This is a genomic window from uncultured Chloroflexus sp., assembly GCF_937951745.1.
Classification (GTDB): domain Bacteria; phylum Chloroflexota; class Chloroflexia; order Chloroflexales; family Chloroflexaceae; genus Chloroflexus.
In genome coordinates this window covers 1-57671 of record NZ_CALFBQ010000057.1, presented here as the reverse complement: position 1 = coordinate 57671, position 57671 = coordinate 1, and the positions used below count along the sequence as shown (strand labels likewise).

Here is a 57671-nt window from a genome sequence, read left to right as displayed (position 1 = left end):
CCGGCTTTACCTCGGCCACCGCGAAGTGCGTTTGAGCAAAGATGAATTGAAGCTGTTGCAATACCTTTACGATGCGAATGGCCGTCTCTGCCAGTACAAAGAACTGGCACAGCTCCTCTACCCGTCACATTATGACGAAGAGGAGTCGCGCCATTTATTGCGGGGGCGGATGTACTATCTGCAATCGAAGATCGAGCGTGATCCGAAGAATCCAAGGTATCTGGTGTGCGAACGCGGTGTCGGTTATCAATTGCGCGTGCCCCGCAAGCAATCGGCTGCCAACCCGCAGCCCCAATTGCTAGCGTAATCGCACCATCCGCACAATGCCGCCAGCAATACCTAACCCGATCGCCAGCCACACCAACCACAGTTCGCTGCCGGCAGCCGGCAGATTGACGCTGCGGGCAGTGACCATAACCACGCTCAGATCGCTGCGGGGTGCGTTGCCGGTGATTACCGGAATGATCCCATCAGTAGCAAAAAGTGTGTTGCCGCCAGATCGAATGTAGCCTCGGAGGGTGTACACCCGTCCGGCGTCGATTACCGCCGGGTTGTAGGTAAGATTAAAGCGGAACGGCGCCTGTGCGCCACTAGTGGCAAATGTCTGTTCAACAATCACCCGTCCGGCTGTGCCGCTAGCAGTCACTTCGGCAATTTGCAAGGTCACGAGCGCATCAGCCGGCAACGCTATCCGTTCGTAGTAGGTAATGGTGCCGGTGAGGCTGGCAGTGCCTTGTGCTATGGTCAGGGTTGGCGCGATAAGCAGCAATACCCCGATGAGAAGGACCATTGCCCGGCGATAGAACTGCATAGTCTGCTCCGTGCTGCAACATCGGCAAGAGAAGATGGTATACTCAAGATTATAAACGATGTGAACGCGCAAAATCTGGCGCAGAGATGCAGGTGCGAACCTGCTTAGGCGGTGATAATGAGATGACGCCAACCTGTTGACTCGTACTTGTGCGCCTTTGCGTTACGTTTCGGAGTTCTTATGCCGCTCTATCTTGTGACAGTGGCGTCGCGCGCCGCCGCTTCGCCGCAGACGCTCTATTTGCTGGCTGGCAATGAATTAGTTCCGGCGGCGGTTTCCCTCGTGGTCGATCAGCTCTTACACGATCCGATTGTGCAGCAGGCCCATTGGCAAGTGGTGGAGGAGAATCGGCCTTTGACCGATCCGTTTCTGCCAGCGACCGAGGCGCTAGTGTTGGAAGTGGCCTATCGGCCCGGCGTGACCGACAGCGAGGGTGAGAGTGCGCTTGAAGGGGCGTATCGGTTGGGGGTGCGCGGGATCGAGCATGCCCGCGCGTTGCGCCGCTATCTCTTACCGCCTGACACCGATCCGGCCCAAGCTGCTGCTGATCTGTCCATCGAGGTGGTGCATACGACGATTGCCTACCATTCCGGCCAGCCTAGCCCGGCGCGGACAGCGTTCTACACGATGCTGGTTGCCGATCCGGCCCCGACCAAGCCAGTGGTGGCAACGGTGCCGTTGCGCGCGGCTAATGACGCCGAATTGCTTGAGATTAGCCAGCGTGGGGTACTGGCGCTCGATTTGGCTGAAATGCGGGCAATTCAAGCTTATTTTACGGTGCAGGGGCGCGATCCAACCGATGGCGAGCTTGAGACGATTGCCCAGACGTGGAGCGAGCATTGTTCGCATAAGACCTTTAAAGCCCGCGTGCAGTATGAGCAGCCGCCAGAGGAGTTGCCGACGAATGCGGCGTTGCATCCTATGCTGGCCCGACTGGCCGCCGGCAAGGCTGACATTGACAGCCTCATCCGTACCTTCTTGATGCGGGCAACCGAGCAGGCGTTGGCCGGGCGCGATGATGCATGGGTGTTGAGCGCGTTTGTGGATAATGCTGGCATCCTTACTTTTGGTCACGATTACGAAGTGTCGTATAAGGTCGAGACCCATAACCATCCGAGCGCGCTGGAGCCGTTCGGCGGCGCGAATACCGGCGTTGGCGGCGTGATACGTGATGTGTTGGGCGTATCGGCCCGCCCGATCGCCAATATTGATGTGCTCTGTTTTGGCATGCCCGATGCGCCGCTCCCGCCTCCCGGCGTGCTCCATCCGCGCCGGATCGCGAGCGGTGTGGTCGCTGGTGTGCGCGATTACGGCAATAAGCTCGGCATCCCCACCGTTGGCGGGGCAGTATTGTTCGATCCCGGCTATACGGCTAATCCGCTGGTCTACTGCGGCACGGTCGGCATTGCCCCGCGCGGCATGCACCCGCGCAACGCGCGGCCCGGCGATATTATCGTGGTAATGGGCGGGCGCACCGGGCGCGATGGCATCCACGGCGCGACCTTTTCCAGCATTGAGTTGACCCATACTACGGCCAGCGAAGTGGGCAGCGCGGTGCAGATCGGCGACCCGATCACCGAAAAGAAGATGCTCGATGTGCTGTTGCAGGCCCGTGATGCCCAGCTCTATTCGGCGATTACCGATTGCGGCGCCGGCGGCTTGTCGTCGGCGGTCGGTGAGATGGGCGCTGAACTAGGCGCTGAGGTGCATCTCGAACATGTGCCGTGCAAGTACGCCGGTTTGCAGCCGTGGGAAATTTGGCTGTCGGAAGCGCAAGAACGCATGGTGCTGGCCGTGCCGCCAGATCGGCTGGTAGCGCTGCTCACGCTCTGCACCGCCGAAGAGGTCGAAGCAACGCCGATCGGGCGCTTTACCGATGATGGCCGGTTGCGCGTCTATTATCACGATCTAGCGGTCGTTGATCTTGAGATGGACTTTTTGCACAAGGGGCGGCCCCAGCGTACCCTCAGCGCCCGTTGGGAACCGTCGCCGGCGCTGAGACGATCGCCATCGCTCGCTGATGTACAGCCGGAAGCAGCGCTGCTGGCGCTACTGGCCCATCCCTCTATTGCTTCCAAAGAGCGAATTATCCGCACGTATGATCACGAAGTGGGGGGCGGCACGGTGATCAAGCCGCTGGTCGGCGCTAGTCTCGCCGGGCCATCTGATGCGGCAGTGATCAAACCGGTGCCGCACGATCCGGCTGGCTTGGCGCTCGGCTTTGGCATCTGCCCGCGCTATGGCCGTCACGATCCGTATTGGATGGCGCTGGCCGCAATTGATGAGGCGTTGCGCAACGTGGTGGCAGTTGGAGGCGACCCTGACCGCACGGCTATTCTCGATAACTTCTGCTGGGGTGACCCCAAGCAACCCGATCGCATGGCTGGGTTGGTGCGGGCTGCGGCGGCCTGCTATGATGGCGCAGTTGCCTTCGGTACACCCTTCATCAGCGGCAAAGACTCGCTGAATAACGAGTATCGCGATGCGAATGGCAATCGGGTGGCGATCCCGCCCACGCTGTTGATTTCGGCCCTGAGCCACGTTCATGATATTGGCCAGTGCGTGACTATGGATCTCAAGCAGGCGGGTGATGTGATCTACCTGCTCGGCGCGACGCGGGCCGAGTTTGCCGGCAGCCATCTGGCGGCGGTTGGTATGATCGAAGACGCCGGCGCGTTGCCCAAAGTCGATCTGGCGGCGGCGCGTGCCACCTTCCGCGCGCTCCATCGTGCCATTCGCGCCGGTTTGGTGCGCGCTTGCCATGACCTGAGCGAAGGTGGCTTGGCAGTGGCAGCAGCCGAGATGGCGATCGCCGGTGAGTTCGGGATGCACCTGACCCTCAATGGGGTTGACCTCGACCCGATCACGTTGCTGTTTAGCGAAACGCCGAGCCGGTTTTTGGTTGCGGTCGATCCAGCGCAGAGCGCAGCGTTCGAGGCAATGCTGGCCGGCTTGCCGCTCGTGCGGTTGGGTGTGGTGACGGCAGCGCCGGAGGTGCAGGCGGTATGGCGCGATCAGACCCTGATCAATCTGCCGGTGGCCCAATTGCGCGCAACGTGGCAACATGGTCTTGACGCAATTAGTGTGAAGGACGAGGAGCTATGAACGGGCAGAGTCCGCTCGATCGGGCCGCATTTGCGGCTGACATCGAGCGCCGGTTGGTGGCTGAGCCAACTGTCGATTTCCTTGGACGCGAAGGCGATATTTTGCAGGTGTGCGTCGCCAATCAACGGATGCGGGTTGATTTGACCAACTTCTACAATGCCTACACGCAGGCGCCTGAGCATCTTGATCTGGTGTACAGCACCCTCTTGCGAGTGCTGCACGAACAGACGCCGGCACGCGAGGCACGCACCTTCACCGAGGTGGCAGATCGAGTGATGCCGATGCTCAAACCGATTACGCTGCTGAACGCGGTGTTTGAAAAGAAGTTGCCGATGCTAGCCTACCGGCCCTTTCTGGCCGATCTGATCATTGCGTATGTGATTGATGAACCGCAGAGGGTAGCCTACATCAACGAGCGCCATTTGGAGCGGTGGGGGATTGGTGAGCACCAGTTGCACGAGCGGGCGTTAGCCAATTTAGCCGCCCGCACTCACGAGCGAGCGCACTTTTTGATGACCGGCGAAGGGGCGCAGCGGCTCATCGTCGCCAACACCCAAGACGGCTACGATGCGACCCGGCTGCTCTTGCCCGATCTGCTGGCGAGCTGGCAGCCCCATTTTCCGGGCAAGATGGTCATTGGTATTCCTAATCGCGATTTTCTGATTGCCTTTAGCGATGCCGACCAAGACATCTTGACCAGCGTCGCACATCAGATCCAGCTTGATGCCGCCCAACGCGAATACAGCCTGACCGATCAGCTCTTCACTATCGAAGACGGTCAGATTCGAGAGTACATCTGGGAATAGCAGCGCGCGCCATTGCACGGTAGCGCGCAAGGAGCGAGAACTCTGCTGGCGGTTGTTATTACCTTTCTGCTGTACGGCGCTGCATGCTGGTTGTGGTGGCAGCAGCGTAATCCGCTTTACGTCTTTGCATTGGCAGCAGGTCAACTGAGCACCCTGCTCGAGCCGTTTTGGCGGCTGTTGTACAGCATTCAAACGGTGCCGTCGCTGACCTCGCTGGTAACGGCGCTGACGACACCTTTCAATGTCACGGCTTCATTTCGCGCAGCATGGCCCGACACTTTGCCGGCGATGATTATTGCGGCGCTCTACCTCTATCGCTGGTGGAATCCCGGCCTGTTGAGCGGTCTCTTCACCTACGCCATCTTCATCAGCATGCAGTTGTTGGCGAGCGTGCTAGGCTTGCGCGATCCGGCGCCGCCGGCGCTGCTCGGTTCATTATCCTTCGGCATCAGTGCCGAGTTGCTGGCAGCGCTGATGAGCGCCACGATCACGTATGGCCTCTGCTACGTCTTTATTACGGTACAGAATTACTCGTGGCCGAGCATGGCGGCGGCTATCTTGCCGATGCCACTCTTCTTTGGCGGGTTGGTCTACGGGGTGGCCGGTGCGCCGTTGTTAATCAGCCGGCTGTTGCCCGACGGCGAGTGGCCGACACGAGTAGGATTGGTGCTGACGCTGCTGCTGTTGGGGTGGTGTGTAGCGATTATCACGTCGGGGTTAAACCGGTTAAACCGGGTGGCGTAAGCAAGACAAGCGACACGAGAGTCAGACAACAATCCGCGAACGGCGCTGACGATGGCAACATCACGCTTGACCCCCGAACTCCTGCTTGCCGCCTACCGGCAAGGGATCTTCCCGATGGCCGACGAGAACGGCGAGATCGGCTGGTACGAACCGGTGCGGCGGGCGATCATTCCGCTTGATGAACGCTTTCACGTCCCGCGCCGGTTGGCGCGCACCGTGCGATCGGGGGTGTTTGAGGTAACGTTTGATACTGCTTTCGAGGCAGTGATCACCGCTTGCGCCGAGCCGGCACCGGGCCGGGAGACAACGTGGATTTCGCCGGAGATCATCCGGGCTTATAGTGAGTTGCACCGGTTGGGCTATGCCCACAGCGTCGAGTGTTGGCGTGACGGCCAACTGGCCGGCGGCCTGTACGGGGTAGCGATAGGCGGTCTGTTTGCCGGCGAAAGCATGTTTCACCGTGTGCGCGACGCCAGCAAAGTGGCGTTGGTGCATCTGGTCGAACGATTGCGGCGGGGCGGGTTTGTGCTGCTCGACTCGCAGTTTGTGGTGGGGCCGCACATGTTGCAGTTCGGCACGATCGAGATCTCGCGCGGTGAATATCACCGGTTGTTGCGGGTGGCGTTGCGGACGCCAGCGGTATGGTGAGGAAGAGGGCGCGGCCTTGCCGCGCCCATGGGAACGAGGCAGGCCTCGCCCTTACCGTTGTTTGCGTTTGCGTTCGCGGCGGGCTTCGCGGCGACCGGTGGTAGCCACTGGTCGTGGTGTTGCGGGTGTCGCATCAGCCGGTACTTGACGAGGGGTAGGCGCACGGGTACGCGAATTACGCACCAACTCGGGCAGCACATTACGCATGTAGTAAAAGACATAACCGCCCAAGATCAGCTCAATGACAAACTGAATGTAAAACCAGAAACGCAGGTTAAAGGTTGGCGTATTGAGCATTCGGGCCACACCAAGCGCCACACCAAAGCCACCCACAATCATCAGCGCAATCCCCAACTGGCGGAAAAAGGTCGCTTTGGCCACATTCCGCTCAGTGTGCAGCCAGATGAAGTAGGCGCCGCCCGCGACCAGCAGAATCTGCACAATAAAGAACGTCCACGCATACGAGCCAAATGTAGGACTAACAGCCACGAAGTAGTCGAAGAACCCCATAATGACAAGCCTCTCTCCACGGTCGCCGAGCGTCGGTACTGCTAGATTGTGGCGGCGATTATAGCAGCGCCGGGGATGCTCGTCAACCGTCCATGCTCCATTGCACAATGTTCGCACCAGAAACGTGCCACCTTTTTCGCTAGACATATACAGCAAAAGTATGTATAATGTGCAAAACGCCGCGTAATTTGTGAGGGAGTACACTATGCCCTACCGCATTCGTCGCCGGGCCCATGATCTGATCTGGGTGGTGCTGGAGGATCATCTACACTTGGCCGAAGCGGAACGGTACTATCAAGAAATGTGGCGCTTACTTGACCAGTGCCCGAAGCCGACGGATCTGCTGGTGGATGGGCGACGAATCTCTAGCGCTGATTGGGGAGCGCGCCAGCGTACCGAAGCAATCGCGCGCCATAAGCATTTAGGCCGGATTGCCTTTATTGTTTCTGAACATCATTTACTGTTGTTTGCGCCGTTGGTGCGATTTGTTAGTGGGGTTGGTTTGTTTGGCACCGAACAAGAGGCATTACGGTATCTTGGTACGGTGATGGAATATGGAGATTGATAGTTTTTCTGTTCATTACTACTGCAAAACCTGTGCATAATTGCACAGGTTTTGTTCGTTTCATGTTCAGATTGTATTTGAGGCTATGATCTTGCATAATATACTCAGGTTATTATCGCTGACGACAGGAGCAATGGTGCTATGAGCCAGCCGACAGAATTTGTGATGGTGCTGGGGATGCAGCGGTACAGTCAGGATTTCTTTCGTCGCGCCGAGGCTGAGGTGCGCAAAGAGATACCCGATTTCCGCTTGCATATATTTGAAGATCGCGATGTCACCGTGCGCCCGGCTGAGGTTGAGGCGGCGATTGCCCGCTGTCAGTGTCTCATCCTTTCCCTAATTACGTTAAACGAGACAGCCGAGGTATTGATCCCGATGGTCGAGCGCCACGATCCGCCGGTGGTCTTTTCGTTTGAAGGCCTCCCCGAGGTGATGCGGCTGAATAAGGTTGGTTCGTATAATCTTAAGGGTGGCAAGGGCATGCCCAAACCGGTGCAGAATGTGGCGCGGCTGTTAGTCGGCGGGCGCGAGGAAGACGCGCTCTACGGCTACGTCAAATTGCAAAAAATTACCTCAAAACTGATCAATTTCTTGCCCGGCAAGCGGCTTAACGATTTTCGCAACTGGACGAATGTCAATAATTATTGGAATCATCGCAGTATTGCTAATGCAGCTAATATGTTTAAGCTCATCTTGCGCGAGTATAGCGGGATGAGCCATCTGCGGGTTGACCCGGTGGTCGAGCTGCCGAATATGGGGTTTGCTCACCCCGATGCGCCAAAGTTGTTCGCCAATCCCCACGAGTACGAGCGGTGGGAAAAGGAGCGCAACCGCGCGCGCAAAGGTGTGCCGGCTCCGCTCGGTACAGTGGCGGTGCTGTCGTTCCGCGCCCATATCCTTTCTGGCGCTGATTACCCCAATAAGATCGTCCAGACGCTCGAAGCCGCTGGCTTGCGGGTGCTGCCGATCTTTGTGATGGGGATCGAGAGCCATATCGTGGTGCGTGAGTGGCTCAGCCACATGAAGGTCGATCTGGTGATCAACACGATGGGCTTTCCACTGGTCGGCGGCCCAGCCGGTTCGACGAAGGCCGGCTTGACCGTTGATGTCGCCCGCGAGTTGCTCAGCAAGCTCGATGTGCCGTATATCGTCGCCCAACCGCTGTTTGTGCAAGACGAAGACGATTGGCGCGAGCGTGGCGTTGGCCCGCTGCAAAGCACCTTCCTCTATAGCCTGCCTGAAATGGATGGCGCGATCGCACCGGTGGTGTTGGGTGGGATGCGTGGCAGCACGATCACAACGGTGCAAGACCGGATCGAGCGGCTGGCCCGCATTGCGTGCGGGTTTGTCCGTTTGCGCAAGAAGGCGAACCGCGATAAGAAGGTGGCGATTATTGTGTACAATTATCCGCCCGGTCAAGGCAAGGTGGCGACGGCGGCCTTGCTCGACGTGCCGGCCAGCCTGATCGCGATCCTCGATCGGTTGACTGCTGAGGGCTATCAGGTGGGTCGCTATCCGCGCGATCCCGATACCTTCGCGCGCTGCCTTGAAGGTTTGGTGAGCGATCAGCCGCTGCCGCCCGGTCATCCGCCGGTGGTGATGGGGGTGAGTGCCGATCTGAAAGATTTCTACCGCTGGCTGCGGCCCAGCGATCAAGAGCGGATTAATGCTCGCTGGGGTGCGTTCCCCGGTGATATTGCCCCGCTGGGGCGCGATAAAGTGCGCTTGGCCGGTACCCAGATCGGCAATATCTTTATCGGCGTGCAACCGGTGATCGGTATGCCCGGCGACCCGATGCGACTGCTGTTCGATAAGGAAAATACGCCGCACCACCAGTACGCCCTCTTCTACCGCTACCTCAGTGAGAGCTTTGGTGCCGATGCGATCATTCATCTCGGCATGCACGGCACCGCCGAGTGGATGCCCGGCTTGCAACTTGGCCTGACCGATCGCTGCTGGCCTGATATTTTGCTCGGCGATGTGCCGAATTTTTATGTTTACCCGATCAACAACCCTGCCGAGGCCAATATCGCTAAGCGGCGCGGCTATAGCACCATCATTGGCCACGCTATTCCGCCGTATGGCCGGGCCGGTCTCTACCGTGAATTGCAAGCGTTACAAGACTTATTGGCTGAATACCGCGAGCGACCGGCAGCAGTCGCTGACGATGACCAAAGCCCAGAGGCGGTTGCGATCATGCAGAAGATCGCGTTGCTCAACCTTGATAGCGATCTGGTGCGCCAGCCCAACGAGCCGTTTAGCCGCTTCGCTTCGCGGGCCTACGCCTATCTGCGCGATTTAGCGGCGACGATGATTACCGATCGCTTGCACGTGTTGGGCAGTGCCCCGCCGCCCGAAGAGCAACTGACCCTGATCGTCGAGACGCTCAAGGTGCCGCGCGGCGAGTTGCCCGGTTTGGCTGATCTGTTCCTCGCGGCACGGCGCGTTACAATGCGCTACGGCGACGTACTGGCGCGGGCGCGGCAGGGTGATGCTGAAGCGTTGGCCCTGCGCAACGAGATTGAGTCCCGCTGCACCGAATTCGTCCAGCAGACGGTCTTTGGTCATCTGTCGCCCGATCAGGCTGCGCACCAGTTTGGCTTGCCTACCGGCAACGAAGTGCTGGGGCTGATCCAGCATGGGCGAGCGTTGCTGGCGGCATTGCGCGATAATACCCAAGAACTTGACTACCTCATGCGCGGGTTAGGCGGTCACTACATTCCGGCAGCCCCCGGTGGCGACATTATCCGCGATGGGGTGACGGTGCTGCCTACCGGGCGCAACATCCACAGTCTCGACCCCTTCCGGGTGCCGACCGATAGCGCCTACGAGCGCGGCGCGCGCATCGCCGAGGCGTTGATTGCTTCTCATCGCGCCGAAACCGGCCAATACCCAGAGACAATTGCGCAGGTGTTGTGGGGTCTCGATGCGATTAAGACGAAGGGCGAGTCAATCGGTATCGTGCTCGGCCTAATCGGCGCGCGCCCGGTGAAGGATGGGCAAGGCAAAGTCGGGCGCTACGCGCTCATCCCGCTGGCTGAGCTGGGCCGGCCCCGGATCGACGTGCTTATGACTGCCTCCGGTATCTTCCGCGACATCTTCGCCGGCACGATGGATATGCTCGACCGGTTGGTGCGGGAAGCGGCTGAGGCCGATGAGCCGGTGGAGATGAACTTCATCCGCAAGCATGTGCAAGAGCTAATGGCTACCGGCAAGAGCTTCGATCAGGCGACGGCGCGTATTTTCACCCAAGCTGCCGGCACTTACGGCACCGATGTCGATGAGGCGATTGAAGGCAGTGCGTGGGAGAAGCGGGAAGAGCTGGAGGAGCTGTTCATCAAGCGCAATGCCTACGCCTTTGGCGGGCGGCAGAATGGTGAAGCGCAGCCAGAGGTATTGCGCTCGTTGCTCGGTACGGTCAGCCGGGTAGCGCAAGAGATCGATAGCGTTGAGTACGGCTTGACCGATATGCAGCACTACTACGGTTATTCAGGTGCGCTGAAGGCTGCCGCCGAACGGGCCACCGGCCAGCGGGTCCCGCTCAATTTTGTCGAGAGCTTCACGGCTGAGACGAAACTGCAAACGCTTGAGCAGACGCTGCGGGTCGAATACCGTACCAAGTTCCTCAACCCGAAGTGGTACGAAGGCATGCTGCGTCACGGCCACAACGGCGCCGCCGAGATTGCCAGCCGCTTCACCTACATGCTCGGCTGGAGCGCCACGACCGATGCGGTTGATAAGTGGGTTTACGACGAAGCTGCCAAGACCTTCGTGCTTGACGACGCCATGCGGACCCGGATCGAGCAGCTCAATCCGGCGGCGGCGCGCAATATGGTAGGTCGCCTGCTCGAAGCGAACGCACGCGGGATCTGGCAGACCGACGAAGAGACGTTGGAACGGCTGCGTGAGTTGCATGCCGATCTGGAAGATCGGTTGGAGGGGGTGGCCTAGGGCCGTATGACGGCACCGGGAGAGCCAACTGCGGCTCTCCCGGTTTTGTTTTTCTGAGGCGCGGCGAGGGTGTATCTCTCGCTGATGTTGCAATCTGGCGGCCGCATCTTTAGATTACCCTACCCATCCCCCTTGACAAGCTGGGAAACTAGTTGTATCCTCCAAATAGTTTGAAAAAACAAACTATTTGGAGGATCAAATCGTGTATCACGAACTCGACCCACCCTACACCCCAGAGCGCGTCGCCGAGTTGTTCAACCTCGTGCATAGCGAGCTGATGGGCCAAAGCATGGAGACGCTCTTACAATTCTTGCAACGGACGAACCTCTCGATGCCGCGCCTGATTGCACTGATGCACATGCACCGTTGCCAAACGGCGACCATCTCATCGCTGAGCGAGCATCTCAATTTAACGATGGCAACCACCAGCCAGATCGTCGATCAACTGGTGCAAGATGGGTTGGTAGAGCGCAGCGAATCACCGTATGACCGTCGTCAAAAGCTCGTCTCACTCACGCCCGCCGGAGCGCGGCTGGTGGCTGAAGCGCGCCAGATTCGCTTGAGCGAAGCTAGCCGTCATCTCCGCCAGTTGCCGCCTGAGCTGCTCGAGCGGCTCGGTCAGGCGCTCAGTGCGGCGTGCCGCGAGTGGAACCTCGCGACGGCTGAGTAACCTTATACGCAGTGAGTGCGCCTTCGTTGAAGATAGCGTGGATGCCGCGCTGTCATGGGTGTCTGTTTGCAATACGCAAAGACGCGAAGGCGGCAACGGGTGCGAGGCTTTTGTGTTGGAAGGTATGAGGGTACATGTGACGATCCATCCTAACCCTTTGCGTGGATCACTTCTGCGCCTTCAGGTTGGAGGAGATTGCTGGTGGGCTACGTTCCCTCACCCTAACTTGAGGGTAAGATAGACAACATTTGACATAAGTTTGGCAAGACAAGGAGTTACCCAACCGTATGGCTACGACCACATCGCCAACGACTGTAGCTACAACCCGGATTGATTACGCCGTGACGCTTGATCAGCGCAGCAAAGTGCTGATCTTAATCGGAGTCTTGCTTGGTCTGTTTCTCTCGGCGCTCGATCAGACGATTGTCTCGACAGCTTTGCCGCGGATCGTGGCCGATCTGAAGGGGATCGAACTGATCGGGTGGGTTTCGACCAGCTATCTGCTGGCATCAACGGCGATGGTGCCGATCTACGGCAAGCTGTCAGATATCTACGGGCGCAAATATGTCTTATTGTTCGGGATCGTGGTCTTTTTGCTTGGCTCGCTGTTGTGTGGCTTAGCCGGTGATATGACCCAGTTGGTCTTCTTCCGCGGCTTACAAGGCTTTGGCGCGGCGGCGCTCACCTCAACCGCTTTCGCCATTCCCGCCGACCTGTTCGCACCAGCGGAACGGGCGCGCTATATGGGTCTGTTTGGCGCCGTATTCGGCTTGTCGAGCGTGGTGGGACCGTTTATTGGCGGTCTACTGACCGACAACCTGAGCTGGCACTGGATCTTCTTCGTCAACTTGCCGTTGGGCGTGATCGCACTCGGCTTTATCATCGCCAAGCTGCCACGCTTGCACAGCGGCCTCAAACCGGCGATTGACTACGCCGGCGCAGCAACGTTGCTGCTGACGGTGATCCCATTCTTGCTAGCGTTGACACTCGACAAGAATGACTTTCCGTGGACGTCGCCGCTGATCGTGAGCTTGTTTACCGTCAGCATAGTTGGCTTGATCTTCTTCCTGCTGATCGAGCGGCGGGCTGAATCACCAATCTTGCCCTTACACCTCTTCCGCATCCGCACCTTCACCCTCACCGCAATGATCGGCGTCACGGTTGGCGCCACTCTCTTTGCGGCAATCTTCTTCCTTTCGCTCTATCTGGTCAATGTGCTCGGCGTGAGCGCCACTGCCGCCGGCACTACGCTCATTCCACTCACCCTTAGCCTTGTGGTTGGGGCGATGGTGTCATCACAGATCGTGCAGCGCACCGGGCGCTACAAGTGGGTGATCATCGGCGGTATGGCGATTATCGTCGCGTCACTCTGGTGGCTGACAACGCTCACCCCTGAGACGTCGATCTGGATGGTGCGGCTGCGCATGATCGCACTTGGTCTTGGTCTTGGCCCCTCGATGCCGATTCTCAATCTGGCGATGCAGAACGCGGTACCGCGCACCGATATGGGGGCGGCAACGGCCAGCCGGCAATTCTTCCAGCAGATCGGACAGGTGGTGGGTTCGGCAGTCTTCGGTGCGCTGCTCACCAGCGTCTTGACCACGACTCTGAGTGCGAATCTGGCTCCGATTCAGGCCCAATTGCCGCCGGCAATGGCTGCTCAGTTCGACAGCAGCGCGCTGCGCAATGGGATGGGTGCCGGCGAAGGGGCAAGCGGCGAAGTGGTTGATCCGGCAGTACGGATCGAACAAGCGATTGCCGAGCAATTTGCCGCCCGGCGCGAGTTGATCACGCGCGCGCTGCGCGATGCTGATCCGGCGGCAATCGAGGCGCTACGCGCTGACCCGCAGATCCCTGATCAGCAGAAGGCGATGCTGGATATGGTTGGGAGTTTGCCGGCAGTCGCCCGCACGCAGGCACTCGACCGGGTGTTGGCGCAGCTTGACCAAGCCGAGCAGACGGCCCGTGCCGAGGGTCGGGCGATCGGCGAGCAGATCAGTGCAGCCCTGAAAGATGCCTTCACTACCAGTGTGACGACCATCTACTGGTGCGCGATTTGGTTGGCAGTGATCGGGTTGGTGCTGGCATTGTTCATTCCCGAACTGCCGCTCCAACGCAGCTACGGCCAAGATTTGCCGCCAATGATGGAGTGAGCAGTCGCAACGCGAGCAAAGGGCGTTGCTTGCCCCCTCCCCCGCTGGGGGAGGGGAGGACGACTCCTCCGCCGGAGGAGGGATCAGGTAGGAGAGGAAGCCAAAAGGACGTGAACATCGCCGAGGGCGTAGGGGATGGGGATAAACTCCGCATCCTCTGCGCTCTCGGCGTCCTCTGTGGTAAACATTCTGCCCAACTTCCTCAGCCCAGCACTGGCGGCGATGGCGGCGCAAATCCCGGCTGCATTGTCGCTGGCGCAGTGTGACCGGCGGCATGAAAGGGCGATGGACACTTCATAGGCGACAACCGGCCAGCACGCAACCGCCGCCTCACTGCACAGCCTCGGCCAGTAACCGCATCGCCAAACGGTGCGCATCGCTGTTACGATAGCCCTTCATCGCCGTCGCATCGCGCCAGACCGTCTTCTTCCAAACAACATTGCCCCACTCGAAGCGGATGGCGATATGAACAATGCCATCGGCGCGTTAGTCCTGCACCATCGTGCGCCAGACAAAGAGTGGCATGAGGAAGACCGAACGGACGCGCAAGCGGGTAATCGAGACTTTCTCAATTGATAGTGTTTATTTATGATGTAAATACACAACGTTAATTTATTTTTGTCAAGCGGCTACTCCCATCACTAGTCAAGTCAGGTATAATACACAAAAGATCCGTCCGATATGGCAACGAGGTGTTATGTGGCTACTCCACGATCTCGTCGTGGTCGCGGCCAAAAACGCAGTTCCGCATTAACGGTGCAGCGTCGGTTGTGGCTGATCAGTCGATTTGTGCGCGGCCCGGCGACACCCGCCGAGCTAATCGCCGACGCGCGCCGCACCTTCGACTCTGGTATTTATCCTGCTAACGCACTGGTTGCGCTTCGCCACGATTTCAACGCGCTCCGCAGCGAATTTCTCTGTACAATCGAACGCCAACCTGACGGGCGCTACGCACTGACCGATTTTGGCCGGCTTACCTTACTCAATCTACCTGACGAAGAGCTTGAGGCATTGGCCTTTCTCGTCACAATGTTCAGTGAAGGCAACTGGCCAAACGGCCCGCAGGTACGATCGCTACTCGATCACGTCATTGCGTTACTACCGCCAGAACGGCGGTCAAACCTCCGCCAACAGCAGGAAATGGAGATTGAATTCCCCCAAAGCAGCCAACCGGTTGATCAACAATGGTTAGCCCGACTCAAGCGCAATCTGCACCGCCATGCGCTACGCTTTCTCTACCGCTCAACCTTTAGCCAAGAACCGGAAGCGCATCGGGTGGCGCCGGTACGGCTCTTGATGCGCGACGGCCATATCTATCTCGAAGCCTACTGCTACAGTTCACCTCATCCGACGACGGTAGGGCGCTACGTACCCTACCGGGTTGACCGCATCATTCCCGATTCGCTGCACGTCGAACGGCGGGTCTTGCCACCCGAACTGCCGCCGCGCAAGATGTGGTCATTGCGTTACCGACTCTCGCCGCAAGTGGCGCGCAACCGCGACGTAGCGCTCTGGTTTCCCAACAGTTCAGTGACGTATCACCCCGACGGCAGTGCCGAGATCTCGGCCCAAACCAGCGATCTGTGGCAAGCCGAGCAGATTCTGCTCCGCTACCGCGAACATTGCCGCGTGCTCGAACCGGATGAGTTGGTGGAAATGATCCGGCAGACGATCGAGCGGATGCGTGCGGTATATGCCGAGTAAAGGGATAGCGTGCGGCAGCTTGGTTGCCGACACGGAGATGCGATTATCGCCACAACAAGCTGAGATAAAGCAGCGTAATGACGGTGATACTGACGATGATAAGGCCGTTGATAAACCACTGTGGCGCCGGCTGCGGTTGTAAGCGCTCGTCGCGCACCACCTCAAGCTCGGCCTGCAATGCTGCTAGCGTCACCTGCCGATTTGCCGGAAACGGATTGAGCATTCTCGCGATCAGCGCTTGAGTGGAAGACGGCAACTGCTCACCATCCAACAGCTCGTGCAACACCCAACCCAGCGCGAAGAAATCGCTCCGTTCATCAATCGGCCAGCCGGCCCATTGTTCGGGCGGGGTGTAGGTAGGCCGGCCAATCCCCTGCACTTCCGGCGCGAGCTGGCCGTGATAGCGGCTCAGGCCGAAATCGATCAGTGCCACCTCACCGCGCACTCCCACTATAATGTTTTGTGGGTGCAGATCACCGTGAATGATCCCGTGCGCGTGCAAGATGCTTAGCACCCAGCAGAGATTGATCGCGATGGTGAGCGCGTCGTGCGGATGACCGGCGGCAAGGATGGACGCTAGCGTCTGGCCGGGAATGTAACGCTGGACATAGTAATACCCGTGGCGATCGCGGCCCATCGTAATGAAACGCGGGAAGCAGGGCCATTCACCATAATATGCCTCCGGTAGTGCGTGAACTATCTTGATCTCGCGCAAGAACGCGCGGGCAGCGTCGCGGATCGGCAAGCTGCGACTAGTGGGGGCAAGGCGTTTGATCACTACGAATTGCTTATCCCGCCCATCGTAAGCTAGATCAACAATGCTGTGAGCCGTGCGGGTCAGCAGGCGAACCACCTGAAAGCGATTGGCCACGACCTCGTTGCGCGGAACCGTTGTCATCACGGCACCTCCAACAGGTCGCGGAGGGTGCTGAATGGCGTTAAGCCATCGAGGACGAGCGTTTCATCACCATATTCGATCATTAGTGTGCCGGTATCGAACCAGTAACCGATGGGATTGGACGGGAAGCAATATTCGCGGACATAGATCCGTTCGATGATGCGGCGTGAACCAAACGGATAGCCGTAATCGATGATGAGCCTGTCACGGGTGATCACGATGTTGAACCGGCGTTCTCGGATCACCAGCACGATCAAGACCAGCAGGGCAGTCGTACTTGCGAAGGCGAATCCAAATGCGAGCGAGATATGCCCAGTGATGAAGGTTTGCCGTGCCAATCCAGCGCAGCTTCCGTAGAGGGCAGCGAGGCCGAGATAGTGCTGTAGGCGCCGCAGCGGATGACGACGGAACGGGGTCGGGGGAGACTGGTGAATGATCGCCATCGTGTCCTCCTTCGCCGGGTGGCGCGAGCCGGTTCGACAGCACGAACCGATCTGAGGGCCGGTGTTCCGCTAGGTGCCTGCTTCTAGCAAAAAGTACGGAAAATCACCTCCTTTTTACGCTTTTTTAATAAGTAAGTAAGTTTGTTGTATGCTGCGATGTGGATTTGATTTGTTACGATGATTATAAGTACCCACAGATCACATCGCATCCATCAGAAGACTCATGGTTGGATTAAGTGTGATCGCCAAAAGGATCATGCTTCATGGCAAAGATATGCCGGCGCTCGCCGCCATTCGGCAACAAAAAAACGGCGCAGCCGGCTGCGCCGTCTCTCAGTATCGCTATTGGCTCTCGGTTTAGGTCGATTCGGCTGGAAAGCTGCTGCCCACTTTTAAAATACCGAGATCATAGGCGCGCGCAATAGCGTGAACCCGATTGGTCACTTGCAATTTATCACAGATGTTTTGAATATCCCGTTTAACCGTGCCGGCGCTACAACTCAACTCTTTCATCATCTCTTCGATCAGAGCACCGCGCGCCATCAGGCGAAGGACTTGTTCTTCGCGTTCGGTGAGCGGGTTCGTGAGGTTATGCCGGGTATGCGCCCGCCGAACTTTCCGCAACACCTCCTCTAACAAGCGTTCGAGTTGGTCAGAGTCGTTGAAAACCTCTTTCGAGACGGCCATATCAGCGCCTTTGCGCTGGACCTGTTCGATCCACTCTGGATAAGCCGTCATCGCAATAACAGCCACCCGCGGCGCTTGGCGTTTGATCTGTTCGATCGCATGAACACCCGTCCATTTGTCGCCGTACCACGAAATATCCATCATGATGATATCTGGTTGGAGCTTGCTTGCCATGCTGATCGCTTCTTGCGGGGTGTGTGCTTCACCAACGCATTGAATATTGGGAATATAGGTGAGCACCTTTTTCAGCCCTTCGCGAAAGAGAGCTAAATCATCGGCAATAACGACTCTGATGAGGGTGTCCATGCCTGCTCCTCCTTGATCGGTCCGGTGATCTGCACGATGACGCCGCCTGTAGGACGTGGTTGTACGGTTGCCCGCCCGCCGATCCGTTCAGCCCATTGTTGAATTGCAGTTAAACCATACGCACCCCGCTGGCGCAGGCTTTCCATACTCTCCGCCATACCGCGACCGTTATCTTCGATCGTGAGCGTAAAGCCAGTGTCTGTTTGGGTGTACTTAATCCATACCGCGCCGTCTGGCTTGAGATGGATTTCAGCGTGTTTCGCGATATTGGCGAGTGCTTCTTGACAAATGCGGAAGAGGGCGTAAGCCGTTTTCCGAGGCAGGCTGATGTTGGTCAAGGGATCGAAGAAGATCGGGATATCTTTGAGCACCGATCCTCTAAGCAAATTGATGTAATCATTGACCATCCGGTCAAATGACTGCTCGAGATCGGTACGTCCGCGGAGATCGTCTTGAATATAGCGCAATTGTTGGTAGAGAAACTTCGCCGCTTGATTCGTTTGCAGTAACTGTGGGGTAATCGAAGCTACCGGCTCAGCTCGTTCGAGTTGTCTGATCATCGTATTGAGTGAGAAAATTATGGTTCCTTGCACAAAATTAAGCAGATCATGGACATCGAGACCTAAACTTTCGCGGGTTGTCCGGCGAATATTGACGATATTCACCCCGTTCAAGACTTGTTTACCAAATAATTCCAATAAATCATGCGCTGGCGCAGGGAAACCCTCGCCATAGTCAGGTTCGTAATTTTCAAAGATTAATACGCCAACCACCATCTGGCGCTGGTCGCGAATCGGGCCAGCAAGCAAGGAACGACCGCGCGCGGTAGGCAAATGCTCAAGCTCATCGCCGGCAATGCCATGTTCGGCATACCATGCCAGCAACGTATCACCAGTAAGGGTGATGATCTGATTGTGCGCCGCAATGGTGGTCGCCAAACGCCAATAGGCTTCATTGTCGAAGTAACCATCGCGCTGCGATGACACCGCTAGCTCAAACTCATAATCTGGTGATCGGCGCAGGAAGATGGTACAGTGCTCGCATGCGAACAGGTTCGCTCCGAGCTGGGCATACGATGCAATGAGTTTGCGCTCGTCATGAATGCTCATTAACGCCGTGCCGCTCTCAAGCAACACCCGTAACTGTTTTTGTTGCTGTTGTAGCGTTTCCACCAGCCGCGCGTTGTCAATTGCCGAAGCGGCGGCATTGGCAAGCAGCATGCTCAATACTACATCGCCTTCACGGTAGAAGGCGGGCGTATGACTGTCAAGCGCGATCATCCCAATGCATTGGCTGCGATAGATCAGCGGTGTATAGAGGATACTGCGAATATTCGCTGTCTGATACCGTTCCGATTCTTGGACAAAGTGGGGGTAGGTTTGGGTGACATCCGTCTCAACCAGCGGTTGTTGCTCACGCAACACACGGCTGTTAGGGAACCGCTCATCGTGAATATCGAACGATAAGGAACAAACCGCGTTCCGATCAGCAAAGCCGTCGCATTCGACAATCTGCAAATAATGGCCGTAGAGCAACTGAATCGAAGCGCTGTCGTAGCCAATCAGATTATGATAAGCTTTGAGGATATGCTGATAGACGCCGGTAATGCCTTTGCTCAAGTCGCTCATCTGCTGAATATGCTTGCGCAGGCGCTCAGCCTGTTCGTTCCGCCAGATCACGGCTGCTGCCATCTTGGCATGGGTTGCCAGCGCCTCGAACCGCCGGCGTTCCTCGGAGGTAAATGTCCGTGGCTTATCGTAATCAAGGGTGAGAATGCCAATAATGCCGAGGTAGCCGATCAGTGGCGCGACCATCAGCGCGCCAATAGGTGGTTTGCGGTGAATAAAATCGGGGTCGTGAGCGGTATCCGTGACAAACTGAATGTGCCCTTCACGCAGTGCGCGCGCATTAATGCCGGCGAGGGGGCTAGGTGGTGCGCCGTAATCAAAGCCGCGCCGGTGGCGGGCCACGATCAATTGTAAGGTCTGGCTCGCCCGATCGAGCCGCCGGATTTCACATTTGCTTGCGGCAGGAAACGCTTTCAGCGCTTCTTCAACGATCGTAGCAAAAACGGTTTGGCCGCGCGTGCTGGCATCGTAGATGCGGTAGAACCGTTCCGTCTCTTCAAGCTGCCGTTGCCGGGCAAGGTACAGTTCCCGGTACTCGATTGCATGGGCGAGCCGTTCGCAGATCATGGTCAAATCAATTTCATGCAGGCGCTGAAACCCCTCACTGTGCAATTGGCCGTGCTCGTTCAGCCGGTTGACTAACCGCACAACGCCGATAATCCGCCGGCGTCCGTTGAGTGGTACGACTAAGAGATGTTTCACTTGCCTGCTAGGGAGGGCCTGTTTGTATGCCTCAAAATATTTGGGATGCGCGGCCAGATATTCGGCAAGATTATCGATGATCACTGGTGCGGCGTCGAGGTTATTGGCGACAACGGTTCGCCCAAACGGTGATCCCGCTAAACCGGGCAATGCAAGCCCGGTAATCCCTTGGCCTAATTCGTAATTCTCCTCGAACGGTAAGGGCGGGCCACTGATGATGTCACGGGTCAGCCGCCCATCCTTGAACCAAAAGATCGCCGCTGATTCCGCTCCAAAATCTTTACGCACCGAGTTCAGCAGTTGGTGAAGAGCGATTGTATACCCTTGCTGATCCTCTTCAACAATAGCATTGAGCAATTGTTCGTACAAATCCAGCCGGATCGTGCGCGGTGGATTGAGAAACAGCAAGAGCTGCTCACCATCTGCGACCCGTTGCGACTCGACATCAAATTTGATTCTACGCCCACCGGGAATTTGCATAGTGTATCGTTGCGGATAGGGTTGGGGCTGTTGGCAGGCTACGCAATTCGCATGCAAGCAAACCAAATACTCGTAGCAGGTCATCTTTGGCGTCCATGGGCCAAATTGCTGTTCGAGCGCATGATTGACAAACACGAGCCGGCGATGTTGATCGACCACGCAGATTCCAGCTTGATATCGATCAAGGATTTGGACTAATTCGGTCTGCAAACTCGCAAAAGCGTCCGGATGCAACGATATGCGGCGCAAGACATATAACAACAGCAAGCCAAAGATCGTAATGGTAGGCGCGATCGCGATTTCGAGCAGACTATCAGCATGAAAGCTGCCTACCGCGGTGGCCGCGCTAATCGAAAGCCCACTAATGATGCTGCCCCAGAGGTTGTTGAGAAAGCGCATCGCGCTAACGATGGGGATGAGGTAGAGCACCCAAAAGACGTTGGACGCCGCCCCAAGCTGCAGAATAGCCAAGCTGATTAAGATGACTTCGATCAGATTTTGCAGGAACTTCGCTAACGGTTTGTGCCATTGTTCCGGTTGAAACGCACCCCAAACAGCCGTAAACACCTGAAAACAGGTCATTATGCCGATGATAAGCCAGCCTGTTTTTAAGTTTGGCTCCGGTATGTTTGGCGCTTTGAGCCATGCCCACACGATGAGCAAACCTAAACCACCGACCCGCAGGCACCAAATCAAGAACAACGCACCGCGCTCTTGGCCGAACCATGCTCTGAGCTGGCGCCACCGCCAGTTGAGATTGAAACGCATGTCGGGGCTAGACTGCGCCTTCTCAGTTGCAGGATTGAGCGGCATGTTTGACCATCCTTTACGTACTGGTCGTCTGCCATGAATACATGTATCGTACCAGTCGCAGCAATCGTATGGGAAGGTACAAATTGTTCGATTCGTTCAGCAAACCGTGATCTGTTTAGCTCATCGCACGTGCTTTCAACACCAATGCGGTATACTTGCACCTAAATGCCAAGCTAGTTTGCGACCTACGTTTTGCGCTATCCGTTCCCGCCTTCGTGTAGGTGGAGCATGCGGCGCCATCTCCCGCCGGGGGGTGGCCTAGTGGCAATACGGTGTTCTTGGTTACGAGCTTTTGGTCACGGAAAGTCAATGGTTATGGCTGAACCTAAACTGACTCTGCCGGCGTTGCATGTGTTACGGATCCGGGTCACGCTGCGGCTGGCGGCGCCAGTACGGTTGCCGTCGTTCAAAGGCGCGTTGTTTTGCAGCGGGTTGGGCTATGCGTTGCAACGAATTGCTTGCCCGCAACAGTGCTAGGGCTCGTTTAGATCGAGGTGCGTCTACTACGGTAACGCTTAGAACGTGATGATTGCGGGCGAGTCACCCGGGTGCCGGGTGGGACGATGGAGCGTAGGTCGTTGGCCCGCCCTGAAACGAGATGCCTTAGGAGACAGCAATGGACTTTAACGAACAACTCCGTCGCTTCTGCGAACGAGTAGGTGACCGGCGTGCGGTGGCATTAATCCTCACCGGCAGCGGCCAAACCGATACCGCTGCGCTTTTGCTGGCGGCACTGCAACCGCAGCGAGTTGCCTTTCTGCTGACGCCGGAAACGCATAACTTCCCTGAACGAGTGACGCAGCAGATCGAGTTATCGCCTGATCCGAATTGGTTGCGCGAGGAAGTCCATTACACCGACATTAAGCAGGTCTATCGCGCATTGCGCGCGATCATCGAGAAGTGGTCTGATCTGCCGCGCGAACAGATCCTCGTTGATTTAACCGCCGGTACCAAAGTTATGTCGGTAGGGTTGGCCAAAGCGGCCTATGTGCTCGACCTCGGCACCATCTACATCGAGAGTGATTACGAGCAAAACCGGCCTAAGCCGGGCACGCAGCGTCTGATCGATCCGCCTGATCCGTATGAAGTCTTTGGCGATCTCGAAGCAGAGGAGGCCGCTCGCGCCTTCAATACCCACGACTACCTGCGCGCAGAGCAAATCTACGCCGATCTAGCCCGGCGGGCGCCGGAACCCGATCGCGCAACGTATGCCGCCCTCAGACAATTGGCCGACTCTTATATCAAATGGGAAGCGTTTGATTTGAAGGCTGCTGCCCAGACGTTGCAGAGTCTGCTGAGTAAACCGTTGCCTGCGAAACTCGCGCACCATCATAACGTCTTACAAGCTCAGCAGACTGCGTTAGCGCACCTCGTCCAGACTATCAGTGCCATGACACAATCCGCTCGCGCTCTTGCCACTCTGAAAGACCTCGATGCTGTGCTGCCGCTGCTTGGTTCGCTGCACGCCAATGCTTTGCGCCGTGAAGCGCAGCGACGCTTCGACACAGCCGCATTACTGCGATACCGGTGTATGGAATTGATGAGCCAGCACCGGCTGGCGACCTATGACGTGTTAGCTGAAGAACCTGATTTAGATACGCTCAAGCAACGGATTCCAGATCTTGATCAACGTTACCGGCAGGTTGAGCAATCGCTCGGTTTTCAGGGGCGGGGATTGCAACCGAACCGCAATGGCGCATACAACCCGATTACGCTACTCAATGGCTATATGCTGCTAGCTGCGCTGAACGATCCTTTGGTGCAACGTGTGGAACCAATCGAGATTCGCAATCGCTCACACGTCCGCAATCGCAGCATTCTCGCCCACGGCTTCCGCCAGATTACCGAAGCTGAATATTGCGATTTTGTTGAGGTGGTTGAAGAGTTGCTCAATCAATTCTTCGCGATTGGGCAACGGTCGCGCAACGATTGGGAGGCGCTGTACCGGTTTGTGACGGTGTGATGAGGCAGCGGTTAAAGGCTGGCACTGGCTCGTCCTTATCAGTCAAACGGTTCAGTCCCTTCACCGGTTCCGCTCCCCAATTGTCATTGCGAGCCGCCGGAGACGGCACAGCAATCTCCTGCGAGCACGGGAAAGATTGGTTCCGCCATTGGTTGCGCTGAAGCAGGAGATTGCTGTGGTCGGGCGGTACCCAGCCGCGCCGGCTGCCGTCGCTCCCTCGCAATGACACGAGGGGCACACTCTCGCAATGACAACGTCACGGCACTAATATCGCAAAATCGCCGCAATCCGCTGGTGGGCTTGGAGGGAACCGTTCGGCACAAAGACCACCTTGCCGCCGCGATCAATCACCACTGCGATCACCTCGTCCACTGCGTCATCGAGAGCGGCTGGCGTGGTTGGCTCATCAATGAAGATTAAGCGTTGGCTGCTCTCGTCAACCAACGCGGGCTGGTGGTAGTCTTCCTCGACTAACAGGGTTGCGATGCGACCTTCGTGGGCAAATCGCCACACTTCCCCCAACGTAGAGCAGTAGCGTTGCCCTCCTACCGCTACCTCAAGCTCACGCAAGACTTGTTGGCTGCGGTGTTGCAGGTTGGTTTCAACCAACGGCCAGATCAGGCGGCCAAGATCGTGGGCGGTGAAGGTATCGTAATTGCCGGTCAGGGTGGCGACAATTGCGTCGTGGTGCTTGCTCACTTCGCGGAAAAAGGCGAGGTAGCGATCAACCCCAATCAGCGCCAGCGGCAACGGATCGCCAGCCATAAACGGCGCGAAGGCTTCATCAACCTGCCGGAAGAAGATGCGGTGATGTTCGTCGCGGTAGGCCGACTGGTTAATCGCCGGGTCGTTGGGAATGCCGCGCGCGCCACCCGGCCCAAGGTGGGTCATGGGGAAGCCGCCGGTCTGAATTTCTTGCAACGTCTCGCGAGTAGCCTCGAACAGGCGGGTTGGCTTCTCGCTGAGGGCAAGCACCCAATAGCGCGGCGTGCGGTTGAGCGCGTAAACCAGATCGCGGGTGTAGAACGTTTCATCCACCACTACCCGCTCTTTCAGCGCAAATGGCACCATAAACATAAATGAGGTGTCTTGATTGACAAACATTGCCAATCCGTCCAGCGTGTAACGGTAATCGATGTCGCCGGCCAGCGCCTCAAGCCGGCGCAAGATTGGTTCGACGGTGCGCTTGCCGTAGGTGCCGGTGAGCCGGTTAGCGGCAGCCGTAACCAGATTCTTGACTCGGATGGGGTCTTGTTTGTTGTCGGGGGAGGTGCGGTGAGTGGGTAACGTGATGGTCAGTGAGGGATTGCTGCGCATTGATTGCAAGAGTTTTACGTCATTACTATTCATAAACACCTCCTCGTGATTGAGCAATGCGCGGCGAACAGTGCCACGCGATGCGCTTACTGGCAGCATACCACGAAATAGGCTTTGTTGGGAAAACAGGCTGTCGCCGATCACGAGTAGGTGGCCGGATGGCACGTTGCTCAGCCTACCGCTTGAACAGCAGTCGATCCCCCTGAGCACGATCACAAGCAGAATAATGGCGCCAGTGGTTAGAACCCTGCTTGGTGCACCAAACGCAGCAGGGCATGCACTGCCGGCGGCGCGTTGGCGGCAACGACTTCAAACTGGCAGATGCGTTCGCCAATGCGGACGTGGAAAGAGTAGACATAACTGTCGGGCGATAATGCGATGCGGCGGGGGAGGCGGCAGGGGCGCGCGCGCAAGAGGGCGTGGTGGAGGCGAGCGATGACTTGCGGCGAGAGGGTGCGTGGACGGCGGGCAGGATCGTTGCCGATCACCAAGCCGTTGTGGTAGATGGTGATAGTGCGGGTGGTGAAACGCAGGCCGCCGCTACGGCTCACCCTCAACAACGCTAGCCGGGGCAGCGCCGGTGCGCGCAATGATGCGTCGCTGCCATCAGCGAGACGCTCACCGAGCGACCAGCCGCCTTGCTCATCGGGCATACTCATGGCACCTCCACCGAAGCGATAATTCGCGCCAGCGTGCCTTTAAGCCGGTCAAATTCGGCGGCGGGAGCAGCTAGCGTCAGATAGAATGAATGGTTCGCGGTGATGAAGATATATTCGCGCACCCGCACTACCACCGGTAAAGCCGGACGGCGCGGCTCATCAATTGGCTGTACCACATAGGCAAAATCGGTAGCAATCGCGCGCTGGCCAGCGACTGCTGTCTCGGCTTCGCGCAGAAAATGGTAGGCAGTTAGCAGACTGCGATCTTCCATCCGGCGGTCGAGCAGCTCCTGCAAGGTCGGCGGATTGGCCGGATCAATGTCGCGTTGTTCAACGCTTAGCGTGGTCTTGAACAAGCTCGCCGTTTGCGGATCTTCCACCTTCAGCAGCAGATCATTCAGCGCGTCAACACTGACCCAATGGGCCGGATAGGCGAGGCGGAAAGTTTCATCAGGGCTAACAAACGATCGGGTTGCCGTCTCGGTGCGCCACATCAGCAACGTGCCGGCTAATAGCGCCAGCATCGTGACCAGCGCCACGCCGAGGTCTTTATTCCAGAGCCGCACGCGCCAAACGCGTTCATTGCCAATCTGCCCGATCATTAGGGTTCTGCTCGCTACTACGACTGCTGCAACGTGACCGTCACACTCCGCCGGACTAGGGCGATCAGGGTGAGATACGCGATCAGGGCCACCGCCACCCCCAGCGCCAGCGAACGCCACGGATCGACGGTAAGGCCCACGGCGCTCACTTCAGCGATTAGCCAGCTCACCAAACCGTTCAGCGCAGCGGTAACGGCGAAGCCAAGCGGTACAAACCAGATCGGGCGATGGCTAAATTTGGCTTCCGCCATGACGTACCCCATCAACCCGCCAAAGCTGGCCTGTGCCAACGCCGTAGTAGCAGTCGTGATCACCCCCGGCGCCAACCCCACCCCTTCGCTCGCCAACACGTAGCGCAGATTGAGCAGGGTAGCCACGCCGAGACCGGCGACCGTGCCATAGACAATCCCATCCATCCGTTCATCGAACTCATCGGTAGCGTAGACCATTGTGCGCACGGCAACGTAAGCGATCACCTGCCGTAGCGGCCCCAAGATACAGAGCGCCGCTAGCAACGACGTAGTTGTATCGGCGGCTGCCCATTCACTGACCCGCCACCACTCTTCGACCGCCCGCCGCCCGATCACATCGGTGAGCAACAACGCCATAAGGAACACGGCGGCAAGCTTGTGTTTCGGTTCTGGTTCGAGTCGGTCTTGGCGATAAAAGAAGATTAGCCACAGCGCCGCCGGCAACACCGACAAGACAATGCCGGCCAAGAGCAGGGGCAGGTCGCTGAGCGGGCCAATGGCATTGCCTAGCCATGCCAGCATCGCGCTGAGCGCAGCCATACCGAGAATCTGGATAAGGCTGGCCTGCCAGAAACCACGGTGCGGTTTGTTGACTAGCGCATAATGGCGCGCGCAATAGATCCTCCCGCCGAGGATGTGGTAGGGCGGCGATTGGGGTTGGTGGCAGATGCAGCATTCAAAGCGTTCGTTTGACATAAAATGAGTTCTTTGCAATCCCGGTTACAGTTCGGGTGGAGCGCGCTCCGCCGCTACTACCGCGATCGGCGCATCTAGATATCGACCCGGTACGGATTGGTTGCCGTCGCCGGGATGCGCAATTCACCATCGGAAAGAATCGTTCGATACCCGCGCGCCACCACTATCACGCTATAACTCTGCCCGCGCAGCACCGGCTGCTCGGTACGGAAGCCGCCATTGTCATCAGCGATTGCCATCGTCAACACCTCATCGGGCGTGAGCGTATCATCAGCAGCGGCTTGGCGCGCCGTAATGCCCGGTCGCAGAATAAAGATCTGCGCGCCGCGCACACCACGCCCGCTGTCGGCGTTGCTGATCGTGCCTTGCAGGAAGACCAGATCATTATTATTGACCGGCGGCGTGCTTGGTGCATTGCCGGTAGTACAAACGATCAACGCCACATCATCAACAAACATACTGCTGATATTGCCACGCGGATTTTCGGCGGCAAAGACGATGCGCACCGTCTTGCCGGCATACCGGCTAGCATCGGCGCGCCGGTCACGCCACGTATCATCGCCATCGCGTGAGCGAATCCGCTCTACGACGGCTAGCGGATTGGTGCGGGTATCGGCGATGACGACTGAGAAGAACGCTTCACTGACAAAGAGACCAGCGATGCCGCTGGCCTCGAAATGCACCAGCCGGGCATAGCGCAACTCAACGCTGGTAGCATTCGCCGGAATACGAACATCTTGATAGATGAGCTGCAAACTCTCTTGATCGGTTCCTCCCAGCCATGCGCTGCGTTTGCCGCTGCGGGGCAATTCAGGGTCGATCAACGAGGCGTCAAGCGATGTGACCTGTTCCCAGCCAGTATCAGCTTCAAATCCGCCATTAACCATCAGATCGCTGCAACCGGGAGGGAGACTCTGTGCTGCCGGCGGCGCCGGTGTTGTGTTGGGCAAGCTGCTCGGCGGCTGCACTACTGGGCCGCCGGGGGTAGCCGTGCTGGTTATGCCAACGGCGGCAAAGGCATCGCGTACCGCAGCAACTTCGGTCTGGCCATAAAGATCGGCAGCGGCGCGAGCGGTGGCGGCGGCAGCATCGGCGAAAGTGCTGCTTGGCGCAAGGTATTGGGTCAGCGTGCGATAATAGATTCGTTCCACCTTTTCGCGCCCGATTTGTTGTGCGAGCAAGTAGGCGGCGTGGTTGGGAATGCCGCTATTCACATGCACGCCGCCGTTATCAGTGCGTCGAGTGTTGGGCAAGTTTGCATACTCTTTCATTGTGGCCGGTTGGCCGACGCTGCGCAGCGGATCGAGCGCATTATATCGTCCGTTTAACGTCGGATCAGCCAAGCTGCGCAAGTGATTGACCGGATACGGCGGCGACTTCACCACGTCCTCGCCGATCAGCCAGTCGTCGCGGTCGATCATCACCGCAAACACATCGGCATACGACTCGTTGAGCGCGCCTGACTGGTTTTCATAGATCAACTGCGCGGTCGCATCGATCACGCCGTGGGTAAACTCGTGGCCGATCACATCGAGACCATACGGCAACGGTTTGAAGAGCCGTCCGCCATCGCCGTAGATCATCTGCTTGAGTTCGCCAATCCATGCCGCGTTGTCGGCATCTTCAGGAGCGCTGCCATAGCTGACGGTTGAGACCATTGCGCCGCCGCGACCGTCAAACGAGTCGCGTTGGTGGGTATTGAAGTAGTAGTCGTAGACCTTGCCGGCTCCTTCGTGAGCGACGCGCGCAATTGCATCGCGGGGTAGTTCACCCTCTTCGGCCAGCAAGCGACCGGGCAAGCGGGTGGTATTGTTGGCGGTATAGGTGCGGCGGCGTTTTGCGCCAGCGAGTTGGTCAATCGCATGCACGACACTGCCGCGCCGTGCCTGCACAAACACCTGCCACTCGCCGAGCGGCGCGGTGGTCAGCACACGCACCGACCAGACCAGCACTGCATGGCCGTCGGCGCGAACATAGATCACCAAACTGGTGCGATCGGGCACCGGCGTAAATTGTACCTGCATCCGCTCGTCCGGCTCCAGTTCTTGCCAGATATGGCCGAGGGCAATTGTTAGTGCCGCTTGCGGCGCGATCGCAGGTTGGGTTTCGAGTGTAATTCCCGGTTCAAAGTGACCATTGACCGCCACCACCTGCCCTGCCGGATCGAGATGAACAATCAACCGGCGGCCAAAGACGGGTACGCCGTTGTAAACCTGTTCAAAGCGGATATGGTGAAAACCGAGCTGGCGATCAGGTTCCGGCGGTAATGGGCGTAACTCAGCGGCGACGCTGCGTAGGCCAAAGAGGGCGCGTTCGTGGTCGAGAAAGCCGCGAGCAATCGCAAGCGGGTTGCCGATTTCGGCGGCGGTCGGAGTGTAGGGCAAGCGGCCATCAGTAGTGGCGGGAACGAGAACAGTGGGGATGCCGGTACGGGCATCCCATGCGGCGAGCAACGGTGTTGTGGTGCGAGCAGCTAAGGCGGTGAAAGCATGGCTGGCGTGGGTCGCAACCGGCGCGAATAGAGGGCGGAGCGCAATATCAATTGGGGCAACCGGCCACAACTGTATGACCAGCAAAGCAACCATCAGCCCACTGATCAGTGCTCCGAACCGGTGTTGCTTGAGGCTTACCAGCACGCGCATTCCTTTCGCTACGCGGTTTTAACGCAGGCACCGGGCTAGAGGTGCATCGCTGGGGCGGCACAGCCGTGCGGCCCTACGAGGGCGATTGTTCGCGGGCGAGGTAATAGGTCATACTTTGCAACACCGCTACCGGATCGATATACCGCACCCAGACATCTTCAGGCACTTGCAAAATCATGGGCGCATAGCTCAGGATGGCGCGCACGCCAGCTTCGATCAACACATCGGCGACACGCTGTGCTTGCAATGCCGGCACCGCGATAATCGCTAACTTAATGTGCTTTTCGGCGATAACGCGCCGCACATTGGCGAAGTCTTGCACGACCAGCTCGCCGACCTGCTGGCCAATCTTCGCCGGGTCAGAGTCAAAGAGCGCAACAATCTCGATCCCTTCCGTGCGGAAACCTTCGTAGCGGGCAATGGCTTGTCCTAGCAGACCAATGCCCACAAGTGCCACTGGCCAATGTTGGTTGATGCCAAGAATGCGCTCGATGTGTTTCAACAACTTCTCGACATCGTAGCCGATACCTTGCTTACCAAACTCGCCGAAATACGAAAGGTCTTTGCGAATCTGGGCTGCGGTGACATTGATCCGTTCACCAAGCTCTTGGGAAGAGACAGAGTGAATACCCTCTTCGAGCAGGTAGCGCAAGCTCCGTGCATAGAGAGGAAGTCGCCGAATAACAACATCAGGTGGTAAATCAGAACGCTCCACGAAAGTCCTCCATTGGTTCGGGGAGAGTGTCGTGAAGTGTAGCACAAGCTTATCGGTTCTGCAAGAGCTTGTATCGCGTAATTTAGCGAGCATTTTACGCCAAACTACGCCTAGCTGTGGCATCGCGTCACATGTGCTACAATGCGCCCGCAGGGAGTCTGCCTGAATGACGGAAATGGGTATGGATACGCTAGCGGGCAAACGAATTGTACTAGGCGTGTGCGGCAGTATTGCTGCCTACAAAGTCGTACAAGTGGCGCGCGATCTCACGTTAGCTGGGGCGCAGGTTGATGTCATTATGACCGAAGCTGCCGAGCGGTTTGTCGGCCCGGCAACGTTTCAAGCACTCACTGGGCGGCCAGTCTTGACCGACATGTGGAGCTTGCCTGAAGACGGGGTGATCGGTCATGTGAGCCTTGGCATGCGGGCCGATGCAGTGGTGATCGCGCCAGCGACGGCCAATACTATTGCCCGGCTGGCTGCCGGTCTATGCGATGACCTGCTCACCACTACGGTGCTGGCAACGCGCGCACCATTGCTAATTGCGCCGGCGATGAATCCCTCGATGTATGAACATCCGGCGACGCAGGCCAATGTAGCGACGCTACGCGCGCGCGGGGCGTATGTACTTGAGCCGGAGGTGGGTCGGATGGCCGAGCCGGTGGTTGGTCGTGGTCGTCTGCCCGAACCAGCCGACCTGCTGGCTGAACTTCGCGCCTTACTGGGTCGCCAACACGGGCCGCTGCGGGGCCGTCGCGTGGTGGTGACGGCAGGCGGTACCCGTGAGCCGATCGATCCGGTACGCTACCTTGGCAATCGCTCGTCGGGGCAAATGGGGTATGCGCTGGCCGAACGCGCCCGTGATCTAGGTGCGACAGTGACGCTGATTAGCGGCCCGGTTGCGCTCACTCCGCCGCGAGCAGTCACCTATGTCGCGGTCGAAACCGCCTTAGAGATGCGCGCAGCGGTGCAAGCCGCTTGTACCCAAGCCGACATCTTGATTATGAACGCGGCAGTAGCCGACTTTCGCCCTGCTCACATAGCGGCTGAGAAGATTAAGAAGCATGGCGATGCAGGCATGACCCTGCAACTGGTACAAAATCCTGATGTCGTCGGTGAATTAGCGCACCGCACCGATATCTTTAAGGTTGGCTTCGCCGCCGAAACGCATGACCTATTGGCTAATGCCCGCAGCAAGTTGCAACGGAAAGGGTTGAATCTGATCGTTGCCAACGATGCGATTGCTAGCATCGGCCAACCTGAGATAACCTTGACCGTCCTTGATGGTGAGCAGGCCGTGGAATTGCCGCGGCAACTGAAAGCTGAAGCGGCGGCCACGCTGCTTGATCTGATCGTAGCCCGGTTTGAGCAGTGGCTGCTTGCGCGCCAGCCACGTGCCGGAGAGATTGCAGACTGATGACCACTGAACCGCAACCAAACCAATCACCACCTGAACCTACTCCAACCCCGCGCCCGACCCGGCGTTTAACAGCGCCCCGGCTGCCGCGATCAGCTCCACCGGCAGAACGCCACCCATCGCGGGCTGAGATTGACGATCTCATTGGCGCGCTCGGCGATCCGGCCCATCCGCGCCACGCCGAAGCGGTTGATGCGCTCGTCAACATCGGCTCAGCGGCAGTGCCGGCCTTGTGCGCCATTATTAACCCTGATCAGCCTTGGTTGGTCGTCTATCGCGCGACGGAAGCGTTGGCACAGATTGGCGATGGCCGGGCGACGGGGCCGTTGATTGCCGCTCTTAAGCATCAAAACGCCAATGTGCGGTGGGGGGCGGTGCGCGCTTTGACCCAAGTCGGCGATGTGCGCGCCTTATTGGCCCTCCGCGAAGTGGCCCGTTCGGATCAAGGCCGCACCAGTTGGGGCGAATCGGTGGCCGGCGCCGCGCAGAGCGCACTCGATTTGCTTAGCAAGCGGAGCATTTGGGCGCAGAGCCTCGAATTGATCAAATTGGCGATTGTCAGCGTGATCTTTTTGTTGTCAGTGGCGCTTGCTTTTGGTGTTGTCGGAACGTTGCGCAATGAGCTAGAGCAATTTGGTCGCTATGTGCCCGGCCAGACCGAATTGCCGACGCTCGTGCTGCCGACACCGCGCCCGACCGCGACCCCGCGTCGGCCAACGCCGGCGGCGAACCAAACTCCAGCACCGGTAGCACAGCCGATCACCGGCACGGCGTTGCAAGTGGCGAATGTGCGCCCGTTGCCGGGCACCAATAATCAACCGATCGGGCGCATTAATGCCGGTGATGAGATCATCTTTTTGGCCCGCACCGCAAATGACCAGTGGTACCTCATCCGGCTAGGCGAACGGTACAGTCCCGACTCGTTTATTGCCAATCCCGATGGCAGCGGTGCCGGTTGGGTGAACCGGGCACTGGTTTCACCGCCATCGGCAGAGGTGCCGATTCAAGAGCCGTTACCGCTCACTACACCCACGGTAACGCCGTAATGGGTGAGGGCGTATCTTGTGAGAGCACTCATTCCTATGCATACCTTGAATCCTGCGCTGGCTGGCGCGATTATGGCCGTTTTGGTCATTGTAATCTTCAGCCAAGCACCGGTGCAGTCCACGTTTGACATTGGGCGCAATGATGCGGCGGTGGTGCAAGGCTTCAGCGAACCTGAATACCGGATGGCCGGCGCTGATGGGGCAGTGCGGCAAGTGTTGCCGGCAGCAGCGCTGCGCTTGCCGCAGGTCGGCGCACCGGCGATGGTGACGTTCCGGTGGCAGGCTCCGGCTGGCACTCCATTGAAGGTGCAGGTGAATGATGAAGCGCCGCTTCAGGTGCTCGCCCGCGGCGATTGGGAAGAGCACACGGTGTCTATCACCAGTGGCTGGACGAAAGTGGTGGATGTCGTGATCCGCTTTGCTCCACCGGCTACGGATGCGCCCATCTTTTTGGATCAGGTTACGCTCAGCGCTATGCCGCCATTACTGCCGTATCCAGCGCAGTTGGGATATGCGGCATTGATTGGCGCCTTGGCCGGGATGATGTTACATCAGCGATCGTGGCAGTTGGTACTAGCTGCCGTCATTGGGTATGGCCTCTTCTGGTTGCTGTTCTACCGTCTTAGCCCATATCCTTTGCTTTATCTGCCGCCGGTGACGGCGGCGGTGATTGCTGCTGGTTACCTTGTCTGGCAATGGCCGCGATTGAGCGCCTCTTGGCCGCGCTGGAGTCTGTCAGTTCTTGCTCTTGCCGTCGCACTGGGTTGGATGGGATGGCTGATACCGGCGATGCAAGCGCACGTCACGCTGGCCCGCCCCGGCGTCGAGAACGATTTTCGCGTATTTGCCACCCGTGACACGCTGGCAACCATCTTTCAAGCCGATGGCTTCTACAATCTCGGCTATCCGTTCTTGCTCTGGCTGGTACGGCCATTGACCAACGATAACCCCTTTCTCGCTGCACGCCTCATTGCGCTTGTGAGCGGCGGGGTGTTGATCGGCGCTGGCTACCTGCTGGCGAGCAGCCTGCTCCCACCCGCTCCGGCAATGCTGGCAGCGCTGTTGTTGGCGTTGAGCGGCATGGTGGCACAATACGGCTTACTGGTCGGTAGTGATATGCCGTTTGCTGTCTGCTTCACGTTAGCGGTGGCCGTAACCTTGCACGCTCATTCGCGATCGTCGCGCCTGATAGCGTTTCTCGCCGGAATGCTGGCCGGCGCCGCCTTTCTCATTCGCCATCCCGGCTTGATCTTACTGCTGTGGGGTGCTGTCATACTCTGGCTGAGCGCCGGGAAAGGCGCTGCGCTCAGTTCTTTTGTGGTAGGATTTGCCTTGGTGGCAGCGCCGCAAATTGTGGTGAACACGGTGCAAACCGGCCACCCATTGTTCAATCAGCAAGCGAAAAATATCTGGCTGGCGGTTTATGCTAACACTGACTGGCAGCGGTGGGATGAGGTGCCCAATAGCATTAGTCTGTCAGAAGTGATTGGGCGGGATCCTCTGCGCTTTCTGGCCAACTGGGGCCGCAACATAGTGGGTTTTCTCGGCGCCGGTGCTGAAGATGTAAGCGAGTTTGGCCGGGCCGATCAATTGCGCTTACTTGGTTGGCCGGCCAACTGGTTGGCGATCGGTGGGCTCGCGGCGGCAGGGTGGTTGGCGTGGCATAAACAAGCCGATCAACGCTGGCTGGCGCTCCTCGCATTGATCGGGATGTATGTTGCAGTGATCGCCACTGCCTTCATCTTGCCGCGTTTCTTTTTGCCGTTGGCGCCACTGTACGCCGTCGCTGCGGCGTGGGCATTGGCGCGGCTTTGGGCAAAGCAGCGCGCTGGACTAGTGGCTACGCTAGCAGTGATTGTCATCTTGCTGCCCGGCCCAGCCAATGGCGTTCGCACAGTACTGGCGGCGCAGCCGGCAGATGAGGTAGCCGCAGTGGAGTTAGTCCAACGCACCATGCCAGCCATTGGCGCAAATCTTGTAGCCGCCATCCCCGACCGGTTGCCGCTGGCCAAATACTCGGCCATTGCGCACCTGATCAGCCGGCGGGTTCCGGTAACGGTGACATATGCCGAATTGCAGGCGCTGCGCACCGATTACCTCTTATGGGATAACGCACAAGGACCGCCACCGATACCGCAGCCGGAGGCGGCCCGGATTGGCACCGGCCGATTCACGCTGTACGCGATGTATGCCTCTACTCCGGCGGTGAATGAGGGAACGAGCAGACCATGGAACATTCGCCAACCAAACCCCTAGCTATCGAGCCGCCGCGTTGGCGACGCATCAAGCTTACCCGAGCGGCTAAGCCGTCTGTGGTCATCGGGGTGCTGATCGTGATTGGCCTCGCTTTGCGGCTCTGGTTTATCGCGGTCAATCAGATCGATCCGCGCTTTTCGGCAGCCGATGACGGCGACTACTACGTGCGTGCCCTCCGGTTTGCCGTCACCGGCGAATATGTCGACAATTCATGGCTCGTGCGCCCGCCCGGACATATCTTTTTCTTCGCAGCTATGCTGCGGATCGGGTTGTGGCTTGGCGATCCGGCTATCGGCATTGCCCTGATTCGCGCTGTCCAAGTCAGTTTGTCCTTGGCGCTCATCCCGCTTGGCTACGATCTGGCGCGGCGCTTGTTCGATCAGCGCACTGGCTTGATCTTTGCTGCCATCCTCGCCATTTGGATGCCGCTGGTGGAATTGCCGACGCTCATCCTCAGCGAGCCACTCTTCTTCAGCATGCTGTTCATTCATGCGTGGTTGCTCGTGCGCTGGCGTGATGACCGGCAGCTACGCTGGCTGATCGGGGCCGGGGTAACGTTGGCGTTCGCAGCGTTGGCCCGTTCGCCGGGTTTGTACGGTGTAGCGTTTGCGGTGCTCTTTATCGCGATGAGTGCGTGGCGCGCCGCCGGCCATCGTCGCCGGCAGCGAGTCGCCCTAGCTTTGCTCGCGTTTCTGTTGCCGTTTGCGCTGACGATTGCGCCGTGGACGATCCGCAACTACGTGCTCTACCGCGACATTATTCTGATCGACACCCTCGGCCCGGTCAATCTTTGGATCGCGATGAGCGATGCGGTGCATGAAGGGCGGGGGGAAGGAGAGGCGAAAGGGATCTTGCTGCGCTTGCCGCAAGAAGAGCGGCAACGCTTTGTGAGCGCCGAATTGCGGCGAATCATTCAAACCGAGCCGTGGCGGTTTACGCGCTATCTCTGGCCGCACTTTCAGCATATCTGGAAAGCGCAGTTTATTGAAGATTTTTTTGTCAAGGCCAGTTTCTTTGCCCGTCCTGTCCGCGAGATCTGGCCAGCCGGGATTATCAGTGATCTCATCTGGCTTGTGATGGTGCTGGCGGCGCCATTCACTTTGCTTTCGCGACCCCGCGAAGGCGCGTTCCGGCTGGTGGCGCTGGGTTGGATCGGCTACACGTGTCTGATGGTGATGCTCATCCACGTCGAGCCGCGTTACCTCTTGCCGGTTTGGCTGTGGTTTGCGCTGTATGGCGCGGCGACACTGGCCCGGATCGACCAACAACCGTTGCGCTGGGATCGATTTACGGTAGCCGGTCTCGCAGCAAGTCTTTGTCTTGCGGTTCTGATCTTTAGCTATCGCGACTACCCGCAAATCATCCGCGCCGGCATAGCCCGCGAGCAAGCATGGGTAGCAGCGCAAGAGGCGATGGCGCGCGGTGATACGGTTGCCACCGAACAGGCCTACCGGGCGATGTTGGCGGCTGATCCCGATTTTGCTGATGGTCAAGCCGAGTTTGCCCGTTGGTTGCTGGCGCAGGGCCGGTATGATGAGGCATGGCAGGTCATCGGCGATTACCCAACCCACCGGAGCAATTTGGTGCGAGGGGCATTGGCGCGGGCACAAGGTGATGCAGCGACGGCGATTACCCTGCTGCGCAATACTGAAGAACAAGCCGGTGAAGATGTGCAACGGCTGGCGTTTGCATGGTTAACGCCGGCACCAACGACAACACTGACGCTTGGTAACGACCTTGACCTTGGGTATTTGTACGGATTTGCCTCTGGCGAGCGCGCCGCCGCTACGACCTATCGCTGGCTGCAAAGGGAAGGAGTGATCCGCCTGCCCTTACCGGAGCCGCTCACCGGCAATGAGATGCTGGCTCTACGGTTAGCTGCTCCGGCGCCAACCCCGCTGACGGTAACGATTGGCAACCAGCGCTGGCCCGTGATAGTTGCGCCGGGAGGCTGGCGGGTGTATTATCTGCCATTGCCGGCGCAGATGCAGGGCATGCGCGAGGTGACGGTCAGTCTGAGCGCGCCGACGTTCTTACCTTACCAATCGTTGCCGAACAATACTGACGCGCGCCCGTTGAGCGTGATGGTACAGCAGATAGCGATTCGCTAAAGGGATATGATGCAACCAATGCAGATTTCGTCGCAGGCAATGCCGGAAGCCGTTCGCGACTATCCGTTTACCGTAAGTGTGGTCATTCCGGCCTACAACGAAGCGCACGGTATTGCCGACGTGATCGAGCGGGTGCGCACTGTCTTGCCTGCCGCCGAAATTATTGTCGTCGATGACTGTTCACGTGACGAGACAGCGGCGGTCGCGCAAGCCGCCGGAGCGCGCGTCATTCGGCATCCGGTCAACCGCGGCAACGGCGCAGCCGTCAAAACCGGCATCCGGCGGGCGCGCGGCGAGGTCGTGCTGCTCATGGATGCCGACGGACAGATGGATCCGCGCTACATCCCTGATCTGTTAGGCGGCATTGCCGCCGGCTACGATATGGTGGTTGGCGCGCGCACCCGCGACACGCAAGGCGACTCGGTCTTCCGGCGCTGGGGCAACCGGGCGCTCGATGCGTTGGGTAGCTATCTGGTTGAAACCGAGGTGCGCGATCTAACCAGCGGCTACCGAGCGATGCGACGTGACGTGATGATGGAGTTCATCAATTTGCTGCCCAATCGCTACTCATACCCCACAACCAGTACGTTGGCGTTGCTGAAGGCTGGCTACCATGTTGGGTATGTGCCAGTGATCAGCCAGCGCCGGCAAGGTGGCCAGAGCGGGCAAAAACTCTTGCGCAACGGCATTCGCTTTGGCTTGATCATCTTGCGGATTGTCTCGCTATTCGCGCCGTTGCGCGTCTACTTTCCGGTTGCCATCTCGATGCAATTGCTGGCCTTGCTCTCATTTTTGATCAGCTTCTTTATCACCGATCCGCTGCGTTTCCATATTCCTAACTCAGCCGTGGGTCTCTTTGTGGGCAGCATCATCATCTTTATGTTCGGGCTGAATGCCGAGCAGGTCGCCGCCCTCCGCTTCCAACGCCCGCCGCGCATCACTGAAGAGGAGTAGTGCGTTCATGCGACCCATCTTCTCGTGGCTGCTCCGGCTGATCGGGCCGGCATTGCTAATTGGTTTTCTTCTTACTAGCGATCTCGGTCTGCTGTGGGAGATTGTGCGCTCGGCTGAAATCGTCCCGATCATCTGGTCACTGGCTCTGCTGCCCCCGTTCATCATCCTCAAATCGTGGCGCTGGATCCAGATTTTGCGTGCGATGAACCTTTCGCTCGATCTGCCCACCGCCTGTGCCCTGTATACGGTCGGCATTTTCTACGGTGCTATGACGCCGGGTCAGGCCGGCGATCTGTTGAAGGCTATCTACTTGCGAGATCGCGGCCAACCGGTAGCGCCGGCCTTGCTCTCGGTGGTGCTGGATCGGTTGTGCGATCTCATCATTATGTCTGCCCTTGGCACGATTGGAGTCTTTGCCTTAGGCCGGCTGCTGCCTAGCCGTGAGTTGCAACAAGCAATCGTGATAGCGATGGGGATTGGCTTAGTGACGGTCACGGTGTTGCTTACGGCACGTGGGCCACGCTCGTGGCTGCTCACCGTTGTGTTACCGCGGATTGCGCCACGTTTGCGTTCCCGGCTCGATCAGTGGAACGAGCAAATGCATAGCCTGACTTTCACGCCAAGCCTGATTGCCACCGTGAGTGCAGCAACCATCGCGTCGGTCTTGTTTACCTTCTTGCGGTTGTGGCTACTCTACCTCGCGCTTGGTCTGAATGCAGTGCCGTTATTGGTGGTGATTGGCTCCTCGGCGCTCATCTCGGTCTTACAAGCGTTGCCAATTTCAATCGGCGGCGTCGGGGTGCGCGATGTCGTGTTGGTGGCAACGCTAGCTGCGTATGGCTATGCGCAAGAACAAGCCTTGACGCTAGCGGCGCTCTTCTTGCTGATTAACGTCGAGCATATTATTGTCGGCTTCATCGTCTCGCTCTGGTTCCCGCTAGGACGGAGTGGTACAATATCTTTATGATATACAATCGGTACGCGGCGGTGTACGATGGTAGCGGTCAGATCCGGTTTGCGCTACTGACCGCACTCTATCTCGAAGAGATCTTGCAGCGCCACCAAGTTGCCGGGCGACGGATGCTGGATCTAGCGTGCGGCACCGGCACGTTGCTCGCAATTATGGCCGAACACGGTTGGATGGTAACAGGTCTTGACCGCTCGCCGGCAATGCTGGCGCAAGCGGCGCGGAAGCTGGCGTATACTGCGTCAGCCGTTGAGTTGCGGCAGGGTGATATGCGTTATGTGGCCGAGTTGTTGCCGGCAAACGCCTTTGATCTGGTCACATGTACCTATGATAGTCTCAATTATCTGATCAGCGCCAACGATCTGGCTTCGTGCTTGCGTGGCGTAGCGCAGGTCTTGGCACCGGACGGATTGTTTGTCGGCGATATGAATACGCGCCACTTCTTATCCGTCGATTGGGGCCAATGTTCGTTCAGTGAGCAGGCAGGCTATGTGCAGGTGGAACGTACCCATTTTGATCCGGTGCGCAATACGTCAACTATGTGGCTAACCGGTTTTATCGGCAATGATCACGACGGCTACGAGCGTTTTGACGAGATCCATATCGAGCGCGCCTATCCGCCAGAGCAGGTGGCAATGATGATCGAAACTGCCGGGCTTATGATCGAAGGGTGTTATGACGGCTTTACCTTTCAACCGCCTACCGCGATGACTCAGCGCATTTGCTGGGTTGCCCGAAAACCGCTATGCCAAAGATTTTGATCCTCTCAACCGGTGGCGCTCTGGTCATCCGGCGTGCGCTAGGCAGCCGTGACGACCAGCCGTTGGCGCTGCGTTCTGATGTGATAGTGACCATTGAAGAATTCACGAATTTACCCGGCAGTCATCTCACGCCGCAGCAGATCTTGGCATTGGTTCAACGGATTAACGCACTGCGCGACATGTATGACGGGATCGTGGTTGCTTCCGGTAGTGATACGCTTGAAGAGACAGCCTATTTGATCGATCTGCTTGTGCCTGATGGCCCGCCGTTGACCGTCACCAGTCTGCCGCGGCTGAACGCGAGCGGCACTACCGCGACCAATGGCCTGCAGGCGGCGATCACCGTTGCTGCGACACCGGCAGCGGCTGGATTAGGGGCGTTGATGGTGGTGGATGATACCATTTACGCCGCGGCGACCGTGCGGGCGCATTACAGTCAAGGCAGCGGCATGTTTACCGCTGCCGGCGGCGCCCTAGGTCGAATTGAAGGCGAGCAAGCCGTTATTCGTTTTCGCCCGCTGGCGCGGCAATATATCGCGGCGTCGCGCTTAGTCGAGCCGGTTGACTTGATCCGGGTCGCACAGGGAGCTGATGACCGGCAATTACGCCACAGCATCGCCGATAATGTGGCTGGAATTGTGATTGAGACCTTGGGGAGCGGGCGGGTGCCGCCGTGGTGGCTGCCGGCGCTAGGCGAAGCAGTGCAACGGCGAATTCCGGTGGTGGCGGCGAGCCGGGCCGGCGCAGGTGGGTTAGGTGACGAGTTTGGCTTTGTCGGCGCGTATCATGATTTGCGAAAGTTGGGCATCATCTTCGCCCCCGATCTGAGCGGGGTGAAAGCGCGGTTGAAGTTAATGGCTGCGTTGGCTGTGGCCCGTTCACCTGCCGAGTTGCGCGCGTTATTTCGCCCATCCGCCTAGGGTAAAGCCGCACGGCAGTTCGACCAAAGAGTGTTCATCAAGAAGAGCCGCACGGCTGTGCGGCTCCCAAAAATAGATTATCGAGGGAGTCCATGGCCTCAGATCGATCAACAACCAACGTATTACCACCGCCGGAAGAAAAAGCGGCCTATGTTGAACGGATGTTTGCCCGCATTGCCCGTGGTTACGACCGCGTCAATCGAGTCATGACCTTTGGGTTGGATCAAGGTTGGCGGCGCAAAGTAGTTGAATATGTCGCGCCACCGGTGAATGGCCGGGCGTTGGATGTCGGCACCGGCACCGGCGACTTTTTGCCGGAATTAGCCGCTTGGGCAAGAGATGGCATCGTCGTTGGGGTTGATTTTACCCTCCCAATGATGCAGGCTGGCCAGTCCAAAATTGCCGAACTAGCGGCGGCAGGCCGGGCGGCCTTTGTCGCCGGCGATGCGTTGCAATTACCGTTTCCTGACAATACCTTCGACGCGATTACCACCGGATTCGTGCTACGCAATGTAACTGATATTCCGGCTGCGTTGCGCGAAATGTACCGCGTCGCCCGTCCCGGTGCAATGATGGCATGTCTCGAAGTCGCCCGTCCACATAACCCGCTTATCCGTTGGGGACACCGGGTGTATTTCGAGCAGGTCGTGCCGTGGATCGGCGCCTTGCTCGGCGGCGACCGGCGCGCTTATACGTATCTGCCCCAGTCGGCGCGCGTCTTTCCTTCGCCCGATCGATTGGCTGCGATGATGCAGGAAGCCGGTTGGCGTTACGTGTTTTACCGGTTGTACGGATTGGGGGCAGTTGCTATTCACGTTGGCGCGAAAGTGTAGCAGCGACGCAAGGTCTGAGAAAGGTCGTCGGCTAACTTTGACCGAGGAAGTGGCATTGCCCGTGGGAGAGTCTCGACCGCTCGTTCGTACCGTATCTCGTCGGCAACGGTGCGATGTTTTCGCAATCGTTCATGAGGTTTCCGATGTACGACGATGATGATGAAGATATCCGCCGTCGGGCGCAACGGTTGTCGCGTTTGCGCCGGCAGCGTGAGTGGCTTGACGATGACTGGGACGAACCCCCCCCGGTTCGTTACCGTTCGCGATCGATGAGTGGCGGGTGGCCAACGCCATTCATACTCCTTCTGCTGCTCATACTAGTGGTTGGGTTAGGTATGTTCTGGCTGTCGCAACGCATGAATACCTTTGGTGCGGCAATGCCGAACTTGCAAGTTATTGTGCAGACACCAACCCCGCAGATTATAAGTGGCGCGGCGGTGGTGCAACGCATTCAGCAACTGAGCCGGCTGGAAACCAGCAAATATACGATCGAGCGCGTGATAGACATTCGCCAAGGGAGCAATATTCCAATCATTGGCGACTGGCTGGCCGGCGATGCAATCCTGTTAATTGCCCACGGCACTGTTATCGTAGGTGTTGATCTCAGTCAAATCACACCTGATGCGGTAACTGTTTCTGCTGATGGCAAAAAAATGACCGTGCGTTTACCGCCGGTGCAAGTCTTGAACGCGACCCTTGACAACAGCAAAACGCGTGTCTATAGCCGTGATCGTGGTCTCTTTGCCCCTGAAAACCCAAATCTTGAAACGATGGCACGGCAAGCAGCCGAACAGCAGATTCTGCAAGCGGCGTGTGAAGATGGGATTATGGAACAGGGAACACGCAATGCCGAGCTAGCTCTGCGTCAGTTCTTGGGCCTGATGGATGGTGTCGTTGTTGAGGTGATTACCTCACCGCCGGCGGAATGCAAGCTCATACCGTAGCAATGTAAGTTTATTTATCTGAATTCGAGGCGTTGGGGAATGAGCGTTCCGTATGGGATTTTAATTAGCGGATTGGGCGAATATATTGATGAATATTTATCGCCACTGCTCACGTCCGCGGGGTATTACGTCCAACTAGCACGAGGCTCTGCCGTCTTATTCGACACACTTAACCGGCAAACCGATCTCGCGTTGATCGACCTGCCGGGAAAAGACCATCTCGATCTCCTCAATGCGTTACGCACTCACTATACCGGTATGCTCGTGGTTTTAGGACCACGGCACGACTGGCTGGTTGTGACGGCGTTTGCGCAGGGTGTCGATGACTATGTGACCCGCCCGTTTCGCGCCGATGAGCTTATGGCGCGGGTGCGGGCGCAGTTACGGCGACGGCAGCGTTATGCGCCGCCACCGTTTACGCTTGGCCCCTTTGTCTTCGATCTCGCGACGCGCACCATTTCGTACCAAGGCCACCCGCTCGCGCTTGATCTGCCGTCGTTTACCTTACTCAGCGTCTTGGCTGAAGCCCCATATCGCACTTTCACCCCAGAAGAATTGTTGGAGTCAGTGTGGGGGCGTGGGCAGACCCACAATCTGCCGTTGCTTGCAGCGACATGGCAATCGCTCTGCCAGCAGATGCCCAGCAGGGAGGCGACCAAGGTATTGGTTGGCAATCCCCACTGCGGCCTCGCATTGTTGCAGTCGTAGCGCCGCAATCAATCGCTCACGCACCAAGCAAGCCAATGCCCGGCAGGAAAACGACCAAGGGGCTTGGCGATCCCCACTGCGGCCTCGCATCGTGGCAGTCGTACAACCGCGCTCCCATCAACAAACCTTAAGAACGCCCTTCGCTCACTCCTTTGTTTATTCGTATAACCATTCGTTGTCTAACGAGGCGCGATCTGCGTTACCACGCCCATAATGTAACTCACTCTCACCGGATCGCCTGCCTGTGGATGAGGGTAGACGCTCTCGGCCCCAATTCGAGCCCGGATGGCTTGGGTTTCGCCTTCGTGGTGGAAGGTGACGTCGTAGAAGATGGTGCCATGAATATCGACCCGCTGCACTTCGAGCAGTACGGCTTCGCGCATACCAGAGAGGATCATGATTGGTGGCTCCTTAGGCTGATGTTATATGGTACATACGGTAGATTGCAGACAAAGAACCACCGCTTTGGATGCGGTGATTATTGTGCTCGGTAAGAGCGTATACAGCGAATATGATACCGCGTTTAGTTGCAGGATCAGGTAGTCGATTGGCTTAGCGTCGCCGTCTCTCACCCGTCGGTGCGTTTTGGGGTTGAGGCTGCGGCCAGCTCGCGGGCAAATTCGCGAATGAAGGCCGCTACTTCACGCGGGCGTTGTTGTTGCGGCATGTGGCCGCAGCGGGGCAAGAATGCAACTCGCGCTTGCGGCAGATTGGCGCAGAAGAAATCGCGTGATTCACGCGGAATGAAATAGTCATCTTCGCCCCAAATCATCGCCACCGGCACCCGCAGCAAGCGTAGATCTTCTGGGCGCAAGAGCGCGTTTTCGTCAAGTGCGGCGACGAACTGGCGCACCGGATCACGGCGGAACATGGAACGCAACCCTTCGCTGGCCAAATAGAGCGGCAAGGGCGGGCGGCCATACATCTGGCGCAACACCTTCCGCACGGTGCGCCTGTCGGGCAACTCAATCGTGTGCAGGAATGGCTCCCACGACTCGCGCCCGCGCAAGATGGCCCCTCCCGGCGCCAGCAAGACGATGCCGGCGACCAGTTCTGGTGTGGCGAGCGCCACTCGCACCGCGATCCAGCCACCCATCGAGTTGCCCACAATCAGCGTTGGTTGCCCAATCACCTCGCGAATCATTGCCTGCACCAACGTCGTCTGCTGCTCGATGGTAGCATAGCGCTGGCCGGGCGGGAAGCCGCTCAAGCCAAACCCGGCCAGATCGAGCGCGTAGACCGGGCCGATCGCGGTGAGCTGCCGCATCACGAATGACCACGTTTGGGCGCGATCGGCGATGCCATGCAAGAGCAGCACCGGCAGGTTGCCTTCACCGCGCGCCGGCATGAAATAGTAATGGGTGCGAATCTCGGCCAAACGCCGTTCGTGGCTCGTCGCGCCCAACCGCAGCAGCGCGCGATGGCTTAGGCCGTAGATTAACGGTACTGCCGCGGTCGAAAGCGGAGTAAAGAGTTGTCCGAGCATCGTTCACTCCTCCTCGCTGGCATAAACACACGAGACACCGGCGCCGGCGGTGCAGACCAGCGGCTGCATCGTGCGCCCAGTACGAATGGCGTATCCGGCGATCATCGCAGCGACAAATTCATCAACCCGATCGGCTGCTACCAGCGACACCGTGCTGCCGCCGAAGCCGCCGCCGGTCATTCGGCTGCCGAAACACCCCGGCGCGGCCAACGCCAACTCAACCAGCGTATCGAGTTCGGGTACGCTGACCCGATAATCATCACGCAGACTATGGTGCGACTCGACCATTAACCGGCCCATCTTAACGAGATCACCAGCGGCAAGCGCATCAGCGGCGGCGAGCGTGCGCTCATTCTCACTGACAACGTGGCGCGCAAGCGGCAGCAGGTCAGGCGGTAACAGATGGCCGTACTCGGCCAGATCGGTCAAACGCACGTCGCGTAAAGCTTGGATCTTGCCCAAGGCCGGCTTCAGCAAGCGCACCGCCTCTTCACACCCGGCCCGGCGCTGATTATACTCCGAGCCTGCCAGCCGGTGGCGCACGCCGCTATCGCAGACCACCACCCGCACGTTAGCCGGGATCGGCACCGGGCGATAGCTCAGGTCACGGCAATCGATCAGCAGGGCATGGTCAGCTTCGCCCAACGCAGCGATCAACTGATCCATAATTCCGCACTTCACACCGACAAACGAATGCTCAGCGCCTTGGGCCAACAGCGCTAGCTCTTCGCCGAGCAGGTTAATATCGTTGAGCAGTTGGAAGGTGTACCCTACTGCCACCTCCAGCGCCGCCGACGATGAGAGACCGCTGCCGGCTGGCACATCACTATCGATCAAGAGGTCGGCGCCGCGCAACGGCAGATCGCGGGCCAGCAATCCCTTAGCTACACCACGAATGTAATTGACCCACTGGCGTTGCTCGTCACGCACAATCTGATCGAGATGAAACCGATCCTCTTCACGGAATTTAACGCTAAATACACGCACGATTCGATCTGCGCGTGGGCGAGCGGCGACGTAGGTTGCCCGATCGAGCGCCATTGGGAAGACGAAGCCATCGTTGTAGTCAGTATGTTCACCGATCAGATTCACCCGTCCGGGAGCGCGGGCGATGCGGGTGGGTGGCTGGCCGAAATACCGTTCAAACGCGGCGTAGAGGGCAGATAACTCAAACATAACCATACTCCTCAACGGCAACAATGCCTGCTGCGGAGTATAGCACCTTTTTGCACCGAGCCGTCAACGGCGCTAAACAAAACAACCGCATGAATCAATGGCTAAACCGCCCTGCCATACCACTTCACCGGCATGTTACTCCCCCACGGCCCGAAACCTCTGGCCGAAATACCGCAAACCCGCGCAACAAGTCGTCTAGTCGTTGGCAACGAAGGTAGGAGCCGAACGAATGTGCGGTTTACCAAAACAATTTGTTCATTTGTTGTCCTATTCGTTGGAGCCTGTCAACACCACGTGCTGCGGGATTGCTCTGTTTTCATCATTACGCACGCGCTGCCGGCGCAGATCGTCAGGGCTATGCGCCGGGGCAAGGAAGGTCACGGCCAGCGCAGCTAGCGCAAAGATCAGCGGCGTGGTGAAGACCGCGGCCAGCGCCGCCGCCAGTGCCAGACGCGGCTCGCCGGCTAGCATCACCGCTGTCGCACCCTCGCCGATCAGCGCCTCAACCGGAATAGCGTCGGGTTGCAAGCCGCGCACCGCCAATTCCGCCGTTAACCGGCTCGTCAACAGCGTGCCGAGTGCGGCCACGCCGATCGTGCCGCCAATCGTGCGCGAAAACTGCAAACTGGCCGTCGCTGCGCCCAACACGTTGCGCGCCACCGTGCTTTGCACCGCAATCAGGAATGATGGAATGCTCGCACCCATCCCGACTCCCATCAGTCCCAATGCAATCGCTAATTCCAAACGGCTCATATCGGGCCGGATACGGGCCATCATAAATGCGCCGACCACAAAGATAGCCATCCCGCCGATCGTGAGCGTGCGATAGCTATAGCGCAACAACAACCTTCCTCCGATCACGCTGGTAAAGACCCACCCCAACATCATCGGCGTCAGCGTCGTACCGGCCTCAGTGGCGCTCGCCCCCAACACACCCTGCACAAACAGCGGCACATAATTCATACTGCCAAACAAGACCCCACCGGCCAGAATGCCGTGAGCGCAAGCGACAGCAAACACGCGGTCGTGCAACAATCGCACCGGCAAGATCGGTGCCGGTGCGCGTAGCTCGACCACGACTAGCAAAGCCAGCGTAGCAATAGCCACGCTCAGCATAGTGATACCGGGCAGCGAAGTTGGTGCATCGAGGCCGAGCAAGAGTAAGATGACTCCCATACTCAGCAGCACCGCACCAGCGTAATCGATCGGCGGGCGCTCGCCGCTGGCTTGGGTCACGCCACGCCAAGCCGCCCACACCAGTGCCGCTGCGATCGCTGCCGGCGGCAGATTCACCCAGAACACCCAATGCCATGAGATCTGATCGACCAAAAAGCCGCCGATCAACGGGCCGATCACCGAACTAACGCCCCACACCCCGGCAAAGAGACCCTGCACCTTGGCGCGTTGATCAAGGGTGAAGATATCGCCGACAATGATAAACGCCAGCGGCAGCAAACCGCCCGCCCCCACCCCCTGTAAAGCCCGCGCCGCGATCAGCTCCGGCATGGTCATCGCCAACCCGCACCATAGCGAGCCAAGGCTAAAGATGGCAATCGCCGCCATATAAATCGGTCGCCGGCCAAACAGATCTGACAACCGGCCAAAGATCGGTCCGGCAGTGGTGCTGGCCAGCATATAGATGGCAAATACCCAGCTAAAGCTCTCGATATCACCGAGATCGCGCACAATGCTCGGCATCGCCGTCGCAATGACGGTTGACTCCATCGAGGCCATAAACATGCTCATCATCACGCCAAGCGTGATCAAGACGGTGCGCTGGCGACTCACACGGTACTCCTTGGGTTGGCACAAAATGATGCTTGATCAAATATTGCTTCATTCAACGATACCGCAAAATCGCCACAAGCGCAAGGTGGTCAGCGAATACGCAGGGAATAGCCACCAAAACTCGCAAAAGGCGCACACGATATTCCCAAAAACCTCTGCGCGCTTCGCGCCGTTACGTTAAGCGTTCCTAGAGTCTTTGCTTGCTTTATGCTTGACTCTCACCCCGTCCCCACTAGGAGAGGGGTGAGGGCCATCAGCCCGTGCAGCGGGCTTTGGGGTGGGTATTTGAGTGGCATTCCCGTGGCGTGGACAGACTCCCCGCAGGACACAACGAAGTGTGGTGTTGCAAATGGCTATGGCTGTTGCGCCCGGCCATCCCGCGTGACTAGATCGTGCTCGTCTTGGCCGGCTGCGGTTTAGAAGCTCGCTAGTTATTTCGGCGGATCGTTCGCTTGGGCTGGCATCTATTGTTATTCATCACCACTGGCGTGATGTTCCGGTCCGCTAGGCAGGTGTGGTGAGAATTGCTCTCGCAACACCCATTCGGCTGCTTCGCGCACCGCCATTCCCACGCGCACCCCGCGCGCCGCCGCGCTCACATTGCAGGCGCTGATCACGCCATGCTCCCATGTGTCGGCAGCGTCGCCAATGCGGGCCGAGGTGTGAGCCACCGCCATCGCTGGAATGCACTGTACGTCGAGCATCGTGAGACCAGCGATGCCGGCGTTGTCTTTGCCAATCCCAGCATCGTTAAAGACCACGCCGGCTAGCGGTACCTCCAGCGCATATTGTGCTGAGCTTACACCGCCGTGCGAGCCACTGACAACGAACGTCCCTTGATCGCTCTCGTTGATGTACGAGATGGAATCCATCAAGACGATCCGGCTTAGGCCGGTCTGAAGGATGACCTTGGCCATAGGTGTTCTCAATATGGCTAGAGGGTATTGTATCCATATTATACAACGGTTCAGGTGGATGGGCACAGATTGCCGAAAGCGTAGCGGAGGAGCATTATTGGCGCTCTCCAACCCTCTACGCCCGCAAAGGCAGGCAATGATTCAGATGATGTTAGCGCTTTGCGCAGCGTTACTGTCCCGCCATGTGCAAGTAATACCGACTGGCCCGGCTATTATTAGCTGTGCGCTGACCAACCATGACCATGCGCATTACTTGTTCGGCTTGGGCAACCACCAGATCAAAAGCCTCAGCAATTGCTTCCTCTAACGCCATCGGGCGCGACAAGACGCTGGTGTACGCACTAATCCCATGCTGTTGGTTGATTGAGGCGCCATGGCCGATTGTACCGGCCAACGCAATGACAAGAACACGATAATCCTGCGCCCGACGTGCCACTTCGGCTGGAATCTTGCCATATGTGGTTGTGACCAGCGGATTGCGTTGATCGCGTGGTACCAGCCGTAAGCCGGCTGCTGCTGCCATTTCGAGCACTGCCGTGCGTGGTTCCAAACCGCCAAGCAGGTCAATATGTGCATCGACTAGTTGCCCAACCAGACCAGTTACCGTGACCGGATCCAAGCTACCGCCGGTGATGCTAACCAGCGTTTTGCTGAAACATTCACCACCATCAACCAAGTGATTCTGGCAAGAGACCAATGCTTCCGACACGAACAATCACCAACACGATAGCAATTTGGGTTTTCGTTCAAGGTGCAACGGCATCCACTTGCCGGCAGTAGAGAGGAATTGTGGCTTAATTATGAGTTAACTCCTCATTCATATACACTCTTTGTACATAGAAGAGGAGCCTCGCGCGACAAAAATACACACCGGCCCAACATCGGGCCGGTGTTGTGCGGGAATAAATAAAGAAGCCTCAGAGAGGCTTCTGAGTGGGGTGCCTGATGGGGCTCGAACCCACAACTTCCTGATCCACAGTCAGGCGCTCTGCCATTGAGCTACAGGCACCGCGCAGCAAGAATATAGCACAATCGCGCTGTCTCGTCAAATCGATGCGCTCACCCTTGTGCTATTCATCATCCATCGTTCGTTGACTTGCGGTTTGGTGTTTGAACTGCACTGCCGTGCGGCGCTCTAGTCGTTAGCTATTTGCCGTTGACCATTCACCGTTCGCGCGCATTACGTCATTGTACAACACTAAACACAACAATCCCATACTGCCACTGCGCCCGCAACTGCAAGCCTGCCTGCGCAACGTACTGATTAAGTTCGTCAAGCGTCGGGAACTGCAAGCCGCCACTGCCTAACGCTTGCTGGAATGTACGGCCAAGCTGACCGCTTGCCGCCGCGAGACTCATCATCACGCCGCGTCCGCGTGGCGCTAACAGTCGGCGCCATTCAGCAAGCGCCGCTGGAATGTCACCGATCTCGTTGAGCGAGCCACCCATCACCAGCACGCTGGCTGTGCCGCTAGCAAACGGCAGCGCTTGTGCGCTCGCACGGATAAAATTGATGTGCAAGCCTGCTCGTCTTGCGCGTTGGCGTGCCTCTTGCAGCATCGGCAGGCTGAGATCGATCCCAACCACAAATCCATCGACACCGCTCCGCCGACGCGCCTGTTCTAGTGCGCGTGCGTACAGGCCATTGCTACAGCCGACATCGATCATCAGTCCACCCCGTTCAACGCCGGCTAACTCGGTGATCAACGTCAGCTCGCGTTCGAGCGGAAACTGCTCGCCGCTGAGTATACTCAACGCCAGTGGTCGCCACGTCCGTTCGTAAGCCCACGCCGCCAGCGGCAAGACATTGACGAATTGGGCGATGCTACCCGGCCATTGTCGGCCAAGCAGGTCGAGAATACCATCGACAATCGGGTACGAAGTGGCGCAGTGCGAGCAGCGTAACCGACCGGTTTCGATGGCCCCATCAACAACCCGGCCAATCTGCTCAACGCGAAGGGGGGTCTCGCGATGGCATGGGCAGGTGATATACGGTAACAGTTTAAAATCCATATGAGTATGGTAACAGGGTATTGCCCCTGCGCGCAAATAACTTCCTCTTGCCTTGCCGACACGAACACGTCAGGGACGCGGGCGTACATCGCTTATGTGGTGGGTAGGCATAAAATTTCCCTCTCCCGGAGAAGGGGAGAGGGTCTGAGGGTGAGGGTGTAACTCGTTAATTCATTCTCGTGTAGCGCTGTGCAATCGTGATCAGATGGTCGTAATCAATCGGCTTTGGCAGAAACTCACTGCATCCGGCTCGCTTGGCTCGTTCAATGTCATTGCGGGTTACGTGACCACTAACCGCTACCACCGGAACGTCTCGTAAACGCGGATCACGCTTGACATATTCGGTTGCTGTCCAACCATCGAGACCGGGCATTGACAGATCCATCAAAATGAGACTTGGCCGACGATGTTTCATAATCTCTAGCGCTGTTTGCGCATCGGACGCCAACTCAACGGCAAAGCCACTGAAACTCAACATCTGGCCAATGATCTGACGGTTGTCGAAGTTGTCATCAACGATCAGAATGAAGCTCATGCGGGCTCTCCTACCATATGCGGTGCTGGCGATGAAGGATCGATAATAACCGCAGATTCTGGTGCTGTTGGGATCCAAACGGTGAAGGTTGAACCAACACCAACCTCACTTTCAACCTCTATCGTGCCTCCAAGCGCTTGAACAATCTGCTTAGAAAGCGCTAAACCTAGCCCCGTGCCTTCGTACCGGCGCGTGACCGATTCGTCGAGCTGACTGAATGGCTGAAAGAGTTTATGTTGCTTCTCACGCGGAATACCGATACCGGTATCAATCACAGCAAAGCGGATGCCGTCTGTACCATAGCGTGACTCGGTCGTAACTTCGAGCCTGATGGTACCGCGCTCGGTGAATTTGGCTGCGTTGCTGAGTAGATTAATCAATACTTGTCGCAATCGACGACCGTCGGTCCTGATACTACCAATATCAGACGGGCAGAGCGTGATCATTTGATTGTTGTTGCGTTGCGCCAATGGCATAGTCATCGCCGCCAACTCATCTACGAGTGTGGCCACTTCAACGCGGCTGAATTCTAATTCAAGCGCGCCTTGTTCAATCCGAGCAAAGTCAAGCACATCACTAATAAGGGCGAGCAAATGTCGCCCAGAGGTGAGAATACGTTCGACGTATGTTGTATGCGGTTCAGACACTGCCTTATTCAGATGGAGCAACTGGGCGTAGCCAAGAATTGCATTCAGTGGTGTGCGCAGTTCATGGCTCATTGTTGCGACAAAGGCACTCTTAGCTTGACTAGCTGCTTCTGCTGCCGCACGTGCCCGTTCGGCTTCAGCCTCAGCTTGCTTCCCACGTATGACCTCCTCCATTAACTGCTCTTGCCGAGCAAGGCTCGTTTGCAAGGCGCGATTGCGCTCTTCGAGTTCAGCTCGTTGCCCACGCAAGCTAGCCAGCATCTGATCAAATGCCTGCGCGAGATCGCCGATCTCGTCGCGGATGTGCTCGTTAATTGAGCCAACTAAATTACCCTCCGAGACCTGACCGGCAGCCTGCGCGAGCCGCCGTAACCGGCGGGCAATTCGCGCCGAGAGGAAGAGGCCAATCGCAGCCGAGATAATAATCGCTACGACAGTATCGATCATGATGAATGTGCGGGCCGTGTCATAACTGGCAGCAACAACATCAAGTGAAGCACGAGCTTGCCGTTGGTTTTCTTGCACGAGTTCGTTCATCGCCTTATCGAGCGCATCGTAGAGTGGATTCATCCGTGAGTAGAATGGCTGCACGCTCCCATCGCTCACCAAACGCACTGCCGGGATAAATCGATTGTGATTGGCGTCGATGACCTCTTGCCACGCCGCCACAACGGTATCAAGCCGGTTCTGCTCAGTTTCCGAGCCAATCAGGGGGCGGTAAGTACGGAAATAGGTCTCCATCTCAGCTTCGATCGCCCGCATGTGATCAAGAATGCGCCCACGATCGCCATTGTTGGTGTAGATCAGAAATTCCAACTGGCGCGCGCGATAGCGGTTGATCGCCGTTGTCATATCACCAACGGTGTCGAGTGATGGGATTGTGTGTCGCTCAATGAAGACAGCTCGATCATTCATCGTCGCCATTTGATGGGTGGCGAAGAAACCGAGTACCATCATGAGGATAAGGTCGATGGCTAACGCTCCCAACAGTTTTGCTCGGATCGGAAAACGCATTGCTAACGATCCTCTAGTTGCAACAACTGCTCAATGGATAGTCCTACCTGCGAGCCGCCACTGAACATCGAGCCGGTGCGTTGACGTTCTACCCGCCGTAAAGCCAATTCGTAGGCTTTCTCCGGCAAGGGAACATACAGAGCTTTGCTGGCGAAGAGCGTACCATTGCGTAAATACGTATCAATGAACGCCCGTACTTCGGGTCGTTTAATAGCATCGGCACGGACATAGATAAAGATTGGACGAGACAAGGGTTGATAGCTGCTATCAGTAATGGTCGCTTCAGAAGGGCCGATACAGCCTGCGCCATTGTCAATCGCTACTGCTCGTAACTGTCCGGCGTATTCAACGTAATAGGCGTAGCCAAAGAACCCTAACCCTAACCGATCTGCTGATACGTCTTGGGCCAGTAGATAATCATCTTCGCTAGCAGTGAAATCGCTGCGACTCACTCCCTCTTGCCCAACGATTGCCGAGGTGAAGTAATCGTAGGTACCCGAATCAACCCCGGCGCCGTAAAGGTGCAACGGTTCGTCTGGCCATTCAGGGCGGATCTGATTCCAGCGCGTGATCAGGCCCTCAGCCGCCGGTTCCCAGATCCGCTTAAGCTCGGCAACAGTGAGGCACTGCGCCCAGTCATTTTGGGGATGCACGACGACTGATAGGCCATCAAACGCGACTGGCAACTCGATGAACACAATCCCGTTTGCGGCACAGGTTTCCATCTCACGCTGTTTAATCGGACGTGAGGCGTTAGAGATGTCGGTTTCACCGTTGCAGAAGCGGGCAAATCCACCACCAGTACCGCTGACGCCGAGCCGGATAGTCACATTTGGTGCTACATTACTGAAGGCGACCGCTACCTGTTCGGTAATCGGAAAGACCGTACTTGAGCCATCGATCTTGATTTCGCCACTGAGGGCAGCAAGATCGGTGTTGGGCATCACTAATTCTGCCGTTGGTGATGGTTGCGGTGTGGCAGATATTGGTGGTGGGGTAGGCGAAGGAAGCGCAGCAGTTGAACCGCTACAAGCTACCAGCAACAGCGCGACGAGGCTGAGAGCAACGATACGCAATATGTTCATATGGGTGCAGCGAATATGTCAGATAATTCGAAGGCTAGGCAACGCTGCATAACCGTTCCTATTATAACCCTTTGACACAGCATCGTTGGTTAAGGCGAGGTTAAGCGTATTTGAAGCGTTGCTCTTCCCGATCCGTCGCACTCTGTGGTGCTTCCCGATCTATGAATACTGACAATCTTCAATATATTACCTACACTATTAGGTAGTCGTTGTATCTGCGGAGGATCGATGGAAGCTCACCTAGAACAGCGTATCACTGCTGATCGTTCAGTGCCCGGCTGCTGCCAGCCAACGATCGATGTGGCTCTCACGGAAGCTGAAGCCAACCAGCTTGCCGAGTCGCTATCGTTGCTGACCCACCCAATCCGTCTGCGCTTGCTCGCGATCCCTGCCCGCAACGGCGGCCATGTGTGCGTGTGTGATCTGGAGGCTGCGTGGAATACGCCTATCAATACATTTTGCGTATAGATGTTCTTATGTGGGATACAGAGGATGCTCGACATAAAGTTCTATTGCGAGAAGATATTGCCAATTTGCAACGTATGTACTACCATCTGTTTAAAAATGTACTGAGATTACGGTGGCCATCCAATGCAGTATGGCAACTTTATCCCGATGGACATACTGCAATGGATTGGAAGTGTGTTCAGGACTTTTTAGATCGCGCTGGTGAGAATGTGGAAATTGAAAAGTCTCTTTTTACTCGAGGAGCATTTCGCTTGCGATTGCAACGTGAGTTCGCAATCGAAAAAATTTCCCTGCATTGTCACATGAACACCCTTTTCTTCAGGTTGCTGATTTATTTGCCGGTTTAGCCGTATTCTTACGAGAAAAGTTTAATGAGTATCAATAATGGCTAAAAATGACTTCACCCCAACTCCAATTACCAGAAAACATCGAACCGGAAGTGCGACTATCTGGAAGCACAAAGGAACGGTTTCCGGTGCTGCAGAAGTTAAATAATCTGTGCAAACAACGCAAAATAGGAGTTAGCCTGAAATTGTCGCGCGGACTTAGGACATGCGATCCAAGTAACCCGATCAACTTCTGGCTCTATGGGCCTCAGCATCCCGAAGATATAGCGCCAACGAAGAGGTAGGAGGTGGTTATGAAATATGACCCCGAAAAACACCACCGCCGCAGCATCCGGCTCAAGGGGTACGATTATTCCCAAGCCGGGGCGTATTTCATCACCATCGTCACCCAAGATCGGGCCTGCCTGTTCGGCGAGGTGGTGGACGGCGAAATGCGGTTGAATGACGCCGGACGGATGGTGTGGGATGAATGGGATGCCCTGCCTGATCGGTTCCCCGGTTTGGAATTGGATGCATTCGTCGTCATGCCCAACCATGTCCACGGCATTATCGTGTTGACCGGGTCCGCCACCGTGGGGGCAGGCCTCGTGCCCGCCCCCGATGAGGATATGCCCGCCCCCGATGGGGTACGGGCAGGCCTCGTGCCTGCCCCCAACGAGGCAACCACAAGGGTTGCCCCTACGATACCGATGCCCGCCCCCGATGGGGATATGCCCGCCCCGGATGGGGTACGGGCAGGCCTCGTGCCTGCCCCCCTCGTGCCTGCCCTCAACGAGGCAACCACAAGGGTTGCCCCTACGATTGGCGACATCGTCGGCGCGTTCAAATCCATTACCACGGTGGCGTATATCCGCGGCGTCAAACAATCCGGCTGGCCGCCGTTTCGCGGCCGGGTGTGGCAACGCAATTATTACGAACACATCATCCGCAACGAGGAATCCCTGAACCGTATCCGCCAATACATTGCCGACAACCCGCTGCGATGGGCATTCGACCGAGAGAGCCTACTGGTGACCCAACCAGAACCGGAGGATGAATGGCGCGCCTGAACGAGTCCGATATCGAATCCGCTGCCCTAGCCTAGCTGGAAGGCCTAGAGCCTGTTATGCACTGGCTTCGTGCTGCTGCTGCGCCGCTGGGTCGTTGAGCGAGGCGTCACCTAGATGGCGCGCGTTCGCCGGTTGGCACGCGATGATGAGCGGTTGCCGGAACCCTTGGCCGGAGTGCATGTGCTAGCCAGTGCGATGCTCAGGCGGAAGCGGTTCATTCCCGTTATGGTCGAACGTCCATAACAGGCTCTAAAGATGTGCGACACGTCAGCTCGCGCCGGCCAACGTAACGTCTCACCCATTCCCTGCATCTATACTTCATAAGAAAATGCTAATAGCACGACGGAGGAAGTTGCATGACGCGACGGGTAGTAGTTGTCGGTGGCGGCGCAGCCGGGATGAGCGCAGCGGCCAAGGCCAAGCGCACTGATCCAGCACTTGAGATTGTGGTCTACGAACGCTCTGGCTATGTGAGCTACGGGGCCTGTGGCTTTCCCTACGCAATCAAGGGTGAAATTGCGCGGCTAGAGGATGTCGTTGTGCGCACGCCGGCCCAGTTTGCCAAACAAGGCATTCAGGCCTTGATCCGACACGAGGTGCTCGAGATTGATCCCGTCCGGCAGACGGTGCGCGTGCGCGATCTGGAGGATGGCCGCGAGTTTGTCGATCACTGGGATGAGTTGGTGCTGACAACTGGCGGTCAGCCTGCTCGCCCACCGTTGCCCGGTCTCGATCTGCCCGGCGTGTTTGCGTTGCGGAATGTGGAAGAGGCACAGGCCATCAAAGCATGGTTGATCGAGCAGCGCCCGCGCACCGGTGTGATTATTGGTGGCGGCTACATTGGTCTTGAGATGGCTGAAGCGTTGGCGGCGCATGGACTGACGCTTACGCTGGTTGAACGGTTACCACAGGTGTTGCCCTCGTTCGATCTTGATGTTGCAACCCACGTTGCTGATGAACTTACCCGTCAGCATGTCGATCTCCGCTTGGGCCAGTCAGTGCAGGCCATTGTCGGTGATAAACGGGTGCGTGGTGTTATCGTTGGTGAACAGATGATCCCGACTGAGATGGTGATTCTGGCGGCAGGAGTTCGACCAAGCACGACACTGGCTCGAGCTGCTGGGATTGCCCTCGGCCCGACCGGTGCGGTCACGGTTGATGATCGTCAGCGAACGAACCTACTTCACGTGTGGGCGGCGGGTGATGTCGCTGAAGCCTTGCACCGCGTCACCGGCAAGCCAGCGTGGATTCCGCTTGGTACGACTGCTAACAAACAGGGTCGTGTGGCTGGTGAGAATCTCGCTGGCGGCAATGCTCGTTTTGGCGGGATTGTCGGCACGACCGTGGTGAAGGTGTTCGATCTAGAAGTAGCGATCAGCGGCCTTTCGCTGTCCCGTGCCCAAGCCGAAGGCTTCAACGCCACCGCGGTCAGCGCCACGGCCTCCTCGCGCGCGCACTACATGCCGGGCCACCAGCCGATTACGGTCACGCTGGTCTTCGATCAGACGACACGCCGACTGCTCGGCGGACAATTGGTTGGTCGCGAAGGTGTGGCAAAACGAATCGATACTGTCGCAGCCGCGTTACAGGCTGGCTGGACAATCGATGAATTTGCCGAGCTTGATCTTAGTTACGCGCCACCTTTCGCGCCGGTGTGGGATCCGTTGTTGGTTGCGGCGAACCTCGCTCGGCGATGAATGTACCCGCGTCCGTCGACCCCCTACGCATCCGTGCCGATCTGTTGCCGTTTGGGGAAGCGC

Annotated in this window: 50 protein-coding genes and 1 tRNA gene (1 of these 51 running past the window's edge); 28 read left to right on the top strand and 23 right to left on the bottom strand. The window is 57.7% G+C overall.

What is annotated here, in order from left to right; genetic code table 11:
* A protein-coding gene (locus Q1A59_RS13935) for a winged helix-turn-helix domain-containing protein (protein WP_299645138.1) crosses the window boundary here: on the top strand, positions 1 to 307 show its 3' portion. Its footprint begins 440 nt before the window's first position; only the last 307 of its 747 coding nucleotides appear in the window; its start codon lies beyond the left edge, outside the window; it ends in the stop codon at positions 305 to 307.
* Here Q1A59_RS13935 and Q1A59_RS13930 read toward each other — a convergent pair.
* On the bottom strand, positions 299 to 811 hold the full coding sequence (locus tag Q1A59_RS13930; protein ID WP_298405325.1) for a YbaY family lipoprotein: 513 nt from the start codon (positions 809 to 811) through the stop codon (positions 299 to 301). The genes Q1A59_RS13935 and Q1A59_RS13930 overlap by 9 nt on opposite strands.
* 180 nt (positions 812 to 991) lie before the next feature.
* Here Q1A59_RS13930 and purL point away from each other — a divergent pair, with 180 nt between their 5' ends.
* The 4 genes from purL to aat are packed head-to-tail and all read left to right on the top strand — an operon-like array spanning position 992 to position 6114.
* Positions 992 to 3916, top strand: a complete 2925-nt coding sequence (purL, locus tag Q1A59_RS13925; protein ID WP_298405328.1) for a phosphoribosylformylglycinamidine synthase subunit PurL — start codon at positions 992 to 994, stop codon at positions 3914 to 3916.
* A complete protein-coding gene (locus Q1A59_RS13920) occupies positions 3913 to 4722 on the top strand; it encodes a DUF1444 family protein (RefSeq protein ID WP_298405330.1) in 810 nt (269 codons plus the stop codon). Before purL ends, Q1A59_RS13920 begins: the two co-directional genes overlap by 4 nt.
* A 12-nt stretch (positions 4723 to 4734) precedes the next feature.
* Positions 4735 to 5466, top strand: coding sequence for a hypothetical protein (locus tag Q1A59_RS13915; protein WP_299645137.1), 732 nt, complete (start codon positions 4735 to 4737; stop codon positions 5464 to 5466).
* 51 nt (positions 5467 to 5517) lie between these two features.
* Positions 5518 to 6114: a leucyl/phenylalanyl-tRNA--protein transferase gene (gene aat / locus Q1A59_RS13910; RefSeq protein ID WP_298405335.1), complete on the top strand. Its 597-nt coding sequence runs from the start codon at positions 5518 to 5520 to the stop codon at positions 6112 to 6114.
* Positions 6115 to 6165: 51 nt separating this feature from the next.
* Here the strand turns inward: aat and Q1A59_RS13905 are convergent, their stop codons facing one another.
* Positions 6166 to 6624 carry a hypothetical protein gene (locus tag Q1A59_RS13905; protein ID WP_298405338.1) on the bottom strand — a complete coding sequence of 153 codons (459 nt, stop codon included), beginning with the start codon at positions 6622 to 6624 and terminating at the stop codon, positions 6166 to 6168.
* A gap of 205 nt (positions 6625 to 6829) precedes the next feature.
* Here Q1A59_RS13905 and Q1A59_RS13900 point away from each other — a divergent pair, with 205 nt between their 5' ends.
* From Q1A59_RS13900 to Q1A59_RS13880, 5 genes are all read left to right on the top strand, one after another.
* Positions 6830 to 7189, top strand: a complete 360-nt coding sequence (locus tag Q1A59_RS13900) for an STAS/SEC14 domain-containing protein (protein WP_298405341.1) — start codon at positions 6830 to 6832, stop codon at positions 7187 to 7189.
* A 141-nt stretch (positions 7190 to 7330) separates the two neighbouring features.
* Positions 7331 to 11140, top strand: coding sequence for a magnesium chelatase subunit H (bchH, locus tag Q1A59_RS13895; RefSeq protein WP_299645136.1), 3810 nt, complete (start codon positions 7331 to 7333; stop codon positions 11138 to 11140).
* Positions 11141 to 11342: 202 nt separating this feature from the next.
* Positions 11343 to 11810: a MarR family winged helix-turn-helix transcriptional regulator gene (locus Q1A59_RS13890; protein ID WP_298405348.1), complete on the top strand. Its 468-nt coding sequence runs from the start codon at positions 11343 to 11345 to the stop codon at positions 11808 to 11810.
* Positions 11811 to 12097: 287 nt separating this feature from the next.
* Positions 12098 to 13963 (top strand): MDR family MFS transporter, encoded by a 1866-nt coding sequence (locus Q1A59_RS13885; RefSeq protein WP_298490061.1) that lies wholly within the window; start codon positions 12098 to 12100, stop codon positions 13961 to 13963.
* Between the two features lie 699 nt (positions 13964 to 14662).
* Entirely contained in the window at positions 14663 to 15667 is a 1005-nt protein-coding gene (locus Q1A59_RS13880) for a YafY family protein (RefSeq protein ID WP_299645135.1), read from the top strand.
* Positions 15668 to 15710: 43 nt separating this feature from the next.
* Here the strand turns inward: Q1A59_RS13880 and Q1A59_RS13875 are convergent, their stop codons facing one another.
* From Q1A59_RS13875 to Q1A59_RS13860, 4 genes are all read right to left on the bottom strand, one after another.
* Positions 15711 to 16565 carry a serine/threonine-protein kinase gene (locus tag Q1A59_RS13875; protein WP_299645134.1) on the bottom strand — a complete coding sequence of 285 codons (855 nt, stop codon included), beginning with the start codon at positions 16563 to 16565 and terminating at the stop codon, positions 15711 to 15713.
* Complete coding sequence (locus Q1A59_RS13870; RefSeq protein ID WP_298405358.1) at positions 16565 to 17008, bottom strand: PH domain-containing protein; 444 nt, start codon at positions 17006 to 17008, stop codon at positions 16565 to 16567. Before Q1A59_RS13870 ends, Q1A59_RS13875 begins: the two co-directional genes overlap by 1 nt.
* A 357-nt stretch (positions 17009 to 17365) precedes the next feature.
* Positions 17366 to 18001 carry a response regulator gene (locus Q1A59_RS13865; protein ID WP_299645133.1) on the bottom strand — a complete coding sequence of 212 codons (636 nt, stop codon included), beginning with the start codon at positions 17999 to 18001 and terminating at the stop codon, positions 17366 to 17368.
* Positions 17962 to 21624 carry a GAF domain-containing protein gene (locus Q1A59_RS13860; RefSeq protein ID WP_299645132.1) on the bottom strand — a complete coding sequence of 1221 codons (3663 nt, stop codon included), beginning with the start codon at positions 21622 to 21624 and terminating at the stop codon, positions 17962 to 17964. The genes Q1A59_RS13865 and Q1A59_RS13860 overlap by 40 nt, the downstream gene beginning before the upstream one ends.
* 315 nt (positions 21625 to 21939) lie before the next feature.
* Between Q1A59_RS13860 and Q1A59_RS13855 the strand changes: the two genes are divergently transcribed.
* Together Q1A59_RS13855 and Q1A59_RS13850 are read left to right on the top strand one after the other, a co-directional pair.
* Positions 21940 to 22101 (top strand): hypothetical protein, encoded by a 162-nt coding sequence (locus tag Q1A59_RS13855; RefSeq protein ID WP_298405368.1) that lies wholly within the window; start codon positions 21940 to 21942, stop codon positions 22099 to 22101.
* Positions 22102 to 22240: 139 nt separating this feature from the next.
* Positions 22241 to 23587 carry a TIGR02710 family CRISPR-associated CARF protein gene (locus Q1A59_RS13850; protein ID WP_299645131.1) on the top strand — a complete coding sequence of 449 codons (1347 nt, stop codon included), beginning with the start codon at positions 22241 to 22243 and terminating at the stop codon, positions 23585 to 23587.
* A 264-nt stretch (positions 23588 to 23851) separates the two neighbouring features.
* Here Q1A59_RS13850 and Q1A59_RS13845 read toward each other — a convergent pair whose 3' ends face one another.
* The 6 genes from Q1A59_RS13845 to Q1A59_RS13820 form a co-directional block, all read right to left on the bottom strand.
* Positions 23852 to 24937 (bottom strand): hypothetical protein, encoded by a 1086-nt coding sequence (locus Q1A59_RS13845; protein WP_298405374.1) that lies wholly within the window; start codon positions 24935 to 24937, stop codon positions 23852 to 23854.
* A 206-nt stretch (positions 24938 to 25143) separates the two neighbouring features.
* Positions 25144 to 25557, bottom strand: a complete 414-nt coding sequence (locus Q1A59_RS13840) for a hypothetical protein (protein ID WP_299645130.1) — start codon at positions 25555 to 25557, stop codon at positions 25144 to 25146.
* A gap of 2 nt (positions 25558 to 25559) precedes the next feature.
* On the bottom strand, positions 25560 to 26165 hold the full coding sequence (locus Q1A59_RS13835; RefSeq protein ID WP_298405379.1) for a hypothetical protein: 606 nt from the start codon (positions 26163 to 26165) through the stop codon (positions 25560 to 25562).
* Positions 26166 to 26182: 17 nt separating this feature from the next.
* The gene (locus tag Q1A59_RS13830) at positions 26183 to 27112 is read right to left on the bottom strand and encodes a PrsW family glutamic-type intramembrane protease (protein ID WP_298405382.1); all 930 of its coding nucleotides are present in this window, start codon (positions 27110 to 27112) and stop codon (positions 26183 to 26185) included.
* 74 nt (positions 27113 to 27186) lie between these two features.
* Complete coding sequence (locus tag Q1A59_RS13825; RefSeq protein ID WP_299645129.1) at positions 27187 to 29748, bottom strand: M4 family metallopeptidase; 2562 nt, start codon at positions 29746 to 29748, stop codon at positions 27187 to 27189.
* Positions 29749 to 29827: 79 nt separating this feature from the next.
* A complete protein-coding gene (locus Q1A59_RS13820) occupies positions 29828 to 30469 on the bottom strand; it encodes a redox-sensing transcriptional repressor Rex (protein WP_298405388.1) in 642 nt (213 codons plus the stop codon).
* Positions 30470 to 30650: 181 nt separating this feature from the next.
* Between Q1A59_RS13820 and coaBC the strand changes: the two genes are divergently transcribed.
* The 11 genes from coaBC to Q1A59_RS13765 all read left to right on the top strand — a co-directional run bounded on the left by coaBC (position 30651) and on the right by Q1A59_RS13765 (position 43386).
* The gene (gene coaBC, locus Q1A59_RS13815) at positions 30651 to 31886 is read left to right on the top strand and encodes a bifunctional phosphopantothenoylcysteine decarboxylase/phosphopantothenate--cysteine ligase CoaBC (protein ID WP_298405392.1); all 1236 of its coding nucleotides are present in this window, start codon (positions 30651 to 30653) and stop codon (positions 31884 to 31886) included.
* Positions 31886 to 32932 carry an SH3 domain-containing protein gene (locus Q1A59_RS13810; RefSeq protein ID WP_298405395.1) on the top strand — a complete coding sequence of 349 codons (1047 nt, stop codon included), beginning with the start codon at positions 31886 to 31888 and terminating at the stop codon, positions 32930 to 32932. Before coaBC ends, Q1A59_RS13810 begins: the two co-directional genes overlap by 1 nt.
* A gap of 36 nt (positions 32933 to 32968) precedes the next feature.
* Positions 32969 to 35188, top strand: a complete 2220-nt coding sequence (locus tag Q1A59_RS13805) for a glycosyltransferase family 39 protein (RefSeq protein ID WP_298405397.1) — start codon at positions 32969 to 32971, stop codon at positions 35186 to 35188.
* Positions 35161 to 37299: a glycosyltransferase family 39 protein gene (locus Q1A59_RS13800; protein ID WP_298405400.1), complete on the top strand. Its 2139-nt coding sequence runs from the start codon at positions 35161 to 35163 to the stop codon at positions 37297 to 37299. Before Q1A59_RS13805 ends, Q1A59_RS13800 begins: the two co-directional genes overlap by 28 nt.
* A gap of 6 nt (positions 37300 to 37305) precedes the next feature.
* Positions 37306 to 38253, top strand: coding sequence for a glycosyltransferase family 2 protein (locus Q1A59_RS13795; RefSeq protein WP_298482651.1), 948 nt, complete (start codon positions 37306 to 37308; stop codon positions 38251 to 38253).
* Between the two features lie 7 nt (positions 38254 to 38260).
* Positions 38261 to 39220, top strand: a complete 960-nt coding sequence (locus tag Q1A59_RS13790; RefSeq protein ID WP_298405405.1) for a lysylphosphatidylglycerol synthase transmembrane domain-containing protein — start codon at positions 38261 to 38263, stop codon at positions 39218 to 39220.
* Positions 39217 to 39981 carry a class I SAM-dependent methyltransferase gene (locus tag Q1A59_RS13785; RefSeq protein WP_298405407.1) on the top strand — a complete coding sequence of 255 codons (765 nt, stop codon included), beginning with the start codon at positions 39217 to 39219 and terminating at the stop codon, positions 39979 to 39981. The genes Q1A59_RS13790 and Q1A59_RS13785 overlap by 4 nt, the downstream gene beginning before the upstream one ends.
* Positions 39966 to 40901, top strand: coding sequence for an asparaginase (locus Q1A59_RS13780; RefSeq protein WP_298405409.1), 936 nt, complete (start codon positions 39966 to 39968; stop codon positions 40899 to 40901). Before Q1A59_RS13785 ends, Q1A59_RS13780 begins: the two co-directional genes overlap by 16 nt.
* 92 nt (positions 40902 to 40993) lie before the next feature.
* Positions 40994 to 41734: a bifunctional demethylmenaquinone methyltransferase/2-methoxy-6-polyprenyl-1,4-benzoquinol methylase UbiE gene (gene ubiE, locus Q1A59_RS13775; RefSeq protein ID WP_298405411.1), complete on the top strand. Its 741-nt coding sequence runs from the start codon at positions 40994 to 40996 to the stop codon at positions 41732 to 41734.
* A 143-nt stretch (positions 41735 to 41877) separates the two neighbouring features.
* Positions 41878 to 42678 carry a DUF4230 domain-containing protein gene (locus tag Q1A59_RS13770; protein ID WP_298405412.1) on the top strand — a complete coding sequence of 267 codons (801 nt, stop codon included), beginning with the start codon at positions 41878 to 41880 and terminating at the stop codon, positions 42676 to 42678.
* Between the two features lie 39 nt (positions 42679 to 42717).
* Positions 42718 to 43386, top strand: coding sequence for a response regulator transcription factor (locus Q1A59_RS13765; protein ID WP_298405414.1), 669 nt, complete (start codon positions 42718 to 42720; stop codon positions 43384 to 43386).
* A 179-nt stretch (positions 43387 to 43565) separates the two neighbouring features.
* Here Q1A59_RS13765 and Q1A59_RS13760 read toward each other — a convergent pair whose 3' ends face one another.
* From Q1A59_RS13760 to Q1A59_RS13710, 11 genes are all read right to left on the bottom strand, one after another.
* Positions 43566 to 43784 (bottom strand): hypothetical protein, encoded by a 219-nt coding sequence (locus Q1A59_RS13760; protein WP_298405416.1) that lies wholly within the window; start codon positions 43782 to 43784, stop codon positions 43566 to 43568.
* A 170-nt stretch (positions 43785 to 43954) separates the two neighbouring features.
* Positions 43955 to 44872 (bottom strand): alpha/beta fold hydrolase, encoded by a 918-nt coding sequence (locus Q1A59_RS13755; protein WP_298405418.1) that lies wholly within the window; start codon positions 44870 to 44872, stop codon positions 43955 to 43957.
* Between the two features lie 3 nt (positions 44873 to 44875).
* Complete coding sequence (gene galK, locus Q1A59_RS13750) at positions 44876 to 46048, bottom strand: galactokinase (RefSeq protein ID WP_298405421.1); 1173 nt, start codon at positions 46046 to 46048, stop codon at positions 44876 to 44878.
* A gap of 267 nt (positions 46049 to 46315) precedes the next feature.
* Positions 46316 to 47836, bottom strand: a complete 1521-nt coding sequence (locus Q1A59_RS13745; RefSeq protein WP_299645128.1) for an MDR family MFS transporter — start codon at positions 47834 to 47836, stop codon at positions 46316 to 46318.
* A 470-nt stretch (positions 47837 to 48306) separates the two neighbouring features.
* Entirely contained in the window at positions 48307 to 48753 is a 447-nt protein-coding gene (locus tag Q1A59_RS13740) for a hypothetical protein (RefSeq protein ID WP_298405426.1), read from the bottom strand.
* Between the two features lie 169 nt (positions 48754 to 48922).
* Entirely contained in the window at positions 48923 to 49462 is a 540-nt protein-coding gene (locus Q1A59_RS13735) for a glycerate kinase (RefSeq protein ID WP_298405427.1), read from the bottom strand.
* A 225-nt stretch (positions 49463 to 49687) separates the two neighbouring features.
* Positions 49688 to 49762: transfer RNA gene (locus Q1A59_RS13730), tRNA-His, on the bottom strand.
* Between the two features lie 176 nt (positions 49763 to 49938).
* Complete coding sequence (locus Q1A59_RS13725; RefSeq protein WP_298405429.1) at positions 49939 to 50766, bottom strand: methyltransferase domain-containing protein; 828 nt, start codon at positions 50764 to 50766, stop codon at positions 49939 to 49941.
* Between the two features lie 166 nt (positions 50767 to 50932).
* Positions 50933 to 51301, bottom strand: coding sequence for a response regulator (locus Q1A59_RS13720; RefSeq protein ID WP_298405431.1), 369 nt, complete (start codon positions 51299 to 51301; stop codon positions 50933 to 50935).
* A complete protein-coding gene (locus Q1A59_RS13715) occupies positions 51298 to 52962 on the bottom strand; it encodes an ATP-binding protein (RefSeq protein WP_298405434.1) in 1665 nt (554 codons plus the stop codon). Before Q1A59_RS13715 ends, Q1A59_RS13720 begins: the two co-directional genes overlap by 4 nt.
* A 2-nt stretch (positions 52963 to 52964) precedes the next feature.
* Positions 52965 to 54047, bottom strand: coding sequence for a PstS family phosphate ABC transporter substrate-binding protein (locus tag Q1A59_RS13710; protein ID WP_298405436.1), 1083 nt, complete (start codon positions 54045 to 54047; stop codon positions 52965 to 52967).
* Positions 54048 to 54275: 228 nt separating this feature from the next.
* Between Q1A59_RS13710 and Q1A59_RS13705 the strand changes: the two genes are divergently transcribed.
* From Q1A59_RS13705 to Q1A59_RS13685, 5 genes are all read left to right on the top strand, one after another.
* A complete protein-coding gene (locus Q1A59_RS13705; RefSeq protein WP_298405439.1) occupies positions 54276 to 54515 on the top strand; it encodes a hypothetical protein in 240 nt (79 codons plus the stop codon).
* The gene (locus Q1A59_RS13700) at positions 54482 to 54862 is read left to right on the top strand and encodes a hypothetical protein (protein WP_298405442.1); all 381 of its coding nucleotides are present in this window, start codon (positions 54482 to 54484) and stop codon (positions 54860 to 54862) included. Before Q1A59_RS13705 ends, Q1A59_RS13700 begins: the two co-directional genes overlap by 34 nt.
* Before the next feature lie 293 nt (positions 54863 to 55155).
* Positions 55156 to 55911 (top strand): transposase, encoded by a 756-nt coding sequence (locus Q1A59_RS13695; protein WP_299645127.1) that lies wholly within the window; start codon positions 55156 to 55158, stop codon positions 55909 to 55911.
* A 114-nt stretch (positions 55912 to 56025) separates the two neighbouring features.
* The gene (locus tag Q1A59_RS13690; protein WP_298405448.1) at positions 56026 to 56154 is read left to right on the top strand and encodes a hypothetical protein; all 129 of its coding nucleotides are present in this window, start codon (positions 56026 to 56028) and stop codon (positions 56152 to 56154) included.
* A 113-nt stretch (positions 56155 to 56267) separates the two neighbouring features.
* Complete coding sequence (locus Q1A59_RS13685; protein WP_298405451.1) at positions 56268 to 57608, top strand: FAD-dependent oxidoreductase; 1341 nt, start codon at positions 56268 to 56270, stop codon at positions 57606 to 57608.
* Positions 57609 to 57671: the final 63 nt, after the last annotated feature.

Coding starts and splice junctions, on each gene's coding strand:
- Q1A59_RS13840 (WP_299645130.1), bottom strand. CDS start 25,557: ATGCCCGATGAGCAAGGCGGCTGGTCGCTCGGTGAGCGTCTCGCTGAT.
- Q1A59_RS13710 (WP_298405436.1), bottom strand. CDS start 54,047: ATGAACATATTGCGTATCGTTGCTCTCAGCCTCGTCGCGCTGTTGCTG.
- bchH (WP_299645136.1), top strand. CDS start 7,331: ATGAGCCAGCCGACAGAATTTGTGATGGTGCTGGGGATGCAGCGGTAC.
- Q1A59_RS13900 (WP_298405341.1), top strand. CDS start 6,830: ATGCCCTACCGCATTCGTCGCCGGGCCCATGATCTGATCTGGGTGGTG.
- Q1A59_RS13690 (WP_298405448.1), top strand. CDS start 56,026: ATGGCGCGCGTTCGCCGGTTGGCACGCGATGATGAGCGGTTGCCGGAA.
- Q1A59_RS13795 (WP_298482651.1), top strand. CDS start 37,306: ATGATGCAACCAATGCAGATTTCGTCGCAGGCAATGCCGGAAGCCGTT.
- coaBC (WP_298405392.1), top strand. CDS start 30,651: ATGGATACGCTAGCGGGCAAACGAATTGTACTAGGCGTGTGCGGCAGT.
- Q1A59_RS13835 (WP_298405379.1), bottom strand. CDS start 26,165: ATGATCGGGCAGATTGGCAATGAACGCGTTTGGCGCGTGCGGCTCTGG.
- Q1A59_RS13860 (WP_299645132.1), bottom strand. CDS start 21,624: ATGCCGCTCAATCCTGCAACTGAGAAGGCGCAGTCTAGCCCCGACATG.
- Q1A59_RS13765 (WP_298405414.1), top strand. CDS start 42,718: ATGAGCGTTCCGTATGGGATTTTAATTAGCGGATTGGGCGAATATATT.
- Q1A59_RS13715 (WP_298405434.1), bottom strand. CDS start 52,962: ATGCGTTTTCCGATCCGAGCAAAACTGTTGGGAGCGTTAGCCATCGAC.
- Q1A59_RS13810 (WP_298405395.1), top strand. CDS start 31,886: ATGACCACTGAACCGCAACCAAACCAATCACCACCTGAACCTACTCCA.
- Q1A59_RS13930 (WP_298405325.1), bottom strand. CDS start 811: ATGCAGTTCTATCGCCGGGCAATGGTCCTTCTCATCGGGGTATTGCTG.
- Q1A59_RS13800 (WP_298405400.1), top strand. CDS start 35,161: ATGGAACATTCGCCAACCAAACCCCTAGCTATCGAGCCGCCGCGTTGG.
- Q1A59_RS13850 (WP_299645131.1), top strand. CDS start 22,241: ATGGACTTTAACGAACAACTCCGTCGCTTCTGCGAACGAGTAGGTGAC.
- Q1A59_RS13790 (WP_298405405.1), top strand. CDS start 38,261: ATGCGACCCATCTTCTCGTGGCTGCTCCGGCTGATCGGGCCGGCATTG.
- Q1A59_RS13770 (WP_298405412.1), top strand. CDS start 41,878: ATGTACGACGATGATGATGAAGATATCCGCCGTCGGGCGCAACGGTTG.
- Q1A59_RS13830 (WP_298405382.1), bottom strand. CDS start 27,112: ATGTCAAACGAACGCTTTGAATGCTGCATCTGCCACCAACCCCAATCG.
- Q1A59_RS13755 (WP_298405418.1), bottom strand. CDS start 44,872: ATGCTCGGACAACTCTTTACTCCGCTTTCGACCGCGGCAGTACCGTTA.
- Q1A59_RS13760 (WP_298405416.1), bottom strand. CDS start 43,784: ATGATCCTCTCTGGTATGCGCGAAGCCGTACTGCTCGAAGTGCAGCGG.
- Q1A59_RS13785 (WP_298405407.1), top strand. CDS start 39,217: ATGATATACAATCGGTACGCGGCGGTGTACGATGGTAGCGGTCAGATC.
- aat (WP_298405335.1), top strand. CDS start 5,518: ATGGCAACATCACGCTTGACCCCCGAACTCCTGCTTGCCGCCTACCGG.
- Q1A59_RS13920 (WP_298405330.1), top strand. CDS start 3,913: ATGAACGGGCAGAGTCCGCTCGATCGGGCCGCATTTGCGGCTGACATC.
- Q1A59_RS13805 (WP_298405397.1), top strand. CDS start 32,969: ATGCATACCTTGAATCCTGCGCTGGCTGGCGCGATTATGGCCGTTTTG.
- Q1A59_RS13870 (WP_298405358.1), bottom strand. CDS start 17,008: ATGGCGATCATTCACCAGTCTCCCCCGACCCCGTTCCGTCGTCATCCG.
- Q1A59_RS13740 (WP_298405426.1), bottom strand. CDS start 48,753: ATGGCCAAGGTCATCCTTCAGACCGGCCTAAGCCGGATCGTCTTGATG.
- Q1A59_RS13725 (WP_298405429.1), bottom strand. CDS start 50,766: ATGGATTTTAAACTGTTACCGTATATCACCTGCCCATGCCATCGCGAG.
- ubiE (WP_298405411.1), top strand. CDS start 40,994: ATGGCCTCAGATCGATCAACAACCAACGTATTACCACCGCCGGAAGAA.
- Q1A59_RS13705 (WP_298405439.1), top strand. CDS start 54,276: ATGGAAGCTCACCTAGAACAGCGTATCACTGCTGATCGTTCAGTGCCC.
- Q1A59_RS13865 (WP_299645133.1), bottom strand. CDS start 18,001: ATGGACACCCTCATCAGAGTCGTTATTGCCGATGATTTAGCTCTCTTT.
- Q1A59_RS13685 (WP_298405451.1), top strand. CDS start 56,268: ATGACGCGACGGGTAGTAGTTGTCGGTGGCGGCGCAGCCGGGATGAGC.
- Q1A59_RS13695 (WP_299645127.1), top strand. CDS start 55,156: ATGAAATATGACCCCGAAAAACACCACCGCCGCAGCATCCGGCTCAAG.
- Q1A59_RS13720 (WP_298405431.1), bottom strand. CDS start 51,301: ATGAGCTTCATTCTGATCGTTGATGACAACTTCGACAACCGTCAGATC.
- Q1A59_RS13845 (WP_298405374.1), bottom strand. CDS start 24,937: ATGAATAGTAATGACGTAAAACTCTTGCAATCAATGCGCAGCAATCCC.
- Q1A59_RS13855 (WP_298405368.1), top strand. CDS start 21,940: ATGGCTGAACCTAAACTGACTCTGCCGGCGTTGCATGTGTTACGGATC.
- purL (WP_298405328.1), top strand. CDS start 992: ATGCCGCTCTATCTTGTGACAGTGGCGTCGCGCGCCGCCGCTTCGCCG.
- Q1A59_RS13905 (WP_298405338.1), bottom strand. CDS start 6,624: ATGGGGTTCTTCGACTACTTCGTGGCTGTTAGTCCTACATTTGGCTCG.
- galK (WP_298405421.1), bottom strand. CDS start 46,048: ATGTTTGAGTTATCTGCCCTCTACGCCGCGTTTGAACGGTATTTCGGC.
- Q1A59_RS13875 (WP_299645134.1), bottom strand. CDS start 16,565: ATGACAACGGTTCCGCGCAACGAGGTCGTGGCCAATCGCTTTCAGGTG.
- Q1A59_RS13885 (WP_298490061.1), top strand. CDS start 12,098: ATGGCTACGACCACATCGCCAACGACTGTAGCTACAACCCGGATTGAT.
- Q1A59_RS13780 (WP_298405409.1), top strand. CDS start 39,966: ATGCCAAAGATTTTGATCCTCTCAACCGGTGGCGCTCTGGTCATCCGG.